This is a genomic window from Allobosea thiooxidans (genome assembly GCF_900168195.1).
GTDB classification, from domain to species: Bacteria; Pseudomonadota; Alphaproteobacteria; order Rhizobiales; family Beijerinckiaceae; genus Allobosea; species Allobosea thiooxidans.
In genome coordinates this window covers 282,029-337,200 of the sequence record NZ_FUYX01000003.1, presented here as the reverse complement: position 1 = coordinate 337,200, position 55,172 = coordinate 282,029, and the positions used below count along the sequence as shown (strand labels likewise).

Here is a 55,172-nt window from a genome sequence, read left to right as displayed (position 1 = left end):
GTTCCGCAAGAGTGGAAACCACCTTTGCGATTGGGACATGCTCGATTTTTGATTTTGCGCGAGGTCTTCCCGTCCGGCTGAATCCAGCCGAGCGGAAAGCGCGCCAGCAACGACGGAGAGACATCGATGAGACCCCAACGCGTTCTCGTGAAGCTCTCCGGCGAAGCCCTTGCCGGCCCGCAGGGGACCGGCCTCGACGGCCTGACCCTGACCGAGCTTGCCGCCGATATCGCCCATGCCTCGCGCGAGGGCGTCGAGATCGGCATCGTCGTCGGCGGCGGCAACTTCTTCCGCGGCGTCCAGGGCCTCAACAAGGGCCTCGACCGCACCACCGCCGATTCGATCGGCATGCTCGGCACGGTGATGAACGCGCTCGCGCTGGAGCACGCCATCGAGGCGGCCGGCGCCCCGGCGCGCGCCATGTCGGCGGTGCCGATGCCCTCGCTCTGCGAGAGCTATGCCCGCAAGCGCGCGCTCGATCATCTCAGCAACGGCAAGGTCGTCATCCTCGGCGGCGGCACCGGCAACCCGTACTTCACCACCGACACCGGCGCGGCTCTGCGCGCGGCGGAGCTCGGCTGCAGCCATCTGCTCAAGGCGACGCAGGTCGATGGCGTCTATACGGCCGATCCGAAGAAGGATCCGACCGCGACCCGCTACGACACGCTGACGCATGAGGACGCGATCAAGCGCGACCTCAAGGTGATGGACACCGCCGCCTTCGCGCTGGCGCGCGACGCGAGCCTGACGATCGTCGTCTTCTCGATCGCCGAGAAGGGCGCGCTGGCTGCCGTGCTGCGCGGCGAGGGCAGGGCGACCTACGTCACCCCCTGAACCGCGCCGGCGCGCCGCAGCAGGCCTTGCTCGAAACGCGCCTTCAGTCGTCATTGCGGGCGCAGCGAAGCTGGATTGCTTCGTCGCCTTGCTCCTCGCAATGGCGGGGGGGCTCCTAGTAGGTTCGCCAGATGCCGGGCGTCATGAGCTCGAGCAGGTGACCGTCGGGATCGCGGAAATAGAGGCTCTTGCCGCCGCGGTCCCACGCCATGCGCCCCTCGATGGCGATGTCGAGCTCTTCCAGTTTCCTCTCCCAGGCCTCCAACTCGCCGCTGTCGACCGCGAAGGCGATGTGCAGCGGCCCGCTGCCGTCATGCGGCGGAATGCTGCCATTGGCCGAGCTCTGGGTCTGCTGCGCCGCGCCGCGCCGGAACAGCAGCAGCACGGTCGCGCCCCCGACGTCATAGGCGTAGAGGATGGGGGTCTTGAGCAGCGGCGCGAGGCCGAGCTTGCCTTCGTAGAAATCGTGGGCGCGTTCGAGGTCGTCGACATAGAGCGCGGTCTCGACGATGCGGTTCAGCTGGGGCACGTGGTTCCTCCGTGGTTCGTCGCCGGCGACGCTGGCTTGCGGCCGGGCAACGCTCTAGAGTGAGATGGGTATTCGGAAGCGGCGGACGAGTCCGCGCGGCCGCTTCCCCAGGTGAACGGCCCGCTTGGCGGCTTCCCCCTTGCCCAATCCGGGGGAACATGCTGTTCGGGCATGTAATTCTTGACCCTGCGCGGCACCGCCGCCATGGTCGCGCCGATTTTGGATTATCTGCAAGGTCCCGATTGAAATGGCCCAGACGACGTTCGACCTCGCTGACATCAAGCGCCGCATGGCCGGCGCCGTGCAGTCCTTCAAGAGCGATCTCGCCTCGCTGCGCTCCGGCCGCGCCTCGGCCAACATGCTCGACCCGATCACGGTCGAGGCTTATGGCGCCCGCACGCCGCTGAGCCAGCTCGCCACGGTCTCGGTGCCCGAGCCGCGCCTGCTCAGCGTGCAGGTTTGGGATCGTTCGATGGTCAACGCGGTCGACAAGGCGATCCGCGAATCCGATCTCGGCCTCAACCCCCAGACCGAGGGCCAGGTGCTGCGCATCCGCATCCCGGAGCTCAACGAGCAGCGCCGCAAGGAGATGGTCAAGGTCGCGCATAAATACGCCGAGGATTCGAAGGTCGCGGTGCGCCATGTCCGGCGCGACGGTCTCGACGTCGTCAAGAAGCTCGAGAAGGACGGCGACATGACCAAGGACGACGCCACCCGCCAGTCCGATCTGGTCCAGAAGGCGACCGACCAGCACATCGCCGAGATCGACCAGGCACTTGCGGCAAAGGAAAAGGAAATCCTTCACGTCTGACCCGTCGCGCGGGTCGTCCCGCGTCTTTCCGGCCGCAGCCGAGCGAGGCTCATCAGCATGTCATCTGGCCAGCGCGAGGCAGGCGTGCCCAACCCGTCCCATGTCGCCATCATCATGGACGGGAACGGGCGCTGGGCGCAGATGCGCGGCCTGCCGCGGCAGGAGGGGCACCGGCGCGGCCTCGAGGCGCTGCGCCGCACGGTCCGCAACGCCAGCGAACTCGGGATCTCCGTCCTGACGCTCTACAGCTTCTCGACGGAGAACTGGCGCCGCCCCTATGCCGAAGTCTCCTTCCTGATGGGGTTGCTCAAGCATTTCGTCGAGAAGGACCTGGCCGAGCTCGCTGCCGCCAATGTCCGCGTTCGGGTCATCGGCAATCGCGACGATCTCGCGGCCGACCTGCGGCGGCTCGTCGAGCATGCCGAGATCAAGACCCGCGACAACACCGGCCTCGTGCTGGTGATCGCCTTCAACTACGGCTCGCGCGACGAGATCGTGCGCGCGGCGCGCGGCCTGGCGGCGGATGCCGCCGCCGGGCGGATCGATCCCGCCGCGATCGACGACGAGATGCTGGCGCGCCGTCTCGACACCCATGGCCTGCCCGATCCCGAGCTGGTGATCCGCACCTCCGGCGAGACGCGGATCTCGAATTTCCTGCTCTGGCAGGCGGCCTATGCCGAATTCGTTTTCGCCCCGGTGATGTGGCCGGATTTCGATCGCGCCGCCTTCGAGGACGCGCTGGCCCAGTACCGGCAGCGGGACCGTCGCTTCGGCGGCGTCGCGGCCCCGGCCGATCGCAGCGTAGGCGTCGCGTGAATGGCCCCGCTCCAGCGGCGCCGACGGGCCGGGGCGAGCTGAGGCTCCGGGTCGTCTCGGCGCTGGTCCTGGCGACGCTGGTGCTGCTCGCCACGGCCTGGGGCGGCTGGCCCTTCCGCGTCCTCTGGGTGCTGGTCGCCGGCCTCGTCGCCTATGAATGGCTCGCCATCGTCAGCCGCGGCAATGCGATCCCTGCCGGAATCGGCGTCGTCGCCGCCGGCTTCGCCCTGGCTTTCTCGCCGGCGAGCCCGGCCGCGCTCGCCGGCGCGGCCGCCGCCGCTGCGCTGCTCGGCGCGCTCGCCACCCCCTTCGTGCGTTCGCGGCTGGCGCTGGAGCTCTGCGGCGTCGCCTATGCACTCGCCTTCGCGCTCGTCACCCCGGCCCTGCGCGACCTGCCGGGCATCGGCCTTGCGCTGATCCTGTGGAGCTTCGCGGTCGTCTGGCTCACCGACATCGCCGCCTATTTTACCGGGCGCCGCCTCGGCGGCCCGAAGCTGATGCCGGCCGTCAGCCCGAAGAAGACCTGGTCCGGCGCCATCGGCGGCGCACTCGCCGGCATGATCGGCGGCTATCTGGTCTGGCGATCGGTGCCGGCCCTCGCCGGGCTGACCGCGGCCGGGCCGGTGATCGCCGCCTCCTTTGCGGGCTCCGTCGTCAGCCAGGCCGGCGATCTGTTCGAATCCGCCCTGAAGCGCCGCTTCGACACCAAGGATTCGAGCAAGCTCATCCCGGGCCATGGCGGCTTCCTCGACAGGCTCGACGGCTATTGGGCGGTGCTGGTGCTCGCCGGCCTTGCCCTTTTCGCGATCCATCTCGACATCTGATCCGATGCCGCTGCGCAATGTGACCCTTCTCGGAGCGACCGGCTCCGTCGGACGTTCGGTTCGCGACGTGGTCGCCGAGAATCCGGACCGGCTCTCGATCGCGACGGTCGTCGGCGGCCGCGATGCGCAAGCTCTCGCACAGGTCGCGATCGAGGTCGGCGCGTCCTTCGCCGCGCTGGCGGAGGAGGACGCCGGCCCGCTGCTCCGGGAGGCGCTGGCCGGAACCGGAATCGCCAGCGGCGCCGGGCGCGACGCGGTGCTGGAGGCGGTAGCCCGCCCTGCCGACATCGTCGTCAGCGCGATCTCGGGTTCGGCCGGCCTCGAGGCCACCTTCGCCGCGCTCGCGCCGGGGCGGGTGATCGCGCTCGCCAACAAGGAAAGCCTGGTTTGCGCCGGCGAGGCGGTAATGGCGCGCGTCGCCGAGGTCGGTGCGCAGCTGCTGCCGCTCGATTCCGAGCATAACGCGCTCTTCCAGGTCTTGGGCGCGGAGCCGCTGGCGGCTGTCCGCAGCATGACGCTGACCGCCTCCGGCGGCCCGTTCCGGAGCTGGAGCGCCGAGCGCATCGCGGCCGCCGGCCCGGAGCAGGCGCTGAAGCATCCGAACTACGCGATGGGCGCCAAGATCAGCGTCGACTCCGCCAGCATGATGAACAAGGGCCTCGAACTCATCGAGGCTCGTTTCCTCTTCGGGTTGGAGGCCGGGCAGCTCGACGTGCTGGTCCATCCGCAGCAACTCGTCCACGGCCTCGTCACCTTCCGCGACGGCTCGGTCAGCGCCGGGATGGCGGTGCCGGACATGCGGGTCGCTGCGGCCCATTGCCTCGGCGTCGACGGCCGGCTCGACGCGCCCGCCGCCCGCTTTCTCGATCTCGCCGCGGCCGGAACGCTTACCTTCGAAAAGCCGGATCTCGTCCGCTTCCCCGCGCTCGGCCTCGCCATGGCGGCCCTGCGGGAGGGCGGCGCCATGCCCGCTATCCTCAATGCCGCCAATGAGGTCGCCGTCGCGGCCTTCCTCGCCGGCCGGCTTCGCTTCCCCGGCATCGCCGCACTGGTCGAGGCCGTCTGCGCCGCGACGCCGGGCGGATGCGATGCGCCGCGCGACGTTGGCACCGCGCTCGCCATTGACCAAGATTCCAGACGGCGCGCCGCCTCGCTCTTGTCGCAAGCATCCTTCACTGTCACTTAAAGCCGGATCCGGTCGGGGCTGATGCGACCCGATCGGCGCGCGCTGCTGCGCGAGGAACGGGAGATCTCGATGGAATTCGCGGCTTCGCTTTGGAACGGTGGATATTTTCTGCTGGGCTATCTGCTGCCATTCCTCTTCGTGCTCACCGTCGTCGTCTTCGTGCACGAGCTCGGCCATTTCCTGGTCGGGCGCTGGTGCGGCGTCGACGTCAAGACGTTCTCGATCGGCTTCGGCCGCGAGCTGTTCGGCTTCAACGACCGGCATGGAACGCGCTGGCGCTTCGCGCTGATCCCGCTCGGCGGCTACGTCAAGTTCTCGGGTGACGCCGATGCTGCGAGCGCGCCGGACATGGCGGGCGTCGCGCGGATGACGCCGCAGGAGCAGGCGCGCTCCTTCCCGGCCCAGTCGATCGGGGAGCGGGCTGCCATCGTCGCCGCCGGCCCGATCGCGAATTTCCTCCTGGCGATCCTGATCTTCGCCGGCACGGCGTTCTTCTTCGGCAAGCAGGTGCTGATGCCGCGCGTCGACGCTGTCGTCGCCGACAGCGCCGCCGAGCGCGCCGGGCTGAAGCCGGGCGACCTCGTTCTGTCGATCGACGGGCAGCCGATCGAGAGCTTCTCGGACATGCAGCGCATCGTCTCGGGCCGCCCGGACGAGCGCCTGGAGATCACGGTCGAGCGCGCCGGCGGCACGGTGACGCTGCCGGTCACCCCGGCGCTCTCCGAGATGAAGACGCCCGTCGGCACCCAGCGCATCGGCGTGATCGGCGTCAAGGCTTCGGCCCGGCCCGAGGATATCAGGACCCGCCATTTCGGCCTGGTCGAATCCGCCCGAACCGGCGTGACCGAGACCTGGTTCGTGGTGTCCCGGACCTATGACTACATCGCCAAGCTGGTCCGGGGGCGGGAATCCGTCGACCAGCTCTCGGGTCCGATTCGGATCGCGCAGGTCTCCGGCATCGTGGCCTCGAATGGCGGCCTGCTGGCGCTGATCAATCTCGCCGCGGTCCTCTCCGTCTCGATCGGGCTGATGAATCTCCTGCCGGTGCCGATGCTCGATGGCGGCCACCTGATGTTCTACCTCTACGAGGCGCTGCGCGGCCGCCCGCTCAGCCCCCGTGCGCAGGAGATCGGCTTCCGCCTCGGGCTGGCGCTGGTGCTCATGCTGATGCTGTTCGTGACGTGGAACGACCTCGTTCACGTCCGTGGTTTGCTCTGAAAACGCCCTGCAGCGCGCGCTTTGCGTCGGAATCGCGACAGCGCGCGTGGCTCCCCCGCAACGAGACCGTTAAAAATACTTTATTAACGACGATGGCGGTTTGCACCCTGCGGGAAACTTTGTAGAAGCGATTGAACTGCAATGTCCCCGTGCCGTCGTCTTTTGGCGACGGTCCCCGTATGGGGTGGTGACCATAGATATGGAATAGGCGACCCGATGACGTCGACCCAACAGAGCCGGACGATCAGGATGCGGCTCTCTCGATCGATCGGACTTTCGGCTTTGATTCTGGCCGTGAGTGGTGGCGTGGCTTTCGCGCAGGCTGTGGTCGTCCACGGCAATCAGCGCGTCGATGCCGAGACGATTCGCTCCTACGCCGTCGGGCGGGAGAACCCGCAGGAGATTCGCGAGAGCCTCCTGGCGACCGGGCTGTTCAGCAACGTTCAGGTCAGCCGCCGCGGCTCCCAGATCGTGGTTTCGGTGAAGGAGCAGGGTGGCACGGTCAACCGCGTCGCCTTCGAGGGTAACCGCCGCCTGAAGGGCGAGCAGCTCGGGACGCTGGTGCAGACCCGTGCGGGCGGGCCGGTGAGCCAGTCTCTGATCGATGCAGACGTCGAGCGCCTGCGCGAGGCTTATCGCCGCGCCGGCTACGGGCTGTCCTCGGTCAGCGGCCGCATCGCTCCGCTGCCGAACGGCCGCCAGGACGTGGTCTTCACCATCAACGAGAGCGGCAAGACCGGCATCAAGTCGATCAATTTCAGCGGCAACCAGGCTTATTCCGCCGGTCGCCTGCGCGGCCTGATGAACTCGACGGAATCGAACTTCCTGAGCTTCATCAAGACGTCCGACGTCTATGATCCGGACAAGATCAATTCCGACCTCGACCTCATCCGTCGCTTCTATCTCAAGAACGGCTATGCCGACTTCCAGGTCGTGAACCAGTCCGCGCGCTTCGACGAGGCCGCCGGCGGCTGGGTCGTCGATATCCAGATCGAGGAAGGTCAGCAGTACAAGGTCGGCAACGTCACCGTCGATTCCGCGCTGCGCGACATCGATCCGGGTGCGCTGCAGCGCTACGTCGCGACCTCGACCGGCGATACCTACAATGCCGAGGCGGTCGAGAAGTCGCTGGTGGCGCTCACCACCGAGGTCGCGCGCCGCGGCCATGCCTTCGCCCAGGTCCGTCCGCGCGGCGATCGCGATGCTTCCGGCGCGCAGATCGGCATCACCTACGTCGTCGACGAAGGGCCGCGCGTCTATGTTGAGCGCATCAATGTGCGCGGCAACACCCGTACCCGTGACTATGTGGTCCGCCGCGAGCTCGATCTGGGCGAGGGCGATGCCTACAACAAGGTCATGATCGACCGGGCCGAGCGTCGCCTCAACAACCTCGGCTTCTTCACCAAGGTTCGCATCACCAACGAGCCCGGCTCCGCGCCGGACCGCGTGGTCGTCAACATCGACGTCGAGGACAAGGCGACCGGCTCTTTCTCGGTCGCCGGCGGCTACTCGACCTCGGACGGCGTCATCGGCGAGATCTCGCTGTCGGAGTCGAACTTCCTCGGCCGCGGCCAGTTCGTCCGCATCGCCGGCACGCTCGGCGAGCGTACGCAGGGCATCGATTTCTCCTTCACCGAGCCGTACTTCCTCGGCTACCGCGTGGCGGCTGGTATCGACCTGTTCTCGAAGTTCAACGACAACTACAACACCGGCCGCTTCGAGAGCCGCGTGACGGGCGGTCAGGTCCGCTTCACCTTCCCGATCACGGAAGAGTTCTCGATCACGCCGCGATACTCGCTCTATCAGACCGAGATCGACATCCCGAACGAGATCAGCCGTCCCTATAACGACTGTACCTATCCGATCCCGGGCGTGACGCCGACGGGCGGCGCGAACGTGCCGTTCAACTGCGTGACCAACGGCGAGGCGACGGTGGCGGTCAAGGAGGCCCAGGGCAACACCCTGACCTCGCTGGTCGGCCTGAACTTCAACTACAACTCGCTCGACAACGTGCAGAACCCGCGCAACGGCTTCGTCGCGGAGCTGAAGCCGGAATTCGCCGGCCTGGGCGGCGACTCGAAGTTCCTGCGTGTCGCGGCGGATGCCCGCTACTACCGCGAGATCTTCGACGACGTCGTCGGCTTCCTGCGCGTCCAGGGCGGTCACGTCCAGGCGACCAGCGGCAATCTGCGGATGGTCGATCACTACTTCCTCGGCCCGTCGCTGGTTCGCGGCTTCGCGCCGTCCGGCATCGGCCCGCGCGACGTGCTCAACGACCCGACGGCCAACGCGGTCGGTGGCACGACCTATTTCGGCGGCACGGTCGAGCTGCAGTTCCCGATCTGGGGCCTGCCGCGCGATCTCGGCCTGCGCGGCGCGGTCTTCGCGGATGCCGGTACGCTGTTCAACTACGACGGCGGATCGAGCGCGATCACGAACCCGGCTTTCGGCGGCTGCCCGGCGGGATCGACCGCTCGCCAGTACAATGTCGTGACCGGCGGCGCCCAGTCGAACATCGGCTGTATCCGCGACAAGAACATCATGCGCTCGTCGGTCGGCGTCAGCCTGCTCTGGCAGTCGCCGCTCGGCCCGATCCGGTTCGACTATGCCTACGCCCTCACCAAGGACGATGGGCAGTGGGGCATCAACCCGCAGACCGGCATCGCTGGGAAGTACGGCGGCGACCGGCTCCAGGCGTTCCGTTTCTCGGGTGGTACCCGCTTCTGACGCAGCGGGGCCTCGCGCCCCGCTCCGGACCTGATCATGGCAGAGCCAGTTTTCTTTCCGTTCGCGACCTCGCTGGACTTCGGCGAGGTCGCAACCATTTCCGGGACGACGCTGCCTGACGGCGCGCCCATGGACCGCAGGATCGAGGGCGCCGCGGCGCTCGAGACGGCCGGGCCGTCCGATCTCGCCTATATGGACAACCCGAAATACACCGAGGCGCTGGCCGCGACGAAGGCGGGCCTGTGCCTGGTCTCGCCGCGCTTCGCCGACCGGGTGCCCGCGGGCACGGTGGTGCTGGTGTCGCCGGCGCCCTACCACGCCTTCGCCAAGGTGCTGGCCCGGGTCTTCCCGTCGGCGCTGAAGCCCGAATCCGCCTTCGCGGCGCAGGGCGTCGCGCCGGGCGCCGTCGTCCATGCGACCGCCGTGCTCGAGCCCGGCGTGACGGTCGACCCCGGTGCGGTGATCGGTCCGGGTGCCGAGATCGGGGCCGGGACGGTGGTGGCGGCCAATGCGGTCATCGGCCCGCAGGTCCGGATCGGCCGGAACTGCTCGATCGGGGCGGGCAGCTCGATCCAGGCCGCGCTGATCGGCAACCGCGTGATCGTCCATCCCGGCGCCCGCATCGGGCAGGACGGCTTCGGCTTCGCGATGAGCCCGAAGGGGCACATGAAGGTGCCGCAGATCGGCCGCGTCATCGTCCAGGACGATGTCGAGATCGGCGCCAACAGCTGCATCGACCGCGGCGCCAGCCGCGACACGGTGATCGGCGAGGGCACCAAGATCGATAACCTCGTCCAGATCGGCCATAACTGCGTCATCGGGCGGCATTGCGTGATCTGCGCCCAGGTCGGCCTGGCGGGTTCGTCCACGCTCGAGGACTTCGTCGTGCTCGGCGGGCAGGTCGGCCTGGCCGGGCATCTCGTGATCGGGGCTGGTGCCCAGATCGCCGCGCAGAGCGGCGTCGCCGGCGACGTGCCGCGCGGCGCCCGTTACGGCGGCTACCCGGCCCAGCCGGCGCTGAGCTGGGCGCGCGAGACGGCGATGCTCAAGAGCCTGCTCGCCAAGCGGGGACGCAAGAGCGACGCGCCGGAAGGCTGATGCCGAGGACTTCTGGCGCCGCCGGCGGGCTTCTTCCCGAAGGCGGCGGCAGATTTATGTTGCCGAGACCGACCGGTTTCCGGCAAAGCGACGGAAGACTTTGGAATTGCTGCCGATTGCCGAATTCGTTTCGCGGTCGCGGCCGATGGTTTGAATGCAGGCGCTGCCCGCGATGGCGCGCAGGAGAAGATTGAGATGAGCGAGGCGACGACGGCGCTGGGCGTGATCGACATTCAGAAGATCATGGCCTGCATCCCCCACCGCTATCCGTTTCTCCTGGTCGACCGGGTCGTGGAGATCAATGGCGACGATTCAGGCGTCGGCATCAAGAACGTCACCGTCAACGAGCCGCAGTTCACCGGTCATTTCCCGGAGCGCCCGGTTTTCCCGGGCGTGCTGATGATCGAGGCGATGGCGCAGACGGCCGGCGTGCTCGTGGTGAACGCCCGCGGCGTCGGCGAGGAACAGGTCAAGACGGTGCTCTTCACCACCATCGACAAGGCCAAGTTCCGCAAGCCGGTCATCCCGGGCGACACGCTGCGTTTCCACCTGACCAAGCTGGCCCGCAAGCGCAATATCTGGTTCTACCGCGGCGAGGCGCGCGTGGACGGGGCGTTGGTGGCCGAGGCCGAGATCTCGGCCATGGTCGTCTGAGCGGCCTGAGGCATTGAGCGCCCGGACGAAATCGCGATGAGCTCCTCCATCCATCCCATGTCGGTCGTGGACCCCAAGGCGCAGCTGGGCGCCGGGGTGAAGATCGGTCCGTTCTGCACTGTCGGCCCCGATGTCGTCCTGGGGGACGGGGTCGAGCTGATCAGCCACGTGTCCGTGGCCGGTCGTACCACGGTCGGCCCGCGCACGCGGATCTATCCCTTCGCCTCGATCGGCCATCCGCCGCAGGACGTGAAATATAACGGCGAGCCTTCGACGCTGACGATCGGCGCCGAATGCCAGATCCGCGAAGGCGTCACCATGAATCCCGGCACCGAGGGCGGGGGCATGGTCACGAGCGTCGGCGACCGCTGCTTCTTCCTGGCCAACTCCCATGTCGGCCATGACAGCCGGCTCGGCAACAACATCATCTTCTCGAACAATGTGATGTGCGCCGGGCATGTCACCGTCGGGAACTTCGTCATCGTCGGCGGCGGCGCCGGCCTGCAGCAGTTCATCCGGATCGGCGATCACGCCTTCATCGGTGGCGGCGCCGGGGTGCTGGCCGACGTCATTCCCTTCGGCACGGTACGCGACAATCCGGCCCATCTGGTCGGGTTGAATCTGATCGGCCTCAAGCGCCGCGGCTTCACGCGCGAGCAGATCCACGAACTGCGCCGTGCCTATCGTCTGCTCTTCGCCGACGAGGGCACGTTGACCGAGCGCGTCGACGATGTTGCGGCGGAATTCGCCTCGCACCCGTTGATCCACGAGATCCTCGACTTCATCAGGGAAGGCGGCGAGAAGGCGCTGTGCATGCCGCATGACGTCTCCCCCGTAGAGAGGTGAGCGGGGGCGCCCAGGAGCGCGGCCCGCTCGTGATGATCGCGGGCGGCGGCGACTATCCCGTCCAGCTCGCCCGCATCCTCGCCGGCCGGGGCGAACGGCCCTTCATTGCCGCGCTCGACGGCGCCGCCGATCCCGAGGCGTTCGGCGGCGATGCCGACATCCGGCGCTACCGCCTCGGGCAGCTCGGCTCGCTGCTCGATGAGCTTCGCCAGCGGCAGATCGTCGACATCGTCATGCTCGGGGCGCTGCCGCGCCCGAGCTTCGGGGCCTTGCGCCCGGAGATGTCGACGCTGAAATACCTGCCGCATTTTGCCAAGGCGTTTCAGGGCGGGGACGACCACCTGCTGCGCGGCGTCGTCAGCTTCTTCGAGCAGCAGGGCTTCCGCGTCCACGGCCCCGCGCAGATCGCCCCCGAGCTGACGGCCCCGTCCGGTCCGGTCGGCCGCCGCCAGCCCAGCGCGACGCAGCGGGAACTGCTGGAGCACGGCTTTTCGCTGCTGAAGGCTCTGTCGCCTTTCGATGTCGGGCAGGCCGCGATCCTGGCGGACCACCGGGTCGTCGCGATCGAGGCGGCCGAGGGCACGGACGCCATGATCCAGCGCGTCGCCGATCTTGTCGCCGGCGGCCGGCTCAAGATCGGCAAGGGCGACGGCGTGCTGGTGAAGCTGCCCAAGACCGGGCAGGACCTGCGGGTCGACATGCCCGCCATCGGTCCCGACACATTGCGCAATATCGCGGCTGCGGGCCTCGCCGGGATTGGCCTCAGGGCCGGCGAGGTTCTGGTCGGGGATCGGGCCGCGCTCGGCCGTCTCGCCGACCAGCTCGGCCTCTTCGTCGAGGGCGTCGCCTGATGCGGCCCCTCAAGCTCGCGATCATCGCGGGGGAGGCGTCTGGCGACGCCCTGGCGCTGCGCTTCCTTGCAGCATTGCGCGACCGGCTCGGCGAGCGGCCGCTGGAACTGCGCGGCGTCGGCGATCACGGTCTGCCCGAGGCCGGGCTCGTGCCGTTCTTTCCGCAGGCCGATATCGCGGTGATGGGCTTCAGCCCGGTCGTCGCCCGCCTGCCGCTGCTGCTGCGGCGGATGGAGGACGCGGCGCGTGGCGTCGTGGCCTTCGAGCCCGATCTCCTGCTGACGATCGACAGTCCCGATTTCTGCCTGCGTGTCGCGAAGAAGGTCCGGGCGCGGGCGCCGCAGATCCCGATCGTGCACTGGGTCTGCCCGAGCGTCTGGGCCTGGCGGTCGGGGCGGGCACGCCGGATGGCGCCGCATGTCGACCGGATCCTGGCCCTGCTGCCTTTCGAGCCCGCGGCTCTCGCCCGGCTGCATGGCCCCGAGACGGTTTATGTCGGCCATCCGTTGATGGAGCGCCTCGGCGAGCTGCGGCCGGATGCGGAGGAGCAGCGCCGCCGCGACGATGCTGTGCGGCCCGAGGTGCTGATCCTGCCCGGCAGCCGCCGCTCCGAGATCCATCATCTGATGCCGGTCTTCGGTGAGGCCGTCGCCCGGGTGGCAGCGGCGATTCCCGGAGCGCGCTTCCTTCTCCCGGCCGTCACCCGTCTGCAGCCGATGATCGCCGAGGCAGCGGCGCGCTGGCCGGTGGCGCCTGAGATCGTCAGCGGCGAGGCCGGCAAGCTCGCGGCCTTCCGGCGCGCCCGCGCCGCGCTCGCGGCCTCCGGGACGGTGACCCTCGAGCTCGCCTTGTCCGGCGTGCCGACGGTTGCCGCCTATCGCGGTGCCGCCTGGGAGGCGATCCTGGCCCGGCGCCTCGTCAAGCTGCCGAGCGTGATCCTGCCCAATCTGATCCTGGGCCGGAGCGTTGTGCCGGAGTTCATTCAGGACGACGCGACCGCCGAAGCCCTGGCGGGACAGCTGCTGGCCGCCCTTGCCGACGGACCCGCGCGGCAGCAGCAGCTCGACGGCTTCGTCGAGGTCGAGGCTCTGATGCGCTCGGCCGGGCCGAGCCCGGCGGCCAATGCCGTCGATGCGGCGCTGGCGTTGCTGCCCGCCGGGCGGGTCGGCTGACAGGACGGCACACGGCGCCGTCCGCCACGGTCGGCCTTGTCCCGACCATCCACGTCTTCAGCGATATGATGGAGTGTCCAAGACGTGGATGCTCCCCACAAGGGCGGGCATGACGACCGTGCCGCCCATGAAAAAAGGCGCGGGGCTTTCGCCGCGCGCCTTTCCGAATGGTCGTTGCCGCTGGGCTCAGCGGCGGCCGATCGGCGTGTAGTCGCGCTGCGCGGCGCCGGTGTAGAGCTGGCGCGGGCGGCCGATCTTCTGGGACGGATCCTCGATCATCTCCTTCCACTGCGCGATCCAGCCGACGGTGCGCGCGACGGCGAAGAGCACCGTGAACATCGAGGTCGGGAAGCCCATCGCCTTCAGCGTGATGCCCGAATAGAAGTCGATGTTCGGGTAGAGCTTCTTCTCGATGAAGTACTCGTCGTTGAGCGCGATGCGCTCCAGCTCGATCGCGACGTCCAGCAGCGGGTCGTCCTTGATGCCGAGCTCGTTGAGCACCTCATGCGTGGTCTTCTGCATGATCTTGGCGCGCGGATCGTAGTTCTTGTAGACCCGGTGGCCGAAGCCCATCAGGCGGAACGGATCGTTCTTGTCCTTCGCCTTGGCGATGTATTTCGGGATGTTCTCGACGGTCCCGATCTCCTCGAGCATCTTCAGCGCCGCCTCGTTGGCGCCGCCATGGGCGGGGCCCCACAGGCAGGCCGTGCCGGCCGCGATGCAGGCGAAGGGGTTGGCGCCCGACGAGCCGGCGAGGCGCACCGTCGAGGTCGAGGCGTTCTGCTCGTGGTCGGCGTGCAGGATGAAGATGCGGTCGAGCGCGCGGGAGAGCACCGGGTTGACCTTGTACTCCTCGGCCGGCACCGCGAAGCACATGCGCAGGAAGTTCGAGGTGTAGTCCAGCGAGTTCAGCGGATACACGAAGGGCTGGCCGACGAAGTACTTGTAGGCCATCGCCGCCAGCGTCGGCACCTTCGCGACCATACGCATCGAGGCGATCATGCGCTGGTGCGGGTCCGAGATGTCGGTCGAGTCATGGTAGAAGGCCGACATCGCGCCGATCGAGCCGACCATCACCGCCATCGGGTGCGCGTCGCGGCGGAAGCCCTGGAAGAAGCGGGCCATCTGCTCGTGCACCATGGTGTGGCGCGTGACGCGATAGTCGAAATCCGCCTTCTGCGCGGCGGTCGGCAGCTCTCCGTAGAGCAGCAGGTAGCAGGTCTCGAGGAAGTCGCCGTGCTCGGCGAGCTGCTCGATCGGGTAGCCGCGATAGAGCAGCACGCCCTTGTCGCCGTCGATATAGGTGATCTGCGACTCGCAGCTCGCCGTCGAGGTGAAGCCGGGATCGTAGGTGAACATGCCCGTTTGGGCATAGAGCTTGCCGATGTCGATGACGGCGGGGCCGACCGACCCCTCCTTGATCGCCATGTCGACGGTCTTGTCGCCGACCTGGAGCTGGCTGGTGTTTCCGCTCATCGATACCGATCCTTTCAAGGCTCGCTGCTGTTCAGCACCTGTTTCGCCTTGTTGCGCTTTCGCGCTGAGCATCTCTCATCCGCAGGCCACGATAGAGCGAGGGTGTGTCGGAGGAGACGGCAGGCAATCCATGTGACTGATTTACAAGCAATATTCATGCCCGTCCGCGATGGCGCGGCGCAACGCACTTGCGCGTCACTAGACCATTTGCCCAGCGCATTCAACCGAGCCAAAAGGCGGCCGGAACCGCGTCCGGTTCATATCCTCGCGAGCAGGCCGCCCCTTGCCGGACGGGCCCGTTTCGAGCCTTGGAGACGCGGGGTTGCGGGGGCCGTCATTGCGAGCGAAGCGAAGCAATCCAGCGGCCGCAGGGCTCTTCGTCTTCCTGGATTGCTTCGCTGCGCTCGCAATAACGATATTCGGTAGCCGGAGCGCGGCCGGCGTTCACGCGGCCTGATCGGCGAGGCGCGCCAGCGTCTCGTCGCGGCCGAGCACGGCCATCACGTCGAACAGCCCCGGCGACATCGCCCGGCCGGTCAGCGCGGCGCGCAGGGGCTGCGCCGCCTGGCCGAGCTTGAGCCCGCTCTCCTCGACATAGGCGCGCACCGCCGCTTCCAGCGGCGCCGGCGACCACTCGGTGACGGCGGCGAGCTTCGCCGCGATCTGGGACAGTCGCTGGCGAGCCGCCTCGTCGAGCAGGCCCTTGGCCTTCTCGTCGAGCTGCAGCGGGCGCTGGGCATAGAGATAGAAGGCGCTGTCGAGCAGCTCGACCAGCGTCTTGGCCCGCTCCTTCAGCCCCGGCATGGCGGCGAGGAACTTCGCTTCCAGCTCGGGCGAGAGGGCGGTGCCGACGCCGCGCGCCGGGCCGATCTCGGGCAGGATCACCTTCAGCGCGTCGAGCAGTTCCCGGTCGCTCGACTGGCGCATATAGAGCCCGTTGAGGTTCTCCAGCTTGGCGTAGTCGAACCGCGCCGGCGAGCGGCCGATCGAGGACAGGTTGAAGGCGTCGATCATCTCCTGGGTCGAGAAAACCTCCTGGTCGCCATGGCTCCAGCCGAGGCGCACCAGATAGTTGCGCAGCGCTGCCGGCAGATAGCCCATCGCGCGATAGGCATCGATGCCGAGGGCGCCGTGGCGCTTCGAGAGCTTGGCGCCATCAGGTCCGTGGATCAGCGGGATATGCGACATGCTGGGGACATCCCAGCCGAGCGCATTGTAGATCTGGGTCTGGCGGGCGGCGTTGGTCAGGTGATCGTCGCCGCGGATGACATGGGTCACGCCCATGTCGTGATCGTCGACCACCACGGCGAGCATATAGGTCGGCGTGCCGTCCGAGCGCAGCAGCACGAGGTCGTCGAGATTCTCGTTCTGCCAGACGACCCGGCCCTGGACCTCGTCGTTCACCACGGTCTCGCCAGTCTGCGGCGCCTTGAGGCGGATGACCGGCTTGGCGCCTTCCGGGGCCGTCGCCGGGTCGCGGTCGCGCCAGCGCCCGTCATAGCGCAGCGGCTTGCCCTCGGCGCGGGCCTTCTCGCGCATCTCCTCGAGCTCCGCGGGCGTGGCGTAGCAGTAATAGGCCTTGCCGGCGGCGAGCATCTGCTCGGCGACCTCGCGGTGCCGGGCGGCGCGCTGGAACTGGTAGACGGTCTGGCCGTCCCAATCGAGGCCGAGCCATTCCAGCCCGTCGAGGATCGCGGCGATGGCGGCATCGGTCGAGCGTTCGCGGTCAGTGTCCTCGATGCGCAGCAGCATCGTGCCGCCATGCCGGCGGGCATAGAGCCAGTTGAACAGCGCGGTGCGGGCCCCGCCGATATGCAGGAACCCGGTGGGCGAGGGCGCAAAGCGCGTGACGACGGCGTTGCTCATGGGAGGCGACTCCGACCGGGCGGGGGACCGTCCGGGGCAAGATAGGGGAAACGGCGCAGGTCGCGACATGACAACCGGCGCGCGCCCTGTAACATGGCTCGGCCGGAAAGGTTAAGCGTTCAATCGCAGCGCCGGCGGGGAGGGGGCGGGCGATGCAGCCGGCGCCGCCAGGGCGGGGAAGGTGGCGTGGCGCGCGCGCCGGCGCGTTGCCCTTGCGTCTGCGCCCGTTCGCGCCGGTGGCCACGCGCCTCCAGACGTGGCAGGCCGAATGGCAGGCCGGCTTCGGCCGGGCGCTGGCGCTGGAGGCCGAGCGCCGCCGGCCCTTCCTCTGGCTGCCGGTGGCGATGGGGGCCGGCATACTGCTCTACTTTGCCGCGGATCGTGAGCCGGCGTTGTGGGCGCCGGTGCTGGGCTTCGCGCTGAGCGCAGCCTGCGCCTTCCTCCTCCGCACACGCCGCGTCGCTGCCATGGCCTGTCTCGCCGCAGCCGCCGCCTTTGCCGGTTTCGCCGCCGGCGTCTGGCGGACCGCTGACATCGCCGCGCCGATGCTGGACCGGCCGCGCATCGGCAAGCTGACGGGCTTCGTCGAAACAGTCGAGGCGCGCGATGTCGGCGCCCGCCTGGTCGTGCTGGTCACCAACATCGCCGGTGTCCCGGCCGAGGCGAGGCCGAAGCGGGTGCGCGTCAACATCCGCGCCGGCTCCGTCGCTCCCGGGGACCATATCGTCGCGACGGCGCGGCTGCTGCCGCCGCCGGGGCCGGCGCGGGCTGGCGGCTATGATTTTGGCCGCGACGCCTTCTTCCGCGGTATCGGTGCCGTCGGCAGCATCTCCGGCAAGGTCGCGCTGGCGCCACCGCCTCATCCGCTGCCGCCGCGCCTTGCCCTCGACGTGGTCATCGACCAGGCCCGCAACGCCCTGACCCGGCGCATCGCCGAGGCCGGAGGCGGGCAGGGCGGGGCGGTCGCTGCCGCTCTCGTCACGGGCAAGCGCGGGCTGATCAGCGAAGCGACCAACAACGACCTGCGCGCCGCCGGCATCTACCATATCGTCTCGATCTCGGGGCTTCACATGGTGCTGGCCGCCGGCACGATCTTCTGGCTGGTGCGCGCCTTGCTGGCGCTGTCCCAGACGGCTGCCCTGCGCTGGCCGGTCAAGAAGATCGCGGCGGCTGCCGCGATGCTGGGCGCGACCGCCTATTGCGTCTTCTCCGGCGGGGACGTGGCGACCGAGCGTTCATTGATCATGACGCTGGTGATGCTCGGCGCCGTGCTCGTCGACCGTGCGGCGCTGAGCATGCGCAACCTCGCCCTCGCGGCGATGATCGTGCTGCTGCGGGAGCCGGAAGCCCTGCTCGGGCCGAGCTTCCAGATGTCCTTCGGCGCGGTCGCGGCCCTGATCGCCTTCGCCGAGCGCTGGGAAGGGCGCAGCCGCGCCCACCCGCCGCCGGCCCTGGTCTGGCCGCTCGGGCCGCTCTGGGCCGCGGCGCTCGGCATCATCGTCACCACATTGCTGGCGACAGCGGCGACGGCGCCCTTCGGCGCCTATCACTTCCAGACCTTCAATCCCTTCGGCCTGCTCGGCAATGCCATGGCGCTGCCCTTCGTCTCGCTCTTTGTCATGCCGGCGGCGGTGTTCGGCGTGCTGGCCTATCCGTTCGGGCTGGACTGGCCGGCCTGGGCGCTGATGGGGCTCGCCTCGGATGTCGTGCTGAACGTGGCGCACTGGGTCGCGGCCATCGACCATTCGACGGTGATGATCGCGGCCTTTGGCCCGGCCGTGCTGATCTGCTTCGTGCTGGCGCTGCTGTGGCTGACGCTGTGGACCACGGCCTGGCGCTGGCTGGCGGCGCTGCCGCTCGTGTTCGGGGTCGCTATCGCCGGGAAGCCGGAACGTCCGGAGATCCTGATCGAGCGCGACGGCTCGGGCCTGGCCGTGCGCGGCGCCGATGGGCGCCTCGCGATCGCGGGTCGGCCGAGCCGCTTCGTCCTGCAGCAATGGCTCGCGGCCGATGGCGACGGCCGCTCGCCGGACGATCCGACGCTGCGCGCCGGCGTCGCTTGCGACGCGCTGGGATGCGTCGCACGGACAGGCGACCAGCGCGCCGTGTCCCATGCACGCGATAGGCTGGCGATCATCGAGGATTGTCTGCGGGCCGACCTGGTCGTCACCGCCATCCCCTGGAGCGGGGCCTGCAAGGCGCGCCTGATCGAAAGGATGGGACTGGCGCGCGACGGCGCCACCTCGCTCTATCGCAGCAGGTCCGGCTGGAGCAGCCGCATCTCGGAGCATTCCGACAGCGAGCGACCCTGGAGCCGCCGCAGGCCGCCGCCCGCGGCTCAGTCGGCGCCCGCAGCCGCATCGCCGGCCAGCGGCGCTGACGATGATGCCGGCCCCCTGTAGCAGCCGCCGGTCAAGCCGGGCGTGCGCCATCGCTGGCCGTCATTGCGAGGAGCGAAGCGACGAAGCAATCCAGCGGGTACCGGGTTGAACGTCTCACCCCGTCCCCCTGAATTGGTTCGCTTGCGCTCGCAATGACGGTTCGCGATCTAATAGCGCCGCATCAGATTGACCAGCCGCCCCTGGATCTTGACCCGGTCCGGCCCGAGCACACGGGTTTCATAGGCCGGGTTCGCGGCCTCGAGCGCGATCGAGGAGCCGCGCTTGCGCAGCCGCTTCAGCGTCGCCTCCTCGTCGTCGATCAGTGCGACGACGATATCGCCGGTATTGGCCGTATCCTGTCTGCGGATGACGACCGTGTCGCCGTCGAGGATGCCGGCCTCGACCATCGAGTCGCCGCGCACCTCGAGCGCATAATGCTCGCCGGAGCCGAGCATGTCGGGCGGCAGCGAGACGGTGTGACTGCGGTTCTGGATCGCCGAGATCGGCGTGCCGGCCGCGATGCGACCCATGACCGGGATCGATATGACGCCACGGCTGTCGTCGTCGGCACCGGGGCGGGGCTTGCCGAGATTGGTTTGCGCGCCGAGGCCGCCCTGGACGACGGCCGGGCTGAAGCGGCCGCGCTGCTGCGGGGCGCCGAGCCCGTCCGGCATCTTGATGATCTCGAGCGCGCGCGCCCGGTTCGGCAGGCGGCGGATGAAGCCGCGCTCCTCCAGCGCCATGATCAGCCGATGGATGCCGGATTTCGAGCGGAGGTCGAGCGCGTCCTTCATCTCGTCGAAGGAGGGCGGCACACCGCTCTCGCGCAAGCGTTCCTGGATGAAGCGCAGGAGTTCGTGTTGCTTGCGTGTCAGCATGATCCCCGCCAGCCTCTTGAAAGGCAGATTCGAAACAAAGCACGAACACCATACGCGTTCTGCATGTGTTCCGCAAGCAGGCGACCTGCAGGCTACCGCAGCGGCAGGATCCGGCAGGGCTCGCCCTTCTTCGCCGGCGCGGCGAAAGCCGGTCGGATCGTCAGCGCCTGGGCCCGCGCCAGCGTGCCGAGCATCGAGGAATCCTGGCGGTCGAAGGGCGTCGCCACCCAGCCATCCGGCGTCAGCGAAAGCTCGGAGCGCAGATAGTCCTCGCGCTCGTCATTGCCCGGCATGTCGCGCCCCAGCAGGGCAGGGATGCTGCGGTCACGATCGGCATCGGCGATGCCGAGCAGGGCCTCGACCAGCGGCAGCACGAAGAGATGGCCGCAGACGATCGAGGAGACCGGGTTGCCGGGCAGGCCGACGACCACCATGCGGCCGAGCCGGCCGGTCATCATCGGCTTGCCGGGGCGCATCGCGATCTTCCAGAAGCCGAGCGACATGCCCGCCCGCGTCAGCGCCTCCTGCACGAGGTCATGCGCGCCGACCGAGGCGCCGCCCAGCGTGATCAGCACGTCGGCTTCGGCCGTCCGCGCCAGGGCGATCTTGGCGGCGAGGTCGGCATGGTCGTCGCGGGCGATGCCGAGATCGAGCACGGTGCCGCCCGCCTTCTCGACCAGCGCGGCCAGCGAGAACGAGTTCGAGGCTACGATCTGGTCGCGCCCCACCGGCTCGCCCGGGGCCACCAATTCGTCGCCGGTGGCGAGGATCGCGACGCGCGGCTTGCGGTGGACCGGCAGCGAAGGATGGCCCATCGCGGCGGCGAGCCCCAGCGCCGCGCTGTCGAGCACCCGCCCGGCCGACAGCAGCGCGTCGCCCTCGCGGAAATCCAGCCCCGCCGCCCGCAGGAACTTGCCCTTGGCCGGCGGCACCCTTACGCGGATCGTCGGGCTGCCGACGCCGTCGGCATCTTCCTGGATCAGGATGGTGTCGGCTCCATCAGGCATCGGCGCGCCGGTGAAGATGCGCACGGCTTGGCCCGGGCCGACCGATCCTTCGAAGGCCCGGCCCGCGGCGGATTCGCCGATCACGGCGAGGGGCGCGCCTTCCGCCATGTCGTCGCCACGCACCGCATAGCCGTCCATGGCCGAGTTGGCGAAGGGGGGCTGGGTCCGCAGCGCCTTCAGGTCGCCGGCCAGCACCCGCCAGGCGCATTGCGCCAGCGGCAGCGTTTCCGCCTCCGTCGGCCCCAGGATGCTGTCGAGCAGCGCCTTGCGCGCAACGGGGACCGGGGTGAGCGCCATCAGAGGGCCTTTGCGTCGTAATCGCCGGACTGGCCGCCGGATTTGTGCATGAGCCGGATGTTCTCGATCCGCATCGCCCGGTCGACCGCCTTGACCATGTCGTAGACGGTGAGGCAGGCGACGGAGACGGCGGTCAACGCCTCCATCTCGACGCCGGTCTGCCCTTTCATCCTGACCTCGGCGCGCACGCGCACGCCCGGCAGGGCCTCGTCGATGGTGAGATCGACGGCGATCTTGCTGAGCAGCAGCGGATGGCAGAGCGGGATCAGCTCATGCGTGCGCTTGGCCGCCATGATGCCGGCGAGGCGCGCAGTGCCGAGCACGTCGCCCTTCTTGGCGTTGCCGTCGCGCACGATCGCGATCGTCTCCGGCGCCATCACGACCTGGCCCTCGGCTATGGCCGTGCGGGTCGTCTCGGCCTTGCCGCCGACATCGACCATATGCGCCTGGCCCTGGGCATCAAGATGGCTGAGCCGGCTCACGCCGCGCTCTCTTGCGCCCGGCCGGTCAGCAGCGTGCGCGTCGCTGCGGTGACGTCGGCCTGCCGCATCAGGCTCTCGCCGACGAGGAAGGTGTTCACGCGAACCTGGTTGAGCCGCTGAATGTCGGCATAGGTGAAGATGCCGCTCTCGCCGATGACGATGCGGTCGGCCGGCACGCGCGGCGCCAGCCGTTCCGTCACCGCGAGATCGACATGGAAGCTGCGCAGGTCGCGGTTGTTGATGCCGAGCAGCCGGCTCTCGAGCGCGAGCGCCCGGTCGAGCTCGGCGTCGTCATGGACCTCGACGAGCACGTCCATGCCGAGCTCGCGCGCGGTCTCGTTCAGAGCCCTGGCGGTGTCGTCGTCGACGCCCGCCATGATGATCAGGATGCAGTCGGCGCCCCAGCTGCGCGCCTCGTAGACCTGATAGGGGTCGTAGAGGAAATCCTTGCGCAGCGCCGGCAGGCCGGAAGCCTCGCGCGCCTCTGTCAGGAATTCCGGCCGGCCCTGGAAGGAGGGGGCGTCGGTCAGCACGGAGAGGCAGGCCGCACCGCCCGCGGCATAGGCGCGGGCGAGCGAGGGCGGGTCGAAATCGGCGCGGATCAGCCCCTTGGACGGGCTCGCCTTCTTGATCTCGGCGATCAGGGCCGGCTGGCCCTGAGTGAGCTTGGCAGCCAGCGCATCGGCGAAGCCGCGCGGCTTGGAGGCAGCACGGGCGCGCCGCTCGATTTCGGCCGGCGGAACAGCAGCCTTGGCGGCGGCGATCTCGTTCCGCTTGTAGGCTTCGATCCTGGCGAGGATGTCGGTCATGCCGCCCTCACGCGTTCGAGGCTTTGACGAGCGCGTCGAGCGTCGCCTTGGCCTTGCCGGAATCGAGCGCGGCCGAAGCCCGCGCGAAGCCGTCCTTCAGGTCGCTGGCCACGCCGGCGACGAGCAGCGCCGCGGCCGCATTGAAGGCGGCGATATCGCGGAAGGCCGTCTTCTCGCCGGCGAGCACGGCATTCAGCGCGGCCGCGTTCTGCTCGGGCTCGCCGCCGCGCAGATCCTCGGGCCGGGCGGGCGCGATGCCGACATCGCTCGGGCTGATCGAAAAGCTCTCGATCCTGCCGTTTTCCAGCGAAACGACGCGGGTCGGGCCGGTCGTGGTGATTTCGTCGAGCCCGTCCGAACCGTGCACGGCCCAGACGCGGGTCGAGCCGAGCGAGGCCAGCACCTTGACCATCGGCTCGAGCCAGGTCTCGGAGAAGGCGCCGATCAGCTGGCGCTTCACCCCGGCGGGGTTGGAGAGCGGGCCGAGCAGATTGAAGATCGTGCGCGTGCCAAGCTCGGTACGCACCGGCGCGACATGGCGCATCGAGGCGTGATGCGTCGGCGCGAACATGAAGCCGACCCCGGCTTCGCGGATGCAGCGTTCCGTGCCGGCGGAATCGAGCCCGACCTTGACGCCGAGCGCGGTCAGCACGTCGGCCGCGCCGGAACGCGAGGAGGCCGCGCGGTTGCCGTGCTTGGCCACCGGCACGCCGCAGGCGGCCGTGATGATCGAGGCCAGTGTCGAGACGTTGTAGGAGCCGGAGGAATCGCCTCCGGTCCCGACGATGTCGATGGCCTCCGGTGGCGCCTTGACCGGCAGCATCTTGCCGCGCATGGCGCCGACGGCGCCGGCGATCTCGTCGATCGTCTCGCCGCGCACGCGCAGCGCCATCAGGAAGGCGGCCGATTGTGCGTTCGTCACTTCGCCCGAAAGAATCGTGTCGAAGGCGTCGCGCGCCTCTTCGCGCGAGAGCGCCGCGCCGGTTGCGACCTTGGCGATGAAGGGTTTGAAGTCGTCCATGGTTGCTCTGCGGAATCAGGCTGACGGGATCAGGGCGGCGGCTTGGTGCTCGCTGCGCCATTGCTGGGCGAGGTCGAGGAAGTTCCGCAGGATCGTCGCGCCGTGCTCGGAGGCGATGCTCTCGGGGTGGAACTGGACGCCATGAATCGGCAGCTCCCGGTGCGAGAGCGCCATGATCAGGCCGTCATCGGTCTCCGCCTCGACATCGAAGACGGTCGGGCAGCTGTCGCGGTCGACGATGAGCGAATGATAGCGCGTCGCCTGCAGCGGCCCGTTGATGCCGCGGAACAGGCCGCGCGCCTTGTGCCGGATCGGCGAGACCTTGCCGTGCATCGGGATCGGGGCACGCACGACCTCGCCGCCGAAGGCCTGGCCCATTGCCTGCAGGCCGAGGCAGACGCCGAAGATCGGCTTGGCGGCTGCGCCCTGCCGGACGAGATCGAGGCAGATTCCGGCCTCGTTCGGCGTGCAGGGACCGGGCGAGAGCACGATCGCATCGTGATCGCCGGCCAGCGCCTCGTCGACGGTGAGCGCGTCGTTACGCCAGACATCGACCTCGGCCCCGAGCCCACCGATCAGGTGGACCAGGTTCCAGGTGAAGCTGTCGTAGTTGTCGATCAACAGAACGCGCATGGCCGGACCTGTGAGTACGGCCACAGGTCATGCACGTTCCGAGGCGGGCTGGTCAAGTTTCGCGCGGCGCTGCCGCAGCCGTCACGGCGGGCGAAGCGAAGCCATCCAGGGGCTGGCTGAAGCGTTCGGCCCTGCAGCCGCTGGATTGCGTCGTCGCCTTGCTCCTCGCAATGACGGATCAGACCGGCGGCGGGTTGAGGCGGGCGAAGCCTTCCTGCCGCCGATAGGGGGAGTAGGGGTAGGGGGCCGTGCGGACGCTCGCGGCATCGAGGCGCGCGATCTGCTCGGCCGTCAGATTCCAGCCGACGGCGCCGAGATTGTCGCGCAGCTGCTGCTCGTTGCGGGCCCCGATGATGACCGAGGAGACCGTCGGGCGCTGCAGCAGCCAGTTGATCGCGACCTGCGGCACGCTCTTGCCGGTCTCCTGCGCGATGGCGTCGAGCACGTCGACGATGGCGTAGAGCTGTTCCTCCTCGACCGGTGGGCCGAATTCGGCGGTCTCGTGCAGGCGGCTGCCGGCCGGGAGCGGCTGGCCGCGCCGGATCTTGCCGGTGAGGCGACCCCAGCCGAGCGGGCTCCAGACCAGCGCGCCGACGCCCTGATCGAGACCGAGCGGCATCAGCTCCCATTCATAGTCGCGTCCGACGAGCGAGTAGTAGACCTGATGCGCGGCATAGCGCGGCCAGCCATGGCGCTCGGCCGCGGCGAGCGACTTCATCAGCTGCCAGCCGGAGAAGTTGGAGACGCCGACATGGCGCAGCTTCCCGGCCCGGACGAGCGCATCGAGCGTCGAGAGAACCTCCTCGACCGGCGTGCCGGCATCGAAGGCGTGCAGCTGCAGCAGGTCGATATGGTCGGTGCCGAGCCGGCGCAGCGCATCCTCGGTCGCCTTGATCAGCCGGCTGCGCGAGGAGCCGGCATCGTTCGGGCCGTCGCCCATCGGCAAGGTGGTCTTGGTCGAGATCAGCACCTTGTGGCGCCGCCCCTTGATCGCCTCGCCGAGGACTTCCTCGGAGGCGCCGTTCGAATAGACATCGGCCGTGTCGAAGAGGTTGAGTCCCGCTTCGAGGCAGATGTCGACGAGGCGGCGGGCTTCCTGGGCGTCGGTGTTGCCCCAGGCGCCGAAGAGCGGCCCCGTTCCCCCGAAGGTGCCTGCGCCGAAACTCAGGGCGGGGACCTTCAACCCCGATGCACCCAATCGCCTGTATTCCATTGTCCGATCTCCATTTTGGAGGGTGGAAGATGGAGCCGGTCCATGGCCGCGATTAGTCGGCCGGATGGAACAGCATTCGTGACTTCAAGTCACCGAACCGATGCCGCATAGCGTTCGGAGAGATACTGGCCTGGAAAGAGGCGCGCGCCGCCCCGGACGCAGCGAAGCGGAGATCCGGGATTCATGCCGGAACTCCGATCGTCGACGCTGAGGCATGGACCCCGGGGCAGGCCCGGGACGACTTGAGGGGCGGAAAAGCTGAAGCCGGTCAGCCGCGGGCGCTGCGCGGCACCCCGGCCGTCCGCGGCTGGGCCAGGCCGGGCGCGGTCTCGACTCCGAGCGTCGGCAGGGCAAGTGTCCGCTGCCCGCGGAAGTCGGTGTGGACGACGATCAGGCCGCGCTCCTCGATATAGCCGAGCAGGCGCCGCGCCCGGCTCGGCGAGTGGCTGCCATAGACCTCGGCCAGCTCCGCATCGCTGGGGCACGGCCTGCCCTCGATCGCGGTGCGGGCGATGTAGAGGAACAGCCCCTGCAGATCCTCCGGCAGCGTGCCGGAGGCATCGACGGCCGCCTGCCAGCCTTCGCTGCCCGCGACGCTGTCGCTGACGCCGGCCCGCGCCACGGCGAGCCTCCGGCGGAATTCCTCCAGGCTCAGATGCGTACGGCCGAGCCGGCGCATCCGGCAGCGCACGGTGAAATCCTGATAGAGCACCGCGACCTGGCGCGAGCGCGCCTCCGGATCGGCCATCAGCTCGCGCAGGATCTCGACCATGATCGCCTCGCGCTCTGCCGGCTCGAGCTCGATCTCCGGCTCGGGCTCCGGCTGCGGGGCGGGGCGGTAGTTCTCGATCTGACGCAGCACTTCGCTCGGATTCGGGCGCGGACGCGGCGCCGGGCGGATGGTGCGCGCGATCGGCAGCGGCTCGTCCTCGCCGGGCGTGAAGATGAGCTTGCCGGCCTCTTCCGGCGCCTGCTCGGGCAGCGGCATCAGCCCCGGCGCGCCACCGCGGTCGACCGAGGAGACGGCGCCGATCCTCAGCGGCAGAGGCCGCTTCGACAGGGCCGGGCCGAGCGCGACGAACTGGCCGCGCTCGAGGTCTCGGAACATCTCCGCCTGGCGCCGGTCCATGCCGAGCAGGTCGGCCGCGCGCTGCATGTCGATGTCGAGGAAGGTGCGGCCCATCAGGAAGTTGGAGGCTTCCGCGGCGACGTTCTTGGCGAGCTTGGCGAGGCGCTGCGTCGCGATCACGCCGGCGAGGCCGCGCTTGCGGCCGCGGCACATCAGGTTCGTCATGGCGCCGAGCGAGAGCCGGCGCGCTTCGTCCGAGGCCTCGCCCGCCATCACGGGGGCGAAGAGCTGGGCTTCGTCGACGACGATCAGCATCGGGAACCAGAGCGAACGGTCGACATCGAAGAGCCCGCCGAGAAAGGCGGCGGTGGCGCGCAACTGCTCGTCGGCTTCGAGGTTTTCGAGATTGAGGACCACCGAGACGCGATGCTGGCGCACACGCAACGCGACGCGCTGCAGCTCGGCCTCGCCGCATTCGGCATCGACCACGACATGGCCGAACTGGTCGGCGAGCGAGACGAAATCGCCCTCCGGGTCGATGATCGCCTGCTGGACGAGCGGCGCGCTCTGCTCCAGCAGGCGGCGCAGCAGATGCGACTTGCCCGAGCCGGAATTGCCCTGGACGAGCAGGCGCGTCGCCAGCAATTCGGCGAGATCGATGAGACCGGGTTCGCCGGTCCGTGTCGTTCCCATCTCGATCGCTGTCGTCATACTACTCGTGAATCGCCTGGATTGATCTCGCGCGAGGGCGCGACCGGCGCTTCTAGCACGGCCACGCCCCCGCTGGACGCAGGGCCGGTCTGCCTTCCACAGGCAATCGCCGTTGCCGCATGAGAGCCGTCATTGCGAGGGGCGAAGCGACGAAGCAATCCAGGCGGGCTGGGCCGAAGCGCTCCATCAGCCCCTGGATTGCTTCGCCGGGCTCGCAATGACGAATCGGTCCGATCGGCAGACGCTTCTAGCGCGGGCAGCGCAGCGCCCGTTCCTGCCGGATGATATCGGCGATCGCCCGGTGGTCATTGGCCGAGAGCGGCAGGTCCTCGACATTGTCGTATTGGCAGCCGGCATTGCCGAAAGCCGCGATCGCGGCCTTCGTCCGGAAGCAGTAGCCGCGCGCCTTGTAGATCTCGTTGCGTGCGGTCCACAGATCGGCGCAGGCCCGCGGGTCGGCATGCGCCGGGCTTGTCGCTCCTGCTGCGAGCAGGAGGACAGCGGAAAGCGGAAGGCATAGGCTGCGCACGGTGGCGGTCTCCGGGAATGGGTGCGCGAAATTTGCGGAGCGGCCCGGACAACGCAAGTCCGCAAGCCGGGTCTCGGGCACGGCAAGTTTCGGCATGTGACATGACGGCGTCGCGACCGCGGGCTTTGCTGGAGCGGGAGCAGGGGGCGGACGGGGCTATGCAGTTCGGCTATTGCGAGCGCCTCGATGCAGGCTTCTGGGCGGAGCCCGTCAATGCCGCGACGAACGGCGCCTTTCTCGTGGCGGCGCTGGCGGCCTTCTGGCTCTGGCGCCGGCAGCCGGCGCGCGACGGTGTGGCGCTCGCCTTCATCCTGCTGGTTTGCGCCATCGGCATGGGCTCCTTCCTGTTTCACACCTTGCCGAATCGCTGGACCCTGCTGGCCGATGTCGCGCCGATCCAGCTTTTCGCCTTCGGCTATTTCGCTTTCGCTCTGCGTCGCTTCTTCGGCGCCTCCCGGCTGGTGACGGCGGCCGGGACGCTCGCCTTTTTCTGCCTCGCGCTCAGCCTGTCCTGGGCAGGGCGAGCGCTCCTGCCGGCGATCGTGGCCGGCTCAGCCGGCTACGCCGCGTTCCTCCTGGGGCTGATCGGCATCGCGCTCGCCTTGCCGGCCGATCTCACGCTTGCTCGTCCACGGAAGCTGCTGGCTCTGGCGGGCCTGGCCTTCGCGGTTTCCCTGACGACGCGGAGCATCGACGGCTTGCTCTGCGGGGCTTTCCCGCTGGGCACGCATTGGCTCTGGCACCTGCTCAATGCGCTGGTGCTCTACCTGCTGCTGCGCGCCACCGTGCTGTCCGGGTCGGGGCCGGGCATCACTGCTTCCGCATTTCCAGGCAGGTGATGAGCTGGACATAGCTCGGCGGCCCACCGACGCTCACGCTCTCGGTGCAGCTCTGCCGCGCATGGATGGGGTATTCGGACCAGCGCATTTCGAGCGCGGTGCGGGCCTTCTCCTCGTCGTCGAGGCAGGCCTGGACGGGGCGGCCGATGCCGGAAGCCGCCTTGTTGGCGGTGTCGCAGGACACGGCGATGTCGAAGCGCGGCACCGTATCGGTTGCCGGAACGGCCGGGCCGGCCGAGAGGGAGATCAGGACAAGACCGACGGTCAGCATGGCGAACACTCCGTGGAATGCGCCCCAGCGTCCTTCTTGCGTCACTCAGCCCATGGGCGTCTGGCGCCGGGTGACGGTGATATCGGCAGCACTATGCACCGCGATGTCGACGATGGCGAGATCGGGGCGATCGATCGCCGGATAGGCGCGCTCGCCGCCCGCCCGCTGCACGAGGACGAGGCTGGCCAGGGCCGGATGGCCGGCGAGCCGCGAATGCGCCAGCGCCGCCTCCATGCTGCCGGGCAGGACCAGATGGACGCTGCGGCCGCCCTCGACGCAGGCCTGGAGATCGCCGAGGCTGAACGGGCCGAGCGGCAGCAATTCGACGCCGGTCAGCATCGCCATGCCCGGGCCGCTGGCCAGCGCGGCAAGGTCTCCGCCGACCAGCGTCGTCACGATCCGCGACGAGTTCATCGGCTTGAGCGCGCGCGAGATGTCGAGGGCCTTGCCCAGCAATTCCCGCTCGGAGACGCGCTGCGGCCCGTCCAAGGACAGCGCGTCGGCGACCTGGAGCGGCGGCCGTTCGCGCGGCTCCGGCAGGGGGTGGAGCGTCGCATTCGCCATCAGCATGTCGAGCGGGGCGACGCCGTCCGGCACCTCCGGCCCGAAGCCGCCGACGAAGCGGGTGCTGAAGGCCCGCATAGCGAGGTTGCGCAGGATCAGCAGCGGCCGCAGCGGTCCGACGCGGCTGACGCCGAGCGCCATGATCGCGCCGGCGGACTCGATCAGGCGCAGCAGCTCGAGCTCGTTGCCGTGGAGCGGCAGCATCAGCGGCGACAGCCCGGCGCGCAGGCTGGCGAGCACCGAGACGATCGCTTCCGGGCCCAGCGGCGCCATGATCGCCACGCTGGCGCCGGGCTGGCCCTTGTTGATGGTCAGGAGCCGCGCCAGCCGGTCGATGCGCTCGTCGAGCTGGACGAAGTTGATCGAGGCCGGATTGACGTCGCTCCAGCCGCGCCGGCCGGGTGGGTCGCGCAGGGCGGCCTCGTAGCCGCGCCCGCGCGTCAGGGCCTTGAGCAGCGTGTCGATGTCGAGCCCGTCGAGCAGGGCGGAAGCTTCGTCCTGTTCTGCCCGCATCGACGGCCCTTCAGTTGGCGGGGGTGGGCGCCGGGAGGCGCGCCAGCGTTTCGTTGGAGAGGAAATAGGCCGGCTGGCGCCCGGCCAGCACGACCTCGCGGGCATGGGCGAGCCAGGTGTCGGGCAGATAGTAGAGCGGCACGACATAGAAGCCGGAGACCAGCAGGCGATCGAGCGTACGGATCGCGGCGACGAAATCCTCCCGCTCGCGCGCTCCGAGCAGGGCCTGAAGCGTGGCGTCGATGGCGGGCGAGGCCACGCCTGCATAGTTCAGCGAGCCCTTGCGCCCGGCATTCGCCGCGCCCCAGCGGCCGATCTGCTCGTTGCCCGGCGAGGCGGAAGCCGGCCAGGTCCACTGGATCATGTCGAAATCGAAGGCCGAAAGCCGGCGCCAGTACTGCACGTCGTCGATCAGCCGCACCGAGGCCGCGATGCCCAGCCGGGAGAGGGACTGGGCATAGTTCAGCGCGAGCCGCTCCTGCGGCCGGTTGGTCACGGTGATCTCGAAGGCGAAGGGTTCGCCCTTGCCGTTGCGCAGTACGCCGTCCTGAAGCGAGTGGCCGGCGGCTTTGAGCAGGTCGAGCGCCCGGCGCGCCTGCTCGCGGTCGCGGCCCGAGCCGTCCGTTTCCGAGGGGCGCCAGGTGCCGGCCAGGATGTCGTCGCGCACGGCGCCCGGGAAGGCGGCGAGCAGGGCCTTCTCCCGCGCATCGGCCGGCACGCCCAGCGCCGAGAGCTCCGAATCGGAGAAGAAGCTGCCGGCCCGGCGATAGACGCCATGGAACAGGTTGCGGTTGACCCATTCGAAATCGAACAGCAGCCCGAGCGCCTCGCGCACCCGAATATCGGCGAAGACGCCGCGGCGGGTGTTGAAGACGAGGCCGGTCATGCCCTTGGGCGTGTCGAAATGCAGGGTCTGCCTGATGATGCGTCCGTCATGCACGGCCGGCACGTCGTAGCCGGTCATCCAGCGCGTCGGGTCGCCCTCGAGCCGGACGTCGTAGAGGCCGGCCTTGAAGGCCTCGAACAGTGCATTCGAATCCCGGTAGAAGTCGTAGCGGATCTCTTCGGCGTTGAAGAGGCCGCGCGTCAGCGGGTGGTCCTCCGCCCAGAAATCGGCGCGCCGCTTCAGCGTCAGCGACTCGCCGGGGCGCACCTCGCTGATCGCGTAGGGGCCGGAGCCGAGCGCCGGCTTGAAGCTCGTTTCGCCGAAGGTCTCGGCATTCGTCGCGTGCTTGGCGAAGATCGGCAGCCCGCCGATCACCAGCGGCAATTCGCGGTTGGAGCCGTCGCCGAGCTCGAATTCGACCCGCAGCCGCGAGGGCGCCGACGCCTTGCTGATCCGCGCCAGGCTGGAGCGATGGAACGGCTTGCCCTTCGTCCGCAGCATCTCGACCGTGAAGAGCACGTCCGCGGCGGTGACCGGGGCGCCGTCCGAGAAGGTCGCGCGCGGGTCGAGTTCGAAGGCGAGCCTGGTCCGCTCCGGATTGAGCTCGACGCGCGCGGCGAGCAGGCCATAGCCGGTGAAGGGCTCGTCGGCGGAGCGGAAGAGCAGGCTCTGCTGGACGTATTTCGGCACGGCGTCGGGCGCGACGCCCAGCACGATCAGTGGATTGAGGCTGTCGAAGGTGCCCTGGAGGCCGAGAACGATGCGCCCGCCGCGCGGCGCCTTGGGGTCGGCATAGGGCAGGTGGGAGAAGCCGGAGGGCAGCGCCGGCCGGCCATGCATCGCGATGGCGTGCTGTGCGGGGGCCGAATCGGCCAGCGCCTTCGTCCCGCGCGCCAGAAGGGCGAGCGGGCTCAGCGCGAGCATCAAGTTGACCCTGCGGCGGCTCGTCGCCAAGGGCATGCCAAGAAATTCCATCGTCCAGCCTGATTCCCTGCGCAAGAATAGCATGGGTAGCTCAGGGCCATGCAGCTATTCGGGCTGGAATCTGGCGCGCGAACTCGCTAAAGGCGGGGCAGGGTGTCATTCAAACGCCTCAATCGCCCTTGATGTGCTCGGCCTGAGGTGGCCGGCGCAGCCATGCGATTGGGCGCGTCGGCGGTGACGCGCGCGGCTTGCGAAGTCGTGATCCCGAATTCGCCTGATAAGGAAAGACAAGGAATGTCCGCTTCGTTTCGCCTGTCATCGTCCGCTCTAGGGCTGGTTCTCAGCGCGGCGGTCGGCTTTGCGCCCGTCGCGGCTTTCGCGCAGGCCCAGCGTCCCGCTCCGGCCCAGCGCCCCGCCGCTCCGGCGCAGCAGCCCGCCGCCCCGGCCCAGCAGCCGGCCCAGCAGGGTGGCGCCGCCGCCAGCGGGCCGACCGTGGTGCAGGTCAAGCCCGAGCCGTCGCAGACGAGCTGGACCAAGGTCTGCGGCAAGGACCAGGCCGCCAACAAGGAAATCTGCTACACCACCCGCGACTTCGTCTCGGACCAGGGCCAGCCGGTGCTCGCCGCAGCGGTCTATGACGTGAAGGGCGACGCCACCAAGATCGTGCGCTTCCTGATGCCGCTCGGCCTGCTGCTGCAGCCCGGCATCCGCTTCGGTGTCGACAACGCCCAGCCGACCGGCGGCCGCTACGCGATCTGCTTCCCGAACGGCTGCTTCGCCGAGGCGCAGGTCAAGGACGACTTCATCAACGCGATGAAGAAGGGCACCACGCTCAACGTCAGCGTCCAGAATCAGGGCGCCCGCGAGGTCACCTTCGCGATCCCGCTGGCCGATTTCGCCAAGGGCTTCGATGGCGCGGCGATCGATCCGAAGGTGCTCGAGGAGCAGCAGAAGCAGCTGCAGGACGAGCTGTCCAAGCGCCAGGAAGAGCTGCGCCAGCGCCTCGGCGCCGGCGGCGCCAATGCCGCTCCGGGCGCTGCGCCCGCTCCCGGCGCTGCCCCGGGTGCCACTCCGACCCTGCCGGCGACGCCGCCGAAGCAGTGAGCTCTCGGCAAGAGCGCTGAAAAAACGGGAAGGCCGGCCCCTTGCGGGGCCGGCCTTCTTCGTTCGAGGTCGAGACGAGTGCGGTCCGGAGCGCCGGGAGGGTTGCCTCCGCGCCGGGACGGGCTCTTCAGTTCAGCTCGGTGCGGTCGATCCGGTAGTGACCCTTGCGGTCGCGCCGGAAGAACTCCCGGGCCCGGGGATGCCGGACCGGCGCACCGGAATCGTCGCTGACGAGATTCTGTTCGGAGACATAGGCGACATATTCCGTCTCCTCGTTTTCGGCGAAGAGATGGTAGAAGGGCTGGTCCTTCGACGGGCGCATGTTCTCCGGAATCGCCATCCACCATTCCTCGGTGTTGGAGAAGACCGGGTCGACGTCGAAGATCACGCCGCGGAACGGGTAGATGCGGTGCTTGACCACCTGCCCGATCCGGAATTTGGCCGAACGCGCTTCCATGACTTGTCCATATTGGGCCGGCCGATCCGCCGCCGGCTTAAGGTCTTGCCGCCTTGAACGAGAGCAATGCGTCGTAAATGCGTCGAGATCAATCGATTGAAGGCGCTCTCCCATCACATTCCGTAATGTTTTGCCAGGTCCGGGTCGCGCGCCGCCACCTGCCGCGCCAGGTCGACGATGACCTTGGCCTGCTTCCAGGTCGCGTCGTCCTGCATCTTGCCGTCGATCATCACGGCGCCCGAGCCGTCCGGCATCGCCTCCAGGATGCGTCGGGCGAAGGCGACCTCGGCCGGGTCCGGGCTGAACACACGCTTGGCGATCGCGATCTGCGAGGGATGGAGCGTCCAGGCCCCGGCGCAGCCGAGCAGGAACGCGTTGCGGAACTGCGCCTCGCAGGCGGGGGCGTCGGCGAAATCGCCGAAGGGGCCGTAGAAGGGCTTGATCCCGGCGGCGGCGCAGGCGTCGACCATCTTGGCGAGCGTGTAGTGCCAGAGATCCTGCTGCGCGACGGCGCGCGGGCCGCCATCGGGGGAGGGGTCGGCGATCACCTTGTATTCGGGATGGCCGCCGCCGACGCGCGTCGTCTTCATCGCGCGCGAGGCGGCGAGGTCGGCCGGGCCGAGGCTCATGCCATGCATGCGCGGCGAGGCGGTGGCGATCGTCTCGACATTCTTCACGCCTTCCGCTGTTTCCAGGATGGCGTGGATCAGGATCGGCTTGCGCAGGGCATGGCGCGCCTCGAACTGGGCGAGGAGCTGATCGACATAGTGGATATCCCACGGTCCTTCGACCTTGGGCACCATCACCACGTCGAGTTTGCCGCCGATCTCGGCCATGATCGCGCCGATGTCGTCGAGGAACCACGGGGAGTTCAGGGCATTCACGCGCACCCAAAGCCCGGTCTCGCCGAAATCCAGGGCCTTGCCCATCGCGATGAAGCCGTCGCGCGCGGCCTGCTTGGCCTCGACCGGGATCGCGTCCTCCAGATTGCCGAGCAGGATGTCGACCTGCCCGGCGAGCTCGCCGACCTTGGCCCGGACCTTCTCCAGATGCGGCGGCACGAAATGAATCATGCGCTCGAGCCTGAGCGGCAGCTCGCGATAGGGCTCCGGCGCGCCGATCGCGAGCGGGCGGAAGAATTGGCGCGGCGTCTTGGCGGTCATCGGGCGCTCCATGCTGCAATGCAGCGAATGTGGCCGAGCGCGCGGCGCGCGTCCATGGGTCTTTCGATGATGTAGGTTTCCAGGCCTAGGCTTGTTTTCCTTCGTTGGTAGATGGGTTTAATGTCCTAGGCTTGCAGTCCTTGCCTGCTTTCAGGGCAGGGCGGTGCGGTGCGGATGGCCTTGCCGGGCCTGTGTCATGCGCTAGATGCAGCTGTCCGCGACAATCCGAGGTTCGGGCGGGCGCCTTGACTGCAGGACATGACGCGCCGATGGCCGAGCTTCTCAGCATCTTCAACCTGGTGGCGCCCTTCTTCGGGCTGATCCTGCTCGGCTTCGCCATCGGCCGCTACAAGCAGCTGCCGGAGGCCGGGCTCGCCTGGCTGCAGTTCTTCCTGATCTATGTTGCGCTGCCGCCGCTGTTCTACCGGCTGATCGCCGACAAGCCGCTGAGCGAACTCGCCAACTGGAAGTTCATCGCCGGAACGACCGCGGCGACCTTCTGCGCCTTCTGCCTCTCCTTCGCCCTCGGGCTGAAGCACAACAAGGGCGACATGCCGCAGGCGGTCATGCAGGGCGTCGCGGGCGCCTATTCGAACATCGGCTATATGGGCCCGCCGCTGATCCTGGCGGCGCTCGGCCCTTCCGCCAGCGCCCCCGTCGTCCTGATCTTCGTCTTCGACAACATCCTGCTGTTCTCGCTCGTGCCGTTCCTGATGGCGCTGGCCGGCGTCGAGAAGAAGAGCATCCTCGCCACGACGCGCGAGGTGATCTGGCGGGTGCTGACCCACCCCTTCAACCTCGCGACGCTGGCCGGCGTCGCGGCGAGCTATTTCAAGCTGGAGCTGCCCGTCGCGATCGACCGGATGGTGCTCTGGCTCTCGCAGGCGGCCGCGCCCTGCGCGCTGTTCCTGCTCGGTGTCACGGTCGCGCTGCGGCCGATGAAGGCGATGCCCGGCGAGGTTCCGGGGCTGGTCGTGATCAAGCTCCTGCTGCACCCGTTGCTGGTCTGGATTCTGTTGTCGGCGCTAGGCGGCATTCCGGCCCACTGGATCTATGCCGCGATCATCATGGCGGCGCTGCCGCCGGCGCTGAACATCTTCGTGATCGCGACCCAATATCGCGTCGGCATCGAGCGTGCCTCGGCCTGCATCCTGGTCGGCACCATCGTGTCGATGATCACGCTGCCGGGCTTCCTGTGGCTGGTGAAGACGGGCAGGATAGCGGCAGACCTCTTCCATTAGAGGTAGGCATGATCGGACGGGGCCGTCATTGCGGGGAGCGAAGCGACGAAGCAGGGGGACGTAGAGCTCTGCCGCCCCTGGATTGCTTCGCTGCGCTCGCAATGATGGTCCATTTCGACTGGAAAGCGCGATAGAACCGGGGATGCCGATGCTGCCGCTGGACGACCTGCTGGTCCTCGATTTCTCGACGCTCCTGCCCGGTCCTCTGGCGAGCCTCTTCCTTTCCGAGGCCGGCGCGCGCGTGATCAAGATCGAGCGGCCGGGCGGCGAGGACATGCGCGGCTTCCCGCCGCGCTTCGGCGAGACGGCGGCGCCCTTCGCGGTGCTCAACCGCGGCAAGGAGAGCGTCGAGATCGATCTCAAGGCGGCCGATGCGCTGGCGCGGCTGAGTCCGCTGATCGCGCAGGCCGACATCCTGATCGAACAGTTCCGGCCGGGCGTGATGGAGCGTCTCGGCTTTGGCTACGAAGCGCTCAAGGTGCTCAATCCGCGGCTGATCTACTGCTCGATCAGCGGCTATGGCCAATCCGGCCCGCGCGCCCAGGAGGCCGGGCACGACATCAACTATCAGGCGCTCGGCGGGCTGCTCGGCCAGTCGCTCGAGCGCGGCGAGCCGCCGCCCTTGCCGCCGCCTCTGGTCGCCGACATCGCCGGCGGCACCATGCCGGCGGTGCTCAACATCCTGCTGGCGCTGCTCCAGCGTGGGCGCAGCGGCGAGGGCTGCCATCTCGACATCGCGATGGCCGATGCGATGCCGACCTTCGCCTGGTACGGGCTGGCACAGGGTCAGGTGACGGGCTCCTTCCCGGATGGCGGCGAAGGGCTGTTGACGGGGCAAAGCCCGCGCTACGGGCTCTACGCGACCGCCGATGGCTGGTTCCTCGCGGTGGGCGCGCTGGAGCCGAAATTCTGGCAGGGCTTCTGTGACGGCATCGGCCTCGATGCGGCGCTGCGCGACGACCGCCGCGATCCGGAGGCGACCCGCGCGGGCATCGCGCGCATCGTCGCCTCGGAGAGCGCCGGTCATTGGCGCGCCGTGCTGGAGCCGCTGGATTGTTGCTGCACGGTGGTGCGGACGCTGGAGGAAGCGGTCAGCGATCCGCAGATGACCGCCCGCGGCCTGCTCGACGCGCAGGTCGAGGAGCCGGGCGGCCGGCGCCTCGTTTCGACGCCGCTGCCGCTGGCCCCGCTGTTCCGCGAGCGCGCCGCCGCGCTGCGCAAGGTCGCGGCGAGTGGGGCCGATACGCGAAAGGTCTTGGGCGAAAAGGAGTGAACCTCCGTCGTCATTCCGGGCCGGGCCGGAGGCCTGAGCCCGGAACCCATGACCACGACGCCATTCCAGCTATCGTCATGCTCGCCCTTGTGGCGAGCAGCCGCGTCTTGGCCTCCGCCCTCGATAAGGGAGGGCGTGGATGGTCGGGACAAGCCCGGTTATGACCGAAATGCGAGGTCCATGGCCTCAGGGGGCTTCGCTGACGCGAAGCCCGGAAAGCCCGCACGCTTCACGCCTGATCTTGCCGAGCGCTGCCGCCTGCCAGCCCCTGCCGCATCACGAAGCGCCGCAAGGGGGCGATTTCGGACAGCGCCAGCAGTCCGGCGCCGCGCAGGAGATCGGCCGGCAGCAGATCGGTCAGCAGCGTCCGGTTGAGCATGTCGACCGCGCCGGTGCGCAGGCGGACATCGGCCTGCCGGGCCGCGTCATATTCGGCGATCACCGCGTCGCCGCCGGAATCACGCACACCTTCGAGCGCCTCGCGCAGCGCCGCGACGTCGCGCAGGCCGAGATTGAGCCCCTGCGCCCCGATCGGCGGGAAGACATGCGCGGCCTCGCCGATCAGCGCCATCCGGCCGGCGCCGAAATGCGTGACCGAAAGACCGCCCATCGGCACCTTGCCGCGTGGCCCCTGCACGGTCATCGCCCCGAGCAGGGACTGCACCTGCCGCTCGACCCGCAAAGCGAAGGCGGCATCGTCGAGGGCCGCGACGCTTTCCGCCTCATCCGGGTCGAGCAGCCAGACCAGGGAGGAGCGGCGCCCTGGCAGGGGGACGAGGGTGCAGGGCCCCTTGCGGGTATGGAATTCCGTCGAGGCCTCGCGATGGTCGCGGCGATGCCCGAAGATCGCCGTCAGCGCCACCTGCGGATAGCGCCACTCCCGGCTCTCGATGGCGGCCACGGCGCGAACCTGCGAGTTGCGCCCGTCGGCGCCGACGACGAGCCGGGCCTTCACCGTATTGAAGCCGTCTCCGGAGAGGCGGATGCCGTCGGTCTCCGGCGCGATGCTGCGGACGAAGGCGGGGATCATCCGCAGGCCGGGGATCGTACCGGCCTTTTCGGCCAGGATCGCCGTCAGGTCGGCGTTCTCGATGTTCCAGCCGAAGGCCTCGAGCCCGATCTCGGAGGCGCGGAACTCCACCGGCGGCTGGCGGAACAGGCTGCCGCTGTCGTCGACGAGGCGCATCACCGAAAGCGGAGCCGCCTTCTCCAGCATGGCCTCCCGGATGCCGAGCTCGCTCAGCAGCCGCCAGGAGCCGTCGAGCAGCGCGACGGTGCGGCCGTCGCGGGGCGTCGCGACCGGGCCGAGCAGCGCGACGCTGCGGCCTTCGCGGCTCAGCGCCAGCGCGGCGGCGAGGCCGACGGCGCCGGCGCCCACGATGGCGATGTCGACCGGATCGGCGTCATGCGTGCTCATGCTTCCTCGCTATCCGAAGAGCGGCGTTTTGGCCACGGGCCGCAAAGTCGCAAGGTGCGTTCTGCGTTCGGCAAGGATGCCTTTCCCGCCCGATGAACTAAGGTCGGGCATCCATCCGAAGGAGATGCTTTTCATGGTCAAAGCCATCCGCGCCCACAAGACCGGCGGTCCGGACGTCCTCCAGTTCGAGGACATCACGCTGCCGCAGCCCGGCCCCGGCGAGATCCTGCTCCGCAACCGGGCGATCGGCCTCAATTTCATCGACACCTATTTCCGTTCCGGCCTCTATCCGGCGCCGCAGCTGCCCTTCGTGCTGGGCAATGAGAGCGCCGGCGACGTGCTCGCCGTCGGCCCGAACGTCACGGAGTTCAAGCCGGGCGATCGCGTCGCGGTCGTCTCGGCGCTCGGCGCCTATGCCGAGGAGCGCATCGTGCCGGCCGCCTCGGTCGTGGCGCTGCCGCAGGCCATCTCCTACGAGGCCGCCGCCAGCATGATGCTGAAGGGCCTGACCGCCGAATACCTGCTGCACCGGACCTACAAGGTGAAGCCGGGCGACACCATCCTCGTCCATGCCGCCGCGGGCGCGACCGGCCTGATCCTCTGCCAATGGGGCAAGGCGCTGGGCGCCACCGTGATCGGCACGGCCGGCTCGAAGGAAAAGGTCGCGCTCGCCAGGGCCCATGGCGCCGACCAGGTCATCAACTATCGCGAGGAGGATTTCGTCGCCCGGGTGAAGGAGATCACCGGCGGCAGGCTCTGCGACGTGGTCTATGACGGCGTCGGCAAGGACACCTTCATGAAGTCGCTCGACACGCTGAAGCCGCTCGGCCTGATGGTCTCCTTCGGCAACGCCTCCGGCGCCGTCGAGGCCTTCAATCTCGGCATCCTCTCGACCAAGGGCTCGCTCTATGTCACGCGCCCGACGCTGAACACCCACACGGCGAAGCGCGAGACCATGGTCGCGATGGCGAAGAACCTGTTCGAGGCGGTGACGAGCGGCAAGGTCAAGGTGCCGGTCAACGCGACCTTCCCGCTGAAGGATGCGGCGGACGCTCATCGCCTGCTGGAATCGCGCGGCACCACGGGCTCGACGGTCCTGATTCCCTGACCGGGGTCGTCATGCTCGGGCTTGCCCCGGGCGTCTCGGAAACCCGAGATCCCTGGTCATGAGATTCCCGGGGCAAGCCCGGGAATGACGCGAGACGAGTGCAATGCGCCCGGGCATCCGGGCGCATTTTTTCTGCGGGGCGTGAACCCGGACGTGAAGCGCCGCGACGAATCGGTGCCAGCGCATGCTGGCGACGATCCGGGACCCGACGTCCATGTCGACCAAGTTTCAGGCCACTGCCTTCCTCTTTGCGGTTCTCGCCCTGTCGGGCGTCGCGCTGGCCCAGCAGGCCCGGGGAATCGGTGGGCAGCCCGCAACCCACGCCGATGCGATCCTGCAGGGTGCCGACAAGGGGCGCGTCCGCGTCCCTGGCCCGGTTCGCTCGCGTTATGCCGCGACCGGCTGCGCGATCGGCACCTGCGCCGAGCCGCCGAAGCAGGCCGAAGCCGTCATGGCGAGCGACGCCTGCACCAGCCTGGGCACCGCGCGCGACCGCGGCGGCCGCACCATCCGCCGCCTTTGCGCTTTCAACTGAGAAGGTGAAGGCTCAGGGGGAACCCGCAGCCCTCATCCCGAGGAGCCGCGCGAGCGGCGTCTCGAAGGATGCTCCAGATGGTTCCGGCGCCTCCCGAACCATCGTTCGAAACGCCATTTCTGCGAAATGGCTCCTCAGGATGAGGGCTGGGAGATTCTCAAACAGATCTTCAGACTGCGATGCCGTGCAGGTCGTAGGCGTCGGCGCGCTCGATCTTCACCGTGACGATATCGCCCGGCCGCAGCGGCCGACGGCTCGCGACGTAGACATTGCCGTCGATCTCCGGCGCGTCCCATTTCGAGCGGCCCTTGGCGACGGTCGGTCCGGCTTCATCGATGATGACGGGGATGCGCTTGCCGACGCGCCCCTTGACGATGCGGGCCGAGATCTCGGCCTGCGCCTTCATGAAGCGGTGCCAGCGGGCCTCCTTGACCTCCTCGGGGATGAGGGCCAGGCCGAGGTCGTTGGCGGGCGCGCCTTTCACCGGCTCGTATTTGAAGCAGCCGACGCGCTCCAGCTTCGCTTCCTTCAGCCAGTCGACGAGGATGTCCATGTCCTCCTCGGTCTCGCCGGGGAAGCCGACGATGAAGGTCGAGCGGATGGCGAGGTCGGGGCAGATCTCGCGCCATTTGCGGATGCGGTCGAGCGTGCGGTCCTGATGGGCGGGACGGCGCATCGCCTTGAGGACGCTGGGCGAGGCGTGCTGGAAGGGGATGTCGAGATAGGGCAGGACGATCCCTTCCTGCATCAGCGGGATGACCTCGTCGACATGCGGGTAGGGGTAGACATAGTGCAGGCGCACCCACATCCCCATCTGGCCGAGCTCGCGGGCGAGTTCGAAGAAGCGGGTGCGGACCTCGCGGTCCTTCCACATCGAGGGCGCGTATTTGATGTCGAGGCCGTAGGCGCTGGTGTCCTGCGAGATCACCAGCAGCTCCTTGACGCCGGCCTTGGCCAGCTTCTCGGCCTCGCGCAGCACGTCGCCGATCGGCCGCGAGACGAGGTCGCCGCGCAGCTTCGGGATGATGCAGAAGGTGCAGCGATTGTTGCAACCCTCTGAAATCTTGAGATAGGCATAGTGCCGCGGCGTGAGCTTCACGCCCTGGTCGGGCACGAGGTCAACGAAGGGGTCGTGCCTCGGCGGCACGGCCTGGTGCACGGCCGAGACGACGCTCTCATAGGCCTGCGGACCGGTGATCGCGAGCACGTTCGGGAAGGCGTCGCGGATCTGCTCGGGCTCGGCGCCCATGCAGCCGGTGACGATGACCTTGCCGTTCTCGGCCATGGCCGAGCCGATCGCCCCGAGCGACTCCGCCTTGGCGGAATCGAGGAAGCCGCAGGTGTTGACGATGACGAGGTCGGCGCCGGCATGGCTCTTGGAGAGCTCGTAGCCCTCCGAGCGCAGCGAGGTGATGATCCGCTCGGAATCGACGAGCGCCTTGGGGCAGCCCAGCGAGACGAAGGAGATTTTCGGCGCGACGGCGTTCATCGGCTGATGGCTTATGTCCAGAATGTCAGGAGGCGGCGTGGCTCAAACGCGCGCTGCTCTTTGACGCCTTTTTCGGCTTTTTGCAAATTGAGACTGGAAGCTCTGCCGTCATGCTCGCCCTTGTGGCGAGCATCCACGTCTTGAACACCGCCTGCCCGGAGGAAGACGTGGATGGTCGGCACGAGGCCGACCATGACGGAAAGGGAGCCTCAGCCCGCCGATCCGGTCGCCACCGGGCGCGCCGGGTCCTGCGTCCAGTCGGTCATCGAGCCGTCGTAGAGCGCGACCTCGTCGCGGCCGAGGACCTCCGACAGCACAAACCAGTTCGCCGCCGCGGAATGGCCCGTGTTGCAGTAGGAGACCACCGGGCCCCGCGGCACCGATGCGAAGAGCTTCGCCAATTCGCCTTGCGGCTTGAGCTTGCCGCTGCCGGGCTCGAAGGCACCGGCATAGTCGCGCTGGATTGCTCCGGGGATATGGCCGGCACGCGTCGCCTCGGCAGCCTTCTCGCGCCCCTCGAAATAGCTCGGCCCGCGCGCGTCGACGAGGCTCGCCTGCTTGCTGCGCGAGGCGACGAGGGTGGCGTCCGTCGTGCTGCGCAGGCGCTGCTGCGCGACCACGGGGTAGGCGCCGGCGGCCTTCGGCGCCGAGGGACCGCTCTCCACCGGCCGCGCCGCATCGGCCGTCCAGGCATTGAAGCCGCCGTCGAGGATCGCCTGCTGGCCATGGCCGATGAATTTCAGCGTCCAGTAGACGCGCGCGGCCGCGGCGAAATCGGTCGCGGCGGTGCCGGCCGGGACGATGACGACCTCGTCATGCGGCTTGATGCCGAGCCGGCCCGCCAGCGCGGCGAGATGGTCGAGCGGCGGCAGCATTCCGGGGGCGTTCCCGACCCTGGCGCGCCAGCCATCGGCTGCATAGTCGGAGTGGACGGCGCCAGGGATGTGCCCGGCCTCGAAGGCGCCCTTGCCGCCGTCGGCAGCGGTGCGGATGTCGATGACGACGAGCTTCGCGTCGCCGAGCCGGGCGGCGAGCGCTTCCGGCGAGATCAGTCCTGCGAATTCAGCCCTGCTCATTCAGCGGCCTCCATCTGCAAAGTGTCGATCACCTCGAGGCTGTAGGTCATCTCGGCCGTCGCCCCGAGCATGATCGAAGCCGAGCAGTATTTTTCCTTCGACAATGTGACGGCGCGCTCCGCCTTGGCGTGGGACAGGCCCTTGCCGGCGATCCGGTAGGAGAGGTGGATCTTGGTGAAGACCTTGGGGTCGGTCGTGGCGCGCTCGGCCTCGACCTCGACCTCGCAGCCGGTGACCGATTCCCGGCCCTTCTTGAGGATGCTGACCACGTCGAAGCCGGTGCAGCCGGCGAGCCCGATCAGCAGCATCTCCATCGGCCGGATGCCGAGATTGCGCCCGCCATATTCGGGCGCGCCGTCCATGATCATGGCGTGCCCGCTGCCGGACTCGCCCATGAAGGCCATGCCATCAACCCATTTCGCGCGTGCTTTCATCGCGATCTCCTGTCGGCGTGATCCGCTACGCGACAGGCATAGCCTGACCTTTCGGCCGAGGCGAGGGCGGCTTCATGCCGCTCTCGCATGCAGGGCGTCATTCTCGGGCGGAGCGAAGCGCAGACCCGAGAATCTCATGCAGGAAGGGCGTCCCTCCGTCCTGAGATGCTCGGGTCAAATCCGAGCATGGCCAGGTCCCTCACGCGGCGGCGAACAGGTTGCCGTGCGCGATGCGCAGCCGCACCCGCTCGCCGATCGCCGGCGCGACCTGGCTGGCGAGGTCGACATCGAGGCGCTTCTTCAGCCCCTCGACAGCCACTTCCGCGCGGCGCAAGGGCCCGTTGCGGCGAAGATGCTCGACCACGCCGGGCAGGGCCAGCGGCGTCTCGTCGACGATGCGCAGATGCTGCGGGCGGACATAGAGCGAGGCCGGGCCGCCCTGGTTCTGCGACAATCCGCCCAGCACCGGCCGGTCGCCGAAGAAGGCCTGGCTGCCGACGACCTTGACCGGCAGCTTGTTCACCTCGCCCAAAAACTCGCAGATGAAGGGCGTCGCCGGATGGTCGTAGACGTCGTCGGCCGAGCCGACCTGCTCGATGCGTCCCTCGTTGAGGATCGCGACGCGGTCGGCGAGTTCCAGCGCCTCCTCCTGGTCATGGGTGACGAAGACGGTGGTGTGGCCGGTGCGGCCATGCAGCTCCCTGAGCCAGGCGCGCAGATCCTTGCGGACCTTGGCATCGAGCGCGCCGAAGGGCTCGTCGAGGAGCAGCACGCGCGGCTCGATGGCGAGCGCACGCGCCAGGGCCACGCGCTGGCGCTGGCCGCCGGAGAGCTGGCTGGGATAGCGCTTTTCCAGACCCGGCAACTGAACGAGCTCGAGCAAGGCGCTGACGCGCTTGCGGATTTCATCCCTGCTCGGGCGTTCGCGGCGCGGCCGTGATCTCAATCCGAAGGCGATGTTCTCGGCGACGTTCATTGTCTTGAACAGCGCATATTGCTGGAACACGAAGCCGATGCGGCGCTCGCGCAGCGAGAGGTCGCGCGTGTCGGTCTCGCCGAACAGGACCCGGCCGCGATCGGCTTCTTCCAGCCCGGCGATCAGCCGCAGCAGCGTGGTCTTGCCCGAGCCCGAGGGGCCGAGCAGCGCGACGAGCTCGCCCGGCTGGATGTCGAGCGAGACGCCGCGCAGCGCCGGGAAGTTCTCGAAGCGCTTCTCGATGGTCTCGATGGTGACGGCGACCGACATGGCCCGGCTCCTTCGTTCGCAGGGTCAGTGGCGGCGGCTGGCGGCGATGACATCGCCGTAGCGCCATTCCAGCAGGGTCTTGAGCACGAGGGTGACGAGGGCCAGCCCCGCCAGCAGCGAAGCCACCGCGAAAGCCGCCGCGCCCATGTACTCGTTGTAGAGGATCTCGATATGCAGCGGCATGGTGTTGGTCACGCCACGGATCTTGCCGGAGACGACCGCCACCGCACCGAATTCGCCCATCGCGCGGGCGTTGCAGAGCAGGACGCCGTAGAACAGGCTCCATTTCACGTTCGGCAGCGTCACCGAGAAGAACACGCGCCAGGGCGAGGCGCCGAGCGTCAGTGCCGCTTCCTCGTCGGCCGAGCCGAGCGACTGCATGTGCGGGATCAGTTCGCGCGCCACGAAGGGGAAGGTGACGAAGACCGTCGCCAGGATCAGCCCCGGCAGCGCGAAGACGATCTTGAGGTCGTGCGCCTGCAGCCAGGGGCCGAAATAGCCCTGCGCGCCGAAGAGCAGCACGAAGACGAGCCCGGAGATCACCGGCGAGACCGAGAAGGGCAGGTCGATCAGGCTGATCAGCAGGTTCTTGCCTGTGAATTCGAACTTGGCGATCGCCCAGGCGGCCGCGATGCCGACGACGATGTTGAAGGGCACGGCGATCGCAGCGACGAGCAGCGTCAGGCGGATCGCCGCCAGCGCGTCGGGCTCGGTGATCGCGGCGCGATAGGCTTCCCAGCCTCTGGCGCCGGCCTCGACGAAGACGGTGACGAGCGGCAGCAGCAGGAAGAGCAGCAGGAAGGCGAGCGAAATCGCGATCAGCACGATCTGTACGGCGAGGCTCTCGCCGCGCGCCCGGCCGGAACTGCGCGCTGGCATCGCTGCGGAGACAGTGGGCAGGGTCGCGTCAGACATCGCCGAACCTCCGGCGGGCGCGGGCCTGGATCAGGTTGCCGGCGAGGATCAGGGCAAAGGAGATCAGCAGCATCATCGTCGCCACCACGGCGGCGCCGGCATAGTCGAACTGCTCGAGCCGGATCACGATCAGCAGCGGAGCGATTTCGGAGATCATCGGCACGTTGCCGGCGATGAAGATGACCGAGCCGTACTCGCCGACGGCCCGCGCGAAGGCGAGCACGAAGCCGGTCAGCAGCGCCGGCAGGACCTGCGGCAGGATCACCCGGAAGATCGTCCGGAAGCGGCTGGCGCCGAGCAGCGCGGCCGCCTCCTCGACGTCGCTCTGCAGCTCCTCCAGCACCGGCTGCACGGTGCGCACCACGAAGGGCAGGCCGATGAAGATCAGCGCCACCATCACGCCGAGAGGCGTATAGGCGACCTTGCCGTCGAAGCCGAAGGAGAGATCGGTGAACGGGATGCTCAGCTTGAAGGCGAGCGGCGCGAGCAGCGACCCGACCCAGCCGTTCGGCGCATAGATCGCCGCGAGCGAGATGCCGGCCACCGCCGTCGGCAGGGCGAAAGGCAGGTCGACGGCCGCATCGATCAGCCGCCGTCCGGGAAAGTCGTAGCGCACGAGGACCCAGGCCAGGATCAGCCCGAACACGGCATTGACCAGCGCGGCGAACAGCGCCGCGGTGAAGGAGAGCTTCAGCGCGGCGAGCGTGCGCGGCGAGGTTGCCACCGCCCAGATATCGGCGGGGCCGGCGCTGGCGGCCTTGAGGAAGAGCGCGGCCAGCGGGATCAGCACGATCAGCGACAATGCCGTCACGGTGATGCCGAGCGCGAGCCCGAAGCCGGGCAGGATGCTCGGCTCACGCCAGCGGAAGGGCGTCGTCGCGCTCGTCATGGGGTCAGCGTGCCGGCTTGTAGAGCTGGTCGAAGGTGCCGCCATCGCTGAAATGGGTGGGCTGCGCCTTCTTCCAGCCGCCGAAGACGTCGTCGATCGTCACCAGCTCGACCTTCGGGAAATTGGCGATGTCCTTCGAATCGGCGGCTTCAGGATTGCGCGGGCGGTAGAAGTTCCGGGCGATGATCGCCTGCGCCTTCGGCGTATAGAGGAATTCGAGATAGGCCTGCGCCTGCTCGCGGGTTTTCTTGGCGTCGACATTGGCATCGACCAGCGCGACCGGCGGCTCGGCCAGGATCGACAGGCTCGGCACCACGATGTCGAACTTGTCGGCGCCGAACTCCTTCAGGGCGAGGAAGGCCTCGTTCTCCCAGGACAGGAAGACGTCGCCGATGCCGCGCTGGGTGAAGGTGGTGGTGGCGCCGCGCGCGCCGGTGTCGAGCACCGGCACATTGGCGAGCAGCTTGCCGATATAGTCGCGGATCTTCGCCTCGTCCTTGTCGAAGGCCTTCTCGGCATAGGCCCAGGCGGCGAGGTAGTTCCAGCGCGCCCCGCCCGAGGTCTTCGGATTCGGCGTGATGATCTGCACGCCCGGCTTCACCAGGTCGCCCCAGTCCTTGATCGCCTTCGGATTGCCCTTGCGGACGAGGAAGACGATCGTCGAGGTATAGGGCGAGGAATTGTGCGGCAGGCGCTTCTGCCAGTCGAGCGGCAGCTTCTTCGAGCGCTCGGCGACGGCGTCGATGTCGCCGGCGAGCGCCAGCGTCACGACATCGGCATTGAGCCCGTCGATCACGGTGCGGGCCTGCGCGCCCGAGCCGCCATGCGACTGGCGGATCGTCGCGATTTTCTTGTCCGGATTCTTCCCGTTCCACTCGGCGATGAAGGCCGCGTTGATCTCGCGATAGAGCTCGCGGGTGGGGTCGTAGGATACGTTCAGGAGCTCGGTCTGGGCGCGGGCTCCGGCGACGACGCCGAAGCAGAGGCTGAAGGCTCCCAGAACCAGTCCGGCCCGGAGGAGGCGGCGAAACACGGGTCGCGTCATGTCGGGGCTCCGTTGCGTTCACGGCGAGGCTTGGTCGAAGCTTCGATCCGTTCTGAATAACAAACGAAACGTACTGAATTGTCGGCCTGGTCTCAATGATCTGGCGCAATAAGCGCCTTCCAAACTTGGGTGCCGGCGGAGAAGACACATCTCCGGCACCGGCTTTCCGGCAGTCTGGCGAAGGCGCGGCATCGATCAGGCCCGACGACGATCCGCGGCAGATTCGTCCTTGGCCAGCAGGGCGCCGAAGGCATGGCCGAGCAGGACCAGAACCGGCCCGCTCGCCGAAAGTTCCGTCAGGCGCTCCGGCAGGGTCGCGATGGTCGCGGCGACGCGCGCCTCGTCCGGCCGTGTCGCGGCGAGCACGGCGACGGCCGGCGTCCGTGGGTCGAGCCCGGCGGCGACGGCGCGTTCGCGGAAGCCGGGCAGGGTAGCGCGCGCCATGTAGATCACGGTCGAGGCGGCGGGGTCGGCCATGGCGCGCCAGTCGAGATCGTCAGGCAGTTCGCCCTTGCGCGAATGGCCGGTGACGAACTGCAGCCGCCGCGCATGGTCGCGATGGGTCAGCGACAGGCCGAGCGAGGCGGCGGCACCCTGTGCCGCCGAGATTCCCGGCACGATCGCGACCGGGATGCCCGCGGCCTGGCAGGCCTCGATCTCTTCGCCGGCGCGGCCGAAGATGCCGGGGTCGCCGCCCTTCAGGCGCACGACATGCTTGCCTTGGCCGGCCAGCGAGACGATCAGCGCATTGATGTCGTCCTGCTTCACCGAAGGGCCATAGCCGGTCTTGCCGACCAGCATGCGCCTGGCCTCGCGCCGCGCCAGTTCGAGCACGCCGGGCGAGACGAGGTCGTCATAGAGGATGATGTCGGCGCTTTGCAGGGCCCGAATCGCCTTCAGCGTCAGCAGTTCCGGGTCGCCCGGGCCGGCGCCCACCAGCGTGACGCGGCCCTTGCCGTCATGGGCGGACTCGATCCGGGAGAGCTTCGCGAAAAGCTCCGTCTCATCCTCGAGGTTCGGCGTGCGCTCCGGCTCGGCCATCGCCCTGCCGGCGAAGAGCTCCCAGAAGCTGCGCCGCAGTGCGAAGGGCAGTTCGCGCGCCTGGACCGAGGGGCGCCAGTCGGCGGCGGCCTGCGCCCAGTTCTTCAGCCCCGCCGGAAGCAACGCCTCGATCTTGGTGCGGATCGCCTGCCCGAAGACGGGCGCGGCGCCATCTGTGGAGACGGCGACGATCAACGGCGAACGGTTGACCAATGCGCCGAAGGCGAAGTCGCAATGCTCGGGCTTGTCGACGATGTTGACCGGCACGCCCGCCTGCCGCGCCGCCGCGACGAAGGCGCGGACCGCGTCGGAATCGTCCAGATCGGCCACGGCGATCGCCGCATCCGTGAGATCGTCCGCCTGCCAGGCTCGCCCGTGGACATGCACATGAGCGCCGGCCTCGCCTTGCGCCAGCCCTTCGAACAGCTCCGCCTCGTCATCGGCGAAGACGTGGAGCTCGGCCCCGGTCGCCGCCAGCAGTTCGGCCTTCCACAGCGCGCTCTCGCTCGCGCCGGCGAGCACGACCTTGCGGCCGCTCAGCTTGTGGAAGAGCGGCAGCGTCGCCAGCGGCTCGATGCGCGCTGCGGTCGTTTCGGGCTGTCTATCGGTCATCGGGGCGTCGCTACAGCCTTCTCATCCGCCGCGTCGCGCCCGCCGCCTGCCGGCGGCATGAGCAGCCACAGCGCGGCCAGTGCCAGAATGATAAGGCGAAAGCAAAGATCGAACCAGCGCCCGCGCTCCTCGCTGCCGGGTTGGCGCGGCAGCAGCGCCTCGAATTCGGCGTTGGGGCCGTCCTCGCCGACGCCCGCGGCGGTTCCGGGGCGTCCGATCGGACCTCGCGGGGCGGTTGAGATCGTCATGCTCGCTCCGCCGCGAGGCGGCCCGCGGCTTTCGCCGCCCGGCGCTGGTCGAGAATGTTCCGTTCGGTCGCCTCATAGCCGCGCTGATAGGTGGCGCTGAACGATTCCCTTGCATGCAGCCATTGCGGCACCGGTTGGCGGGCGGCGCTGGCCTCCGGCAGTTCGATCGTGTCGAAGCCGCAGGAGAGCGCATAGGCGAACTGGTCGGCGATCAGCGGGCCGCTGGCGCGGATTTCGCCCGTGAAGTCGGCGCGCCGGATCTGGCGGGCCAGACTGAAGCCGCGCCCATCGGCATAGGCCGGAAAGGCGATGGCGACGAGGGAAAGCTGCGGCAGGAAGGGCGCGAGCGCGGCGAAGGGCACGGAATTAGGCAGGATCACGCCGATCTGCTGCGCGGGCGCCAGCGCCTCAAGCGCTTCAGTCAGAGCCTCCCACGGCACGAGCGCGGCCGGGATATTGCCGATCGCGGCTCCCTCGCTACGGGTCCAGCGGTCCTCGCGGCTTCCGTTCCGGTCAAGCAGCGGCACGGGTCACCTCCTGGAAGGCGGCCTTGAACGGCCCGAGGCCGATACGGCGGATCGTGTCGATGAAGCTCTCGGCCTCGCTGCGCTCGGTCAGATAGACCGCGACGATGCGCTCGACCGCATCCGGCACCTCCTCGGCGGTGAGGCCGGGGCCGAGGATCTCGCCGATCGCCGCGTTCTCGGTGGCGTCGCCGCCGAGCGTGATCTGGTAGGATTCGATGCCGCGCTTCTCCAGGCCGAGAATGCCGATATGGCCGACATGGTGATGGCCGCAGGCATTGATGCAGCCGGAGATCTTGATGCCGAGCGGCCCGATCTCGCGCTGGCGGGCCTCGTCGGCGAAACGCTGCTGGATCGCCTGCGCGATCGGGATCGAGCGCGCCGTCGCCAGCGCGCAATAATCGAGGCCGGGGCAGGAGATGATGTCGGTGACGAGGCCGATATTGGCGCTCGCCAGCCCGGCCTCGCCGAGCTTTTGCCAGATCGCGAAGAGATCGCGCTGGCGCACATGCGGCAGCACGAGGTTCTGCGCATGGGTCACGCGCAATTCGTCGAAGGAATAGCGCTCGGCGAGATCCGCGACGAGGCGCATCTGCGCGCTGGTCGCATCGCCCGGCGCCTGGCCGATCGGCTTCAGCGAGACCGTCAGCGCCGTGTAGCCCGGCGCCTTGTGCGGCGCGGTGTTGACCTCGACCCAGCGGGCGAAGGCCGGGTTCGTGGCCCTTGCGGCTTCCAGCGTGTTGCTGATGGCCGGCAGCGTTTCGTAGCGCGGCGGCGCGAAATAGGCCGCGATGCGCGCGACCTCTTCCGGATCGGCATTGATCGAAGGGCCGTCGAGCTGGGCGAATTCGGCTTCGACGCGGCGGGTGAATTCCTCGGCACCGATCTCGTGGACGAGGATCTTGACCCGGGCCTTGTACTTGTTGTCGCGCCGGCCTTCGAGATTATAGACCCGCATGATCGCCTCGAGATAGGCGAGCAGGTCCTTCTTCGGCAGATAGTCGCGCACGACCTTGCCGATCATCGGCGTGCGGCCGAGCCCGCCACCGACGCTGACCTCGTAGCAGGTCTCATGCGTATCGGGGTGGCGGCGCAGTCTGAGCCCGATATCGTGCGCCTTGATCACCGCCCGGTCGGCTTCGGCGCCCGTCACCGCGATCTTGAACTTGCGCGGCAGGTAGCTGAATTCGGGATGGGCCGAGGACCATTGCCGGATCAGCTCGGCCGTCGGACGCGGGTCCTCGATCTCTTCCTGCGCCACGCCGGCGAAATGGTCGGCCGTGACGTTGCGGATGCAGTTGCCGGAGGTCTGGATGCAATGCATCTCGACATCGGCGAGCAGCCCGAGAATTTCGGGCACGTCGCGCAGCTTCGGCCAGTTGAACTGCAGATTCTGGCGCGTGGTGAAATGGCCGTAGCCGCGGTCGTATTTCTCGCCGATCAGGGCAAGCTGGCGCAGCTGGCGTGAGTTCAGCGTACCATAGGGGATGGCGATCCGCAGCATATAGGCGTGGAGCTGGAGATAGACGCCGTTCTTGAGCCTGAGCGGCTTGAACTCGTCCTCGGTCAGCGAGCCGTCGAGCCGGCGCGTCACCTGGTCGGTGAACTGCGCTACCCGCTCCCGGACGAAACGCTCGTCGAATTCGTCGTAACGATACATCAACTAGCCCTTCGGCGTGGCGGCGATGCCTTCACCGGCCTGCTTGCCGAGATCGGGACGATTGCTGGGGCCGAGCGTCTTGAAGCGCTCGCGGAAATGGCGCGGCACGGGGCTGCCGCTCTCGATGGCGACATCGACGAGATAGGCATCGACGACCTTGTTGCCGCTGAGTTCGGCGGCGGCGAAGGCTTCGAGCTTTTCGGCCGCCGCGTCATCATTGGCGACAAGGGCCGGCGCTGGATCGCGGGTCCAGGCGAGCGCGCCGGTGCCGTCGGCCGTGGCGAAGACGACGTCGCCGTCGAGCAGGTCGTTGGCGAGCAGGATCGCCGGCAACGGAACGCGTTTTGCTGCGGTGGCCATCAGGCGGCCTCCGCGAGCGTCAGCGTCAGCCCGTCGAGATGGTCGGACCAGATGATCTGGCAGGAGAGGCGCGAGGTCGCCTCGATCAACGGCAGCTCGTCGAGCGCGTCGATCTCCTCGTCGCGCGGCTCGGGTAGGCGCTCGGCCCATTCCTGTGCGACGATGACATGGCAGGTGCCGCAATCGCAGGAGCCGCCGCAGACCCCCTCGATGCCGACCTTGTAGTCGCGCAGGATTTCCATGATCCGCCAGCCTTCGACGGCTTCCAGCTCATGGCTCAAGCCCTGTCGATCGATGACGTTCAGAACTGCCACGACAACCCATCCCTGTTCGGTCTTTCGAACGGGGATTTTACGCGATGGACGGGCGGTCGCTCAATTCACATCAGATAGTGTGTTGTTCTGTATTGTCGGAGTCGCAGAGTAAAAATATCTCGAAGGACGGGCTTTTGCCCATTTTGCCTGAAAATGATGCTGTCCGGGCAGCTTCCAGCGTGGAGCCGAGATGCGGCCCGGATCGATTGGAGCCTCAGGCGCTCTTCAGGATCGTCTCGACGATGTCCTGCACATCGAACGCTTCGCGCAAGGTCGCGAGATGATGCGGTTCGCCGCGCGTCAGCCTGGCGACGCCTTCAAGCTGGCGGCGCAGCGCCAGCGGGCGTGCTTCGTTCTGGGAGAGCGCCTCCGGATCGGCCTCCCAGCTGCCATCGGGAAGGCGGCGCTCGGCGCGCGACCAGTCGCAGAGTCTCACCGCGCCTTTGTCGCCCTCCAGCGTCCAGACATTGTGATCGTCCTTCGTCGTTGAGCCGACGCTGCCGGTCAGGATGACGGGCAGGGCGCCGGCCGTGAGCGTCGCCTCGATCCGGCGCTCGCTCTTCCCGGCCTCGGGGAAGACGGCCTTGGCGGCAAGGCCGGCGAAGGGCCCGGCGACGCGACGGGTCAGGAACAGGAAATGCGAGACGACCTCGCGGGTGAAGCCGCCCTGCGCCGTGCGGTCGAGCCAGCCGGCCGCATCGACCTGCCAGGAGCGCGGCCAGGTCGCGAAGGCGACCTCGATTGAGACGCGCTCCGGCGTGCCGACCGCGCCGGAGGCGATCCATTCGCGCAGCCGCGCCACCGCCGGCGAGGAGGCGAAGGGAAAGTTCACCGCGCCGCGCGCGCCGGCCTCGGCGACGAAGGCGCGGGCATCATCGACATCGACCGCGAGCGGCTTCTCGCAGAACACCGCCTTGCCGGCGGCGAGCGCGGCACGCGCATGGCCGAGATGGGAGGAGGGCGGCGAGGCGATGTAGACGCAGTCGCTCGCCGCGATCAGCGCAGCGGCGTCGGGCTGGCGCGGCACGGCCGGCAGCGCGGCCGCGATCCGCTCCATCGCATCAGTGGAAGGGTCCCAGATGCCGGAGACGCGAAGTGCCGTTGCCGGCTGGTCGAGCGCCGCGCGCAGCATGCGCTCGCCCATGATGCCGGCGCCGATCAGGCCGAGGGAAATCGTGGAGTCGGTCATGGGGGGCTCGCTGGTCGGAAGGCCGGGCTGCGGCGGCCGTGATCGGGGTGACGACGCGATCCCGCCATCAAGATGGCTGGCGGGTCAATCGTGAAAGGAGCGGGCGGGCATTGACCGGCGCGAGGCGCATGGCTGGTCGGCTCATGCAGCCGGACGGCTGCTTGCCCAGATATCGGTGTTGCACGCGCGCGGCCGTATTTCCGCTCTGGAACACTGCTGCAGCCCCGAAATGCCAGGATGTCGATCCCCGCAGGCGACGCAATGTCGCGCCCGAACGGATGCGCTGCTCGCATCCCCCGCCTTGTTGCCGCCTCCTTGCGCGAATCGATTCGACCGCCCAGGTCTGGGCCGAGTGGCGAGCAGATTTCGGCATGCCGCTCGGCGCAGCCATCTTAAGATGGGCTTAAGGTCGTCGCTCCTAAGGGGAGCGTTGCGGCCGAGGCGTGGTCATGTTTTGGAGCAAATAAAAACAAGACTAAGCCTGGTCAACTTGTTGGTCGGCGTCTTGCCGATGTTCTGTGAAGGTTAATTATGACTAGTCAGTATATCCAGGGTATGGTGCAGAACCTGAAGGGTGGGCGCCTTTCGCGGCGTTCTTTCATTCAGAAGATGGCGGCTGTCGGCATCACCGCTCCGATCGCGAGCCAGATCCTCGCCTGGAACGGCGTTGCGATGGCGAATGCCACGCTCGACTACAAGCCGACCAAGGCCGGCGGCGGTGGCCCGCTCAAGATGCTGCTCTGGCAGGCTCCGACCCTGCTGAACCCGCATTTCGCCTCGGGCACCAAGGACCAGATCGCCTCGCGCATCTTCTACGAGCCGCTCGCCGGCTGGGACAAGGAAGGCAACCTCATTCCGCAGCTCGCGGCCGAAGTCCCGAGCAAGGCCAATGGCGGCCTGTCGGAAGACGGCACGGTCGTGGTCTGGAAGCTGAAGCAGGGCGTGAAGTGGCATGACGGCAAGCCGTTCACGGCCGACGACGTCGTCTTCACCTGGGAATATGCCGCCGACCCGGCGACCGCCGCCTACACCTCCGGCGCCTACAAGGACATCAAGGTCGAGAAGGTCGACGACTTCACCGTCAAGGTGGTCTTCGCGGAGCCGACGCCGTTCTGGGCCGACCCCTTCGTCGGCGTCGCCGGCATGATCATCCCGAAGCACCATTTCGGCGAGTACAAGGGCGCCAAGTCGCGCGAGGCCCCGGCGAACCTGAAGCCGGTCGGCACCGGCCCCTACAAGTTCGCGGAGTTCAAACCGGGCGACATCCTGACCGGCACCCGCAACGAGAACTACCACGTCGCGAACCGGCCGCATTTCGACACGCTCGAGGTGAAGGGCGGCGGTGACGCGGTCTCGGCGGCCCGTGCCGTGCTGCAGACCGGCGAATACGACTACGCTTGGGACACGCTGGTCGAGGACGAGGTCCTCAAGCGCATGGAGACCGGTGGTCGCGGCCGGATCAGCGCGGTTCCGTCTGGCGACATCGAGTTCATCATCCTGAACACGACCGATCCCTGGACCGAGGTCGACGGCGAGCGCTCGAGCGTCAAGACCAAGCACCCGACCCTGTCGGACCCGGCGGTGCGCCAGGCGATCAACCTGCTGATCGACCGCGACTCGATCCAGAAGTTCATCTATGGCCGCGGCGGCACCGCGACCGCGAGCTTCGTCAACGAGCCCAAGCAGTTCAAGTCGCCGAAGCTGAAATACGAGTTCAACATCGAGAAGGCCAACAAGATCCTCGAGGAGGCCGGCTGGAAGAAGGGCTGGGGCGGCGTCCGCGAGAAGGACGGCAAGAAGCTCAAATACGTCTTTCAGACCTCGATCAACGCCCCGCGCCAGAAGGTCCAGGCCATCGTCAAGCAGGCCTGCCAGCGCGCCGGCATCGAGCTCGAGC

General features: G+C 68.5%; 52 protein-coding genes (1 of these 52 cut by a window edge). 20 read left to right on the top strand and 32 right to left on the bottom strand.

Annotation, left to right across the window (positions count from 1 at the left end):
• Positions 1-126: 126 nt before the first annotated feature.
• Entirely contained in the window at positions 127-834 is a 708-nt protein-coding gene (pyrH, locus tag B5Y19_RS07460; RefSeq protein ID WP_055727538.1) for a UMP kinase, read from the top strand.
• Positions 835-949: 115 nt separating this feature from the next.
• On the opposite strand, the gene B5Y19_RS07455 is transcribed toward pyrH, so the two are convergent.
• Positions 950-1,363, bottom strand: a complete 414-nt coding sequence (locus B5Y19_RS07455; protein WP_055727539.1) for a VOC family protein — start codon at positions 1,361-1,363, stop codon at positions 950-952.
• Positions 1,364-1,610: 247 nt separating this feature from the next.
• Here B5Y19_RS07455 and frr point away from each other — a divergent pair, with 247 nt between their 5' ends.
• The 11 genes from frr (at position 1,611) to lpxB (ending at position 13,566) form a co-directional block, all read left to right on the top strand.
• Positions 1,611-2,174, top strand: a complete 564-nt coding sequence (frr, locus tag B5Y19_RS07450; protein WP_055727540.1) for a ribosome recycling factor — start codon at positions 1,611-1,613, stop codon at positions 2,172-2,174.
• Between the two features lie 57 nt (positions 2,175-2,231).
• The gene (locus B5Y19_RS07445; protein ID WP_055727541.1) at positions 2,232-2,990 is read left to right on the top strand and encodes an isoprenyl transferase; all 759 of its coding nucleotides are present in this window, start codon (positions 2,232-2,234) and stop codon (positions 2,988-2,990) included.
• Positions 2,987-3,814: a phosphatidate cytidylyltransferase gene (locus tag B5Y19_RS07440; RefSeq protein ID WP_079591292.1), complete on the top strand. Its 828-nt coding sequence runs from the start codon at positions 2,987-2,989 to the stop codon at positions 3,812-3,814. Before B5Y19_RS07445 ends, B5Y19_RS07440 begins: the two co-directional genes overlap by 4 nt.
• Positions 3,815-3,818: 4 nt before the next feature.
• The gene (dxr, locus tag B5Y19_RS07435; protein ID WP_055726996.1) at positions 3,819-5,000 is read left to right on the top strand and encodes a 1-deoxy-D-xylulose-5-phosphate reductoisomerase; all 1,182 of its coding nucleotides are present in this window, start codon (positions 3,819-3,821) and stop codon (positions 4,998-5,000) included.
• 69 nt (positions 5,001-5,069) lie between these two features.
• Complete coding sequence (rseP, locus tag B5Y19_RS07430; RefSeq protein ID WP_055727053.1) at positions 5,070-6,218, top strand: RIP metalloprotease RseP; 1,149 nt, start codon at positions 5,070-5,072, stop codon at positions 6,216-6,218.
• A gap of 216 nt (positions 6,219-6,434) precedes the next feature.
• The gene (gene bamA, locus B5Y19_RS07425; protein WP_055726997.1) at positions 6,435-8,945 is read left to right on the top strand and encodes an outer membrane protein assembly factor BamA; all 2,511 of its coding nucleotides are present in this window, start codon (positions 6,435-6,437) and stop codon (positions 8,943-8,945) included.
• Positions 8,946-8,981: 36 nt separating this feature from the next.
• Positions 8,982-10,043: a UDP-3-O-(3-hydroxymyristoyl)glucosamine N-acyltransferase gene (gene lpxD / locus B5Y19_RS07420; protein WP_055726998.1), complete on the top strand. Its 1,062-nt coding sequence runs from the start codon at positions 8,982-8,984 to the stop codon at positions 10,041-10,043.
• A gap of 195 nt (positions 10,044-10,238) precedes the next feature.
• Positions 10,239-10,697, top strand: coding sequence for a 3-hydroxyacyl-ACP dehydratase FabZ (gene fabZ, locus B5Y19_RS07415; RefSeq protein WP_055726999.1), 459 nt, complete (start codon positions 10,239-10,241; stop codon positions 10,695-10,697).
• Between the two features lie 36 nt (positions 10,698-10,733).
• On the top strand, positions 10,734-11,543 hold the full coding sequence (gene lpxA / locus B5Y19_RS07410) for an acyl-ACP--UDP-N-acetylglucosamine O-acyltransferase (RefSeq protein WP_055727000.1): 810 nt from the start codon (positions 10,734-10,736) through the stop codon (positions 11,541-11,543).
• Complete coding sequence (locus tag B5Y19_RS07405; RefSeq protein WP_156367010.1) at positions 11,540-12,394, top strand: LpxI family protein; 855 nt, start codon at positions 11,540-11,542, stop codon at positions 12,392-12,394. The genes lpxA and B5Y19_RS07405 overlap by 4 nt, the downstream gene beginning before the upstream one ends.
• Positions 12,394-13,566: a lipid-A-disaccharide synthase gene (lpxB, locus tag B5Y19_RS07400; RefSeq protein ID WP_055727002.1), complete on the top strand. Its 1,173-nt coding sequence runs from the start codon at positions 12,394-12,396 to the stop codon at positions 13,564-13,566. The genes B5Y19_RS07405 and lpxB overlap by 1 nt, the downstream gene beginning before the upstream one ends.
• Positions 13,567-13,752: 186 nt before the next feature.
• Here lpxB and gltA read toward each other — a convergent pair whose 3' ends face one another.
• Together gltA and gltX are read right to left on the bottom strand one after the other, a co-directional pair.
• On the bottom strand, positions 13,753-15,042 hold the full coding sequence (gene gltA / locus B5Y19_RS07395) for a citrate synthase (RefSeq protein ID WP_055727003.1): 1,290 nt from the start codon (positions 15,040-15,042) through the stop codon (positions 13,753-13,755).
• A gap of 444 nt (positions 15,043-15,486) precedes the next feature.
• The gene (gene gltX / locus B5Y19_RS07390) at positions 15,487-16,908 is read right to left on the bottom strand and encodes a glutamate--tRNA ligase (protein ID WP_055727004.1); all 1,422 of its coding nucleotides are present in this window, start codon (positions 16,906-16,908) and stop codon (positions 15,487-15,489) included.
• Positions 16,909-17,120: 212 nt separating this feature from the next.
• Here gltX and B5Y19_RS07385 point away from each other — a divergent pair, with 212 nt between their 5' ends.
• Complete coding sequence (locus B5Y19_RS07385; RefSeq protein WP_176168585.1) at positions 17,121-19,310, top strand: ComEC/Rec2 family competence protein; 2,190 nt, start codon at positions 17,121-17,123, stop codon at positions 19,308-19,310.
• 146 nt (positions 19,311-19,456) lie between these two features.
• Here the strand turns inward: B5Y19_RS07385 and lexA are convergent, their stop codons facing one another.
• The 9 genes from lexA to B5Y19_RS07340 form a co-directional block, all read right to left on the bottom strand.
• A complete protein-coding gene (lexA, locus tag B5Y19_RS07380) occupies positions 19,457-20,167 on the bottom strand; it encodes a transcriptional repressor LexA (RefSeq protein WP_055727006.1) in 711 nt (236 codons plus the stop codon).
• Positions 20,168-20,259: 92 nt separating this feature from the next.
• A complete protein-coding gene (locus B5Y19_RS07375) occupies positions 20,260-21,471 on the bottom strand; it encodes a molybdopterin molybdotransferase MoeA (protein ID WP_055727007.1) in 1,212 nt (403 codons plus the stop codon).
• Positions 21,471-21,953: a cyclic pyranopterin monophosphate synthase MoaC gene (gene moaC / locus B5Y19_RS07370; RefSeq protein ID WP_079591291.1), complete on the bottom strand. Its 483-nt coding sequence runs from the start codon at positions 21,951-21,953 to the stop codon at positions 21,471-21,473. The genes B5Y19_RS07375 and moaC overlap by 1 nt, the downstream gene beginning before the upstream one ends.
• Entirely contained in the window at positions 21,950-22,762 is an 813-nt protein-coding gene (gene trpC, locus B5Y19_RS07365) for an indole-3-glycerol phosphate synthase TrpC (protein ID WP_055727009.1), read from the bottom strand. The genes moaC and trpC overlap by 4 nt, the downstream gene beginning before the upstream one ends.
• A 7-nt stretch (positions 22,763-22,769) precedes the next feature.
• On the bottom strand, positions 22,770-23,783 hold the full coding sequence (trpD, locus tag B5Y19_RS07360) for an anthranilate phosphoribosyltransferase (RefSeq protein ID WP_055727010.1): 1,014 nt from the start codon (positions 23,781-23,783) through the stop codon (positions 22,770-22,772).
• A 15-nt stretch (positions 23,784-23,798) separates the two neighbouring features.
• Positions 23,799-24,416, bottom strand: coding sequence for an anthranilate synthase component II (locus B5Y19_RS07355; protein ID WP_055727011.1), 618 nt, complete (start codon positions 24,414-24,416; stop codon positions 23,799-23,801).
• A 178-nt stretch (positions 24,417-24,594) separates the two neighbouring features.
• On the bottom strand, positions 24,595-25,629 hold the full coding sequence (locus B5Y19_RS07350) for an aldo/keto reductase (protein ID WP_055727012.1): 1,035 nt from the start codon (positions 25,627-25,629) through the stop codon (positions 24,595-24,597).
• A 268-nt stretch (positions 25,630-25,897) separates the two neighbouring features.
• Positions 25,898-27,409 (bottom strand): helicase HerA domain-containing protein, encoded by a 1,512-nt coding sequence (locus tag B5Y19_RS07345; RefSeq protein WP_055727013.1) that lies wholly within the window; start codon positions 27,407-27,409, stop codon positions 25,898-25,900.
• Between the two features lie 247 nt (positions 27,410-27,656).
• Positions 27,657-27,938: a YARHG domain-containing protein gene (locus tag B5Y19_RS07340; RefSeq protein ID WP_055727014.1), complete on the bottom strand. Its 282-nt coding sequence runs from the start codon at positions 27,936-27,938 to the stop codon at positions 27,657-27,659.
• A 101-nt stretch (positions 27,939-28,039) separates the two neighbouring features.
• Here B5Y19_RS07340 and B5Y19_RS07335 point away from each other — a divergent pair, with 101 nt between their 5' ends.
• On the top strand, positions 28,040-28,777 hold the full coding sequence (locus B5Y19_RS07335; protein ID WP_342060150.1) for a ceramidase domain-containing protein: 738 nt from the start codon (positions 28,040-28,042) through the stop codon (positions 28,775-28,777).
• On the opposite strand, the gene B5Y19_RS07330 is transcribed toward B5Y19_RS07335, so the two are convergent.
• From B5Y19_RS07330 to B5Y19_RS07320, 3 genes are read right to left on the bottom strand one after another with little or no spacing between them, the layout of a single operon-like run.
• Positions 28,749-29,048: a hypothetical protein gene (locus B5Y19_RS07330; protein ID WP_055727016.1), complete on the bottom strand. Its 300-nt coding sequence runs from the start codon at positions 29,046-29,048 to the stop codon at positions 28,749-28,751. The genes B5Y19_RS07335 and B5Y19_RS07330 overlap by 29 nt on opposite strands.
• A gap of 45 nt (positions 29,049-29,093) precedes the next feature.
• Positions 29,094-30,125, bottom strand: coding sequence for an AMP-binding protein (locus B5Y19_RS07325; protein ID WP_055727017.1), 1,032 nt, complete (start codon positions 30,123-30,125; stop codon positions 29,094-29,096).
• Positions 30,126-30,135: 10 nt separating this feature from the next.
• Positions 30,136-31,935, bottom strand: coding sequence for an extracellular solute-binding protein (locus tag B5Y19_RS07320; RefSeq protein ID WP_244555511.1), 1,800 nt, complete (start codon positions 31,933-31,935; stop codon positions 30,136-30,138).
• A gap of 294 nt (positions 31,936-32,229) precedes the next feature.
• On the opposite strand from B5Y19_RS07320, the gene B5Y19_RS07315 reads away from it, so the two are divergent.
• Positions 32,230-33,039, top strand: a complete 810-nt coding sequence (locus B5Y19_RS07315) for an invasion associated locus B family protein (RefSeq protein WP_055727019.1) — start codon at positions 32,230-32,232, stop codon at positions 33,037-33,039.
• A 127-nt stretch (positions 33,040-33,166) separates the two neighbouring features.
• Here B5Y19_RS07315 and hspQ read toward each other — a convergent pair whose 3' ends face one another.
• Positions 33,167-33,496: a heat shock protein HspQ gene (gene hspQ, locus B5Y19_RS07310; protein WP_055727020.1), complete on the bottom strand. Its 330-nt coding sequence runs from the start codon at positions 33,494-33,496 to the stop codon at positions 33,167-33,169.
• A 113-nt stretch (positions 33,497-33,609) separates the two neighbouring features.
• Positions 33,610-34,659 carry an HpcH/HpaI aldolase/citrate lyase family protein gene (locus B5Y19_RS07305; RefSeq protein ID WP_055727021.1) on the bottom strand — a complete coding sequence of 350 codons (1,050 nt, stop codon included), beginning with the start codon at positions 34,657-34,659 and terminating at the stop codon, positions 33,610-33,612.
• Positions 34,660-34,928: 269 nt separating this feature from the next.
• On the opposite strand from B5Y19_RS07305, the gene B5Y19_RS07300 reads away from it, so the two are divergent.
• Both B5Y19_RS07300 and B5Y19_RS07295 read left to right on the top strand, forming a co-directional pair.
• Positions 34,929-35,900: an AEC family transporter gene (locus B5Y19_RS07300; RefSeq protein WP_055727022.1), complete on the top strand. Its 972-nt coding sequence runs from the start codon at positions 34,929-34,931 to the stop codon at positions 35,898-35,900.
• Positions 35,901-36,048: 148 nt separating this feature from the next.
• Entirely contained in the window at positions 36,049-37,173 is a 1,125-nt protein-coding gene (locus B5Y19_RS07295; protein WP_055727054.1) for a CaiB/BaiF CoA transferase family protein, read from the top strand.
• Between the two features lie 229 nt (positions 37,174-37,402).
• On the opposite strand, the gene B5Y19_RS07290 is transcribed toward B5Y19_RS07295, so the two are convergent.
• The gene (locus tag B5Y19_RS07290; protein WP_055727023.1) at positions 37,403-38,590 is read right to left on the bottom strand and encodes a UbiH/UbiF family hydroxylase; all 1,188 of its coding nucleotides are present in this window, start codon (positions 38,588-38,590) and stop codon (positions 37,403-37,405) included.
• A 133-nt stretch (positions 38,591-38,723) separates the two neighbouring features.
• Here B5Y19_RS07290 and B5Y19_RS07285 point away from each other — a divergent pair, with 133 nt between their 5' ends.
• The gene (locus tag B5Y19_RS07285) at positions 38,724-39,698 is read left to right on the top strand and encodes a quinone oxidoreductase family protein (protein WP_055727055.1); all 975 of its coding nucleotides are present in this window, start codon (positions 38,724-38,726) and stop codon (positions 39,696-39,698) included.
• A 184-nt stretch (positions 39,699-39,882) separates the two neighbouring features.
• On the top strand, positions 39,883-40,233 hold the full coding sequence (locus tag B5Y19_RS07280) for a hypothetical protein (RefSeq protein ID WP_055727024.1): 351 nt from the start codon (positions 39,883-39,885) through the stop codon (positions 40,231-40,233).
• Positions 40,234-40,402: 169 nt separating this feature from the next.
• On the opposite strand, the gene rimO is transcribed toward B5Y19_RS07280, so the two are convergent.
• The 14 genes from rimO to B5Y19_RS07205 all read right to left on the bottom strand — a co-directional run bounded on the left by rimO (position 40,403) and on the right by B5Y19_RS07205 (position 53,275).
• Positions 40,403-41,722 (bottom strand): 30S ribosomal protein S12 methylthiotransferase RimO, encoded by a 1,320-nt coding sequence (rimO, locus tag B5Y19_RS07275; RefSeq protein ID WP_055727025.1) that lies wholly within the window; start codon positions 41,720-41,722, stop codon positions 40,403-40,405.
• A 209-nt stretch (positions 41,723-41,931) separates the two neighbouring features.
• A complete protein-coding gene (locus tag B5Y19_RS07265; RefSeq protein WP_055727026.1) occupies positions 41,932-42,798 on the bottom strand; it encodes a sulfurtransferase in 867 nt (288 codons plus the stop codon).
• On the bottom strand, positions 42,795-43,232 hold the full coding sequence (locus B5Y19_RS07260) for an OsmC family protein (protein ID WP_055727027.1): 438 nt from the start codon (positions 43,230-43,232) through the stop codon (positions 42,795-42,797). Before B5Y19_RS07260 ends, B5Y19_RS07265 begins: the two co-directional genes overlap by 4 nt.
• A gap of 199 nt (positions 43,233-43,431) precedes the next feature.
• A complete protein-coding gene (locus B5Y19_RS07255) occupies positions 43,432-44,478 on the bottom strand; it encodes a sulfate/molybdate ABC transporter ATP-binding protein (protein WP_055727028.1) in 1,047 nt (348 codons plus the stop codon).
• Between the two features lie 24 nt (positions 44,479-44,502).
• Positions 44,503-45,357 (bottom strand): sulfate ABC transporter permease subunit CysW, encoded by an 855-nt coding sequence (cysW, locus tag B5Y19_RS07250; RefSeq protein ID WP_244555529.1) that lies wholly within the window; start codon positions 45,355-45,357, stop codon positions 44,503-44,505.
• A 28-nt stretch (positions 45,358-45,385) separates the two neighbouring features.
• Positions 45,386-46,282 (bottom strand): sulfate ABC transporter permease subunit CysT, encoded by an 897-nt coding sequence (gene cysT, locus B5Y19_RS07245; RefSeq protein ID WP_055727030.1) that lies wholly within the window; start codon positions 46,280-46,282, stop codon positions 45,386-45,388.
• A gap of 4 nt (positions 46,283-46,286) precedes the next feature.
• Positions 46,287-47,327, bottom strand: a complete 1,041-nt coding sequence (locus B5Y19_RS07240; protein WP_079591287.1) for a sulfate ABC transporter substrate-binding protein — start codon at positions 47,325-47,327, stop codon at positions 46,287-46,289.
• A gap of 195 nt (positions 47,328-47,522) precedes the next feature.
• Complete coding sequence (cysG, locus tag B5Y19_RS07235; RefSeq protein WP_079591286.1) at positions 47,523-48,980, bottom strand: siroheme synthase CysG; 1,458 nt, start codon at positions 48,978-48,980, stop codon at positions 47,523-47,525.
• Positions 48,977-49,228 (bottom strand): hypothetical protein, encoded by a 252-nt coding sequence (locus B5Y19_RS07230; protein WP_055726855.1) that lies wholly within the window; start codon positions 49,226-49,228, stop codon positions 48,977-48,979. The genes cysG and B5Y19_RS07230 overlap by 4 nt, the downstream gene beginning before the upstream one ends.
• Entirely contained in the window at positions 49,225-49,755 is a 531-nt protein-coding gene (locus tag B5Y19_RS07225; protein ID WP_244555510.1) for a DUF934 domain-containing protein, read from the bottom strand. Before B5Y19_RS07225 ends, B5Y19_RS07230 begins: the two co-directional genes overlap by 4 nt.
• The gene (locus B5Y19_RS07220; protein ID WP_055726856.1) at positions 49,742-51,412 is read right to left on the bottom strand and encodes a nitrite/sulfite reductase; all 1,671 of its coding nucleotides are present in this window, start codon (positions 51,410-51,412) and stop codon (positions 49,742-49,744) included. Before B5Y19_RS07220 ends, B5Y19_RS07225 begins: the two co-directional genes overlap by 14 nt.
• 3 nt (positions 51,413-51,415) lie before the next feature.
• Positions 51,416-51,772, bottom strand: coding sequence for a DUF2849 domain-containing protein (locus tag B5Y19_RS07215; protein WP_055726857.1), 357 nt, complete (start codon positions 51,770-51,772; stop codon positions 51,416-51,418).
• Positions 51,772-52,086: a 2Fe-2S iron-sulfur cluster-binding protein gene (locus B5Y19_RS07210; protein WP_055726858.1), complete on the bottom strand. Its 315-nt coding sequence runs from the start codon at positions 52,084-52,086 to the stop codon at positions 51,772-51,774. The genes B5Y19_RS07215 and B5Y19_RS07210 overlap by 1 nt, the downstream gene beginning before the upstream one ends.
• A 214-nt stretch (positions 52,087-52,300) precedes the next feature.
• The gene (locus tag B5Y19_RS07205) at positions 52,301-53,275 is read right to left on the bottom strand and encodes a Gfo/Idh/MocA family protein (protein WP_055726859.1); all 975 of its coding nucleotides are present in this window, start codon (positions 53,273-53,275) and stop codon (positions 52,301-52,303) included.
• A 531-nt stretch (positions 53,276-53,806) separates the two neighbouring features.
• Between B5Y19_RS07205 and B5Y19_RS07200 the strand changes: the two genes are divergently transcribed.
• Positions 53,807-55,172 carry the 5' portion of a peptide ABC transporter substrate-binding protein gene (locus B5Y19_RS07200; protein WP_079591285.1) on the top strand. The gene runs 422 nt beyond the window's last position, so the window shows 1,366 of its 1,788 coding nt (coding positions 1-1,366); it begins with the start codon at positions 53,807-53,809; its stop codon lies off the right edge, out of view.

What these genes read in the sequence shown, in the direction of transcription:
- B5Y19_RS07280 (WP_055727024.1), top strand. Translation starts at nt 39,883, where the DNA reads ATGCTGGCGACGATCCGGGACCCGACGTCCATGTCGACCAAGTTTCAG.
- B5Y19_RS07240 (WP_079591287.1), bottom strand. Translation starts at nt 47,327, where the DNA reads ATGACGCGACCCGTGTTTCGCCGCCTCCTCCGGGCCGGACTGGTTCTG.
- lpxB (WP_055727002.1), top strand. Translation starts at nt 12,394, where the DNA reads ATGCGGCCCCTCAAGCTCGCGATCATCGCGGGGGAGGCGTCTGGCGAC.
- B5Y19_RS07330 (WP_055727016.1), bottom strand. Translation starts at nt 29,048, where the DNA reads ATGCTGACCGTCGGTCTTGTCCTGATCTCCCTCTCGGCCGGCCCGGCC.
- rseP (WP_055727053.1), top strand. Translation starts at nt 5,070, where the DNA reads ATGGAATTCGCGGCTTCGCTTTGGAACGGTGGATATTTTCTGCTGGGC.
- lexA (WP_055727006.1), bottom strand. Translation starts at nt 20,167, where the DNA reads ATGCTGACACGCAAGCAACACGAACTCCTGCGCTTCATCCAGGAACGC.
- B5Y19_RS07350 (WP_055727012.1), bottom strand. Translation starts at nt 25,629, where the DNA reads ATGGAATACAGGCGATTGGGTGCATCGGGGTTGAAGGTCCCCGCCCTG.
- gltX (WP_055727004.1), bottom strand. Translation starts at nt 16,908, where the DNA reads ATGAGCAACGCCGTCGTCACGCGCTTTGCGCCCTCGCCCACCGGGTTC.
- rimO (WP_055727025.1), bottom strand. Translation starts at nt 41,722, where the DNA reads ATGAACGCCGTCGCGCCGAAAATCTCCTTCGTCTCGCTGGGCTGCCCC.
- lpxA (WP_055727000.1), top strand. Translation starts at nt 10,734, where the DNA reads ATGAGCTCCTCCATCCATCCCATGTCGGTCGTGGACCCCAAGGCGCAG.
- fabZ (WP_055726999.1), top strand. Translation starts at nt 10,239, where the DNA reads ATGAGCGAGGCGACGACGGCGCTGGGCGTGATCGACATTCAGAAGATC.
- pyrH (WP_055727538.1), top strand. Translation starts at nt 127, where the DNA reads ATGAGACCCCAACGCGTTCTCGTGAAGCTCTCCGGCGAAGCCCTTGCC.
- B5Y19_RS07290 (WP_055727023.1), bottom strand. Translation starts at nt 38,590, where the DNA reads ATGAGCACGCATGACGCCGATCCGGTCGACATCGCCATCGTGGGCGCC.
- B5Y19_RS07215 (WP_055726857.1), bottom strand. Translation starts at nt 51,772, where the DNA reads ATGGCCACCGCAGCAAAACGCGTTCCGTTGCCGGCGATCCTGCTCGCC.
- cysG (WP_079591286.1), bottom strand. Translation starts at nt 48,980, where the DNA reads ATGACCGATAGACAGCCCGAAACGACCGCAGCGCGCATCGAGCCGCTG.
- B5Y19_RS07355 (WP_055727011.1), bottom strand. Translation starts at nt 24,416, where the DNA reads ATGCGCGTTCTGTTGATCGACAACTACGACAGCTTCACCTGGAACCTG.
- B5Y19_RS07300 (WP_055727022.1), top strand. Translation starts at nt 34,929, where the DNA reads ATGGCCGAGCTTCTCAGCATCTTCAACCTGGTGGCGCCCTTCTTCGGG.
- bamA (WP_055726997.1), top strand. Translation starts at nt 6,435, where the DNA reads ATGACGTCGACCCAACAGAGCCGGACGATCAGGATGCGGCTCTCTCGA.
- cysT (WP_055727030.1), bottom strand. Translation starts at nt 46,282, where the DNA reads ATGACGAGCGCGACGACGCCCTTCCGCTGGCGTGAGCCGAGCATCCTG.
- B5Y19_RS07285 (WP_055727055.1), top strand. Translation starts at nt 38,724, where the DNA reads ATGGTCAAAGCCATCCGCGCCCACAAGACCGGCGGTCCGGACGTCCTC.
- B5Y19_RS07325 (WP_055727017.1), bottom strand. Translation starts at nt 30,125, where the DNA reads ATGCGGGCAGAACAGGACGAAGCTTCCGCCCTGCTCGACGGGCTCGAC.
- B5Y19_RS07345 (WP_055727013.1), bottom strand. Translation starts at nt 27,409, where the DNA reads ATGACGACAGCGATCGAGATGGGAACGACACGGACCGGCGAACCCGGT.
- hspQ (WP_055727020.1), bottom strand. Translation starts at nt 33,496, where the DNA reads ATGGAAGCGCGTTCGGCCAAATTCCGGATCGGGCAGGTGGTCAAGCAC.
- dxr (WP_055726996.1), top strand. Translation starts at nt 3,819, where the DNA reads ATGCCGCTGCGCAATGTGACCCTTCTCGGAGCGACCGGCTCCGTCGGA.
- trpD (WP_055727010.1), bottom strand. Translation starts at nt 23,783, where the DNA reads ATGGACGACTTCAAACCCTTCATCGCCAAGGTCGCAACCGGCGCGGCG.
- B5Y19_RS07205 (WP_055726859.1), bottom strand. Translation starts at nt 53,275, where the DNA reads ATGACCGACTCCACGATTTCCCTCGGCCTGATCGGCGCCGGCATCATG.
- trpC (WP_055727009.1), bottom strand. Translation starts at nt 22,762, where the DNA reads ATGACCGACATCCTCGCCAGGATCGAAGCCTACAAGCGGAACGAGATC.
- B5Y19_RS07265 (WP_055727026.1), bottom strand. Translation starts at nt 42,798, where the DNA reads ATGAGCAGGGCTGAATTCGCAGGACTGATCTCGCCGGAAGCGCTCGCC.
- B5Y19_RS07305 (WP_055727021.1), bottom strand. Translation starts at nt 34,659, where the DNA reads ATGACCGCCAAGACGCCGCGCCAATTCTTCCGCCCGCTCGCGATCGGC.
- gltA (WP_055727003.1), bottom strand. Translation starts at nt 15,042, where the DNA reads ATGAGCGGAAACACCAGCCAGCTCCAGGTCGGCGACAAGACCGTCGAC.
- B5Y19_RS07445 (WP_055727541.1), top strand. Translation starts at nt 2,232, where the DNA reads ATGTCATCTGGCCAGCGCGAGGCAGGCGTGCCCAACCCGTCCCATGTC.
- B5Y19_RS07220 (WP_055726856.1), bottom strand. Translation starts at nt 51,412, where the DNA reads ATGTATCGTTACGACGAATTCGACGAGCGTTTCGTCCGGGAGCGGGTA.
- B5Y19_RS07320 (WP_244555511.1), bottom strand. Translation starts at nt 31,935, where the DNA reads ATGCTCGCGCTGAGCCCGCTCGCCCTTCTGGCGCGCGGGACGAAGGCG.
- B5Y19_RS07295 (WP_055727054.1), top strand. Translation starts at nt 36,049, where the DNA reads ATGCTGCCGCTGGACGACCTGCTGGTCCTCGATTTCTCGACGCTCCTG.
- B5Y19_RS07315 (WP_055727019.1), top strand. Translation starts at nt 32,230, where the DNA reads ATGTCCGCTTCGTTTCGCCTGTCATCGTCCGCTCTAGGGCTGGTTCTC.
- B5Y19_RS07260 (WP_055727027.1), bottom strand. Translation starts at nt 43,232, where the DNA reads ATGAAAGCACGCGCGAAATGGGTTGATGGCATGGCCTTCATGGGCGAG.
- B5Y19_RS07255 (WP_055727028.1), bottom strand. Translation starts at nt 44,478, where the DNA reads ATGTCGGTCGCCGTCACCATCGAGACCATCGAGAAGCGCTTCGAGAAC.
- cysW (WP_244555529.1), bottom strand. Translation starts at nt 45,357, where the DNA reads ATGCCAGCGCGCAGTTCCGGCCGGGCGCGCGGCGAGAGCCTCGCCGTA.
- B5Y19_RS07375 (WP_055727007.1), bottom strand. Translation starts at nt 21,471, where the DNA reads ATGGCGCTCACCCCGGTCCCCGTTGCGCGCAAGGCGCTGCTCGACAGC.
- lpxD (WP_055726998.1), top strand. Translation starts at nt 8,982, where the DNA reads ATGGCAGAGCCAGTTTTCTTTCCGTTCGCGACCTCGCTGGACTTCGGC.
- frr (WP_055727540.1), top strand. Translation starts at nt 1,611, where the DNA reads ATGGCCCAGACGACGTTCGACCTCGCTGACATCAAGCGCCGCATGGCC.
- B5Y19_RS07230 (WP_055726855.1), bottom strand. Translation starts at nt 49,228, where the DNA reads ATGACGATCTCAACCGCCCCGCGAGGTCCGATCGGACGCCCCGGAACC.
- B5Y19_RS07335 (WP_342060150.1), top strand. Translation starts at nt 28,040, where the DNA reads ATGACGGCGTCGCGACCGCGGGCTTTGCTGGAGCGGGAGCAGGGGGCG.